The 57492-nt window shown below is 58.5% G+C and carries 52 protein-coding genes (1 of these 52 only partly in view); 38 read left to right on the top strand and 14 right to left on the bottom strand.

Annotation, left to right across the window (positions count from 1 at the left end; genetic code table 11):
* Positions 1–342 precede the first annotated feature (342 nt).
* On the bottom strand, positions 343–2856 hold the full coding sequence (locus DW49_RS0112575; RefSeq protein ID WP_024421272.1) for a glycosyltransferase family 2 protein: 2514 nt from the start codon (positions 2854–2856) through the stop codon (positions 343–345).
* A 213-nt stretch (positions 2857–3069) separates the two neighbouring features.
* Between DW49_RS0112575 and tcdA the strand changes: the two genes are divergently transcribed.
* The gene (tcdA, locus tag DW49_RS0112580; protein ID WP_005615955.1) at positions 3070–3900 is read left to right on the top strand and encodes a tRNA cyclic N6-threonylcarbamoyladenosine(37) synthase TcdA; all 831 of its coding nucleotides are present in this window, start codon (positions 3070–3072) and stop codon (positions 3898–3900) included.
* Here the strand turns inward: tcdA and DW49_RS0112585 are convergent.
* From DW49_RS0112585 to DW49_RS0112600, 4 genes are read right to left on the bottom strand one after another with little or no spacing between them, the layout of a single operon-like run.
* Positions 3891–4298, bottom strand: a complete 408-nt coding sequence (locus tag DW49_RS0112585; RefSeq protein WP_005615956.1) for a SufE family protein — start codon at positions 4296–4298, stop codon at positions 3891–3893. The two genes, tcdA and DW49_RS0112585, sit on opposite strands and share 10 nt — an antisense overlap.
* The gene (locus DW49_RS0112590; RefSeq protein WP_005615958.1) at positions 4295–5500 is read right to left on the bottom strand and encodes an aminotransferase class V-fold PLP-dependent enzyme; all 1206 of its coding nucleotides are present in this window, start codon (positions 5498–5500) and stop codon (positions 4295–4297) included. Before DW49_RS0112590 ends, DW49_RS0112585 begins: the two co-directional genes overlap by 4 nt.
* 60 nt (positions 5501–5560) lie before the next feature.
* Positions 5561–6595 (bottom strand): 2,3,4,5-tetrahydropyridine-2,6-dicarboxylate N-succinyltransferase, encoded by a 1035-nt coding sequence (dapD, locus tag DW49_RS0112595; protein WP_003377783.1) that lies wholly within the window; start codon positions 6593–6595, stop codon positions 5561–5563.
* Between the two features lie 47 nt (positions 6596–6642).
* A complete protein-coding gene (locus tag DW49_RS0112600) occupies positions 6643–6990 on the bottom strand; it encodes an ArsC family reductase (RefSeq protein WP_024419709.1) in 348 nt (115 codons plus the stop codon).
* A gap of 232 nt (positions 6991–7222) precedes the next feature.
* Between DW49_RS0112600 and DW49_RS0112605 the strand changes: the two genes are divergently transcribed.
* A complete protein-coding gene (locus DW49_RS0112605; protein ID WP_024419708.1) occupies positions 7223–7453 on the top strand; it encodes a hypothetical protein in 231 nt (76 codons plus the stop codon).
* A 97-nt stretch (positions 7454–7550) separates the two neighbouring features.
* Here DW49_RS0112605 and DW49_RS0112610 read toward each other — a convergent pair whose 3' ends face one another.
* The 4 genes from DW49_RS0112610 to map form a co-directional block, all read right to left on the bottom strand.
* Positions 7551–8381: a matrixin family metalloprotease gene (locus DW49_RS0112610; protein WP_005615963.1), complete on the bottom strand. Its 831-nt coding sequence runs from the start codon at positions 8379–8381 to the stop codon at positions 7551–7553.
* A gap of 132 nt (positions 8382–8513) precedes the next feature.
* A complete protein-coding gene (dapC, locus tag DW49_RS0112615; RefSeq protein WP_005615965.1) occupies positions 8514–9707 on the bottom strand; it encodes a succinyldiaminopimelate transaminase in 1194 nt (397 codons plus the stop codon).
* 103 nt (positions 9708–9810) lie between these two features.
* Positions 9811–12507: a [protein-PII] uridylyltransferase gene (locus DW49_RS0112620; protein WP_007245412.1), complete on the bottom strand. Its 2697-nt coding sequence runs from the start codon at positions 12505–12507 to the stop codon at positions 9811–9813.
* A 66-nt stretch (positions 12508–12573) separates the two neighbouring features.
* The gene (gene map / locus DW49_RS0112625; RefSeq protein WP_005615971.1) at positions 12574–13356 is read right to left on the bottom strand and encodes a type I methionyl aminopeptidase; all 783 of its coding nucleotides are present in this window, start codon (positions 13354–13356) and stop codon (positions 12574–12576) included.
* 319 nt (positions 13357–13675) lie between these two features.
* Here map and rpsB point away from each other — a divergent pair, with 319 nt between their 5' ends.
* The 23 genes from rpsB (at position 13676) to ispD (ending at position 39888) form a co-directional block, all read left to right on the top strand.
* Complete coding sequence (gene rpsB / locus DW49_RS0112630; protein ID WP_005615972.1) at positions 13676–14419, top strand: 30S ribosomal protein S2; 744 nt, start codon at positions 13676–13678, stop codon at positions 14417–14419.
* Between the two features lie 190 nt (positions 14420–14609).
* A complete protein-coding gene (tsf, locus tag DW49_RS0112635) occupies positions 14610–15473 on the top strand; it encodes a translation elongation factor Ts (protein ID WP_005615974.1) in 864 nt (287 codons plus the stop codon).
* 205 nt (positions 15474–15678) lie between these two features.
* Positions 15679–16422 carry a UMP kinase gene (pyrH, locus tag DW49_RS0112640; RefSeq protein ID WP_002554728.1) on the top strand — a complete coding sequence of 248 codons (744 nt, stop codon included), beginning with the start codon at positions 15679–15681 and terminating at the stop codon, positions 16420–16422.
* Positions 16419–16976 carry a ribosome recycling factor gene (gene frr, locus DW49_RS0112645; protein ID WP_005615978.1) on the top strand — a complete coding sequence of 186 codons (558 nt, stop codon included), beginning with the start codon at positions 16419–16421 and terminating at the stop codon, positions 16974–16976. Before pyrH ends, frr begins: the two co-directional genes overlap by 4 nt.
* 16 nt (positions 16977–16992) lie before the next feature.
* Complete coding sequence (gene uppS / locus DW49_RS0112650) at positions 16993–17748, top strand: polyprenyl diphosphate synthase (RefSeq protein ID WP_005615980.1); 756 nt, start codon at positions 16993–16995, stop codon at positions 17746–17748.
* Complete coding sequence (locus DW49_RS0112655) at positions 17748–18563, top strand: phosphatidate cytidylyltransferase (protein ID WP_005615982.1); 816 nt, start codon at positions 17748–17750, stop codon at positions 18561–18563. Before uppS ends, DW49_RS0112655 begins: the two co-directional genes overlap by 1 nt.
* Positions 18560–19750 (top strand): 1-deoxy-D-xylulose-5-phosphate reductoisomerase, encoded by a 1191-nt coding sequence (ispC, locus tag DW49_RS0112660; protein ID WP_005615984.1) that lies wholly within the window; start codon positions 18560–18562, stop codon positions 19748–19750. Before DW49_RS0112655 ends, ispC begins: the two co-directional genes overlap by 4 nt.
* Positions 19751–19867: 117 nt before the next feature.
* Entirely contained in the window at positions 19868–21220 is a 1353-nt protein-coding gene (rseP, locus tag DW49_RS0112665; RefSeq protein ID WP_024419707.1) for a sigma E protease regulator RseP, read from the top strand.
* 87 nt (positions 21221–21307) lie between these two features.
* On the top strand, positions 21308–23683 hold the full coding sequence (gene bamA, locus DW49_RS0112670) for an outer membrane protein assembly factor BamA (RefSeq protein WP_005615988.1): 2376 nt from the start codon (positions 21308–21310) through the stop codon (positions 23681–23683).
* A gap of 45 nt (positions 23684–23728) precedes the next feature.
* Positions 23729–24232: an OmpH/Skp family outer membrane protein gene (locus DW49_RS0112675; protein WP_002554721.1), complete on the top strand. Its 504-nt coding sequence runs from the start codon at positions 23729–23731 to the stop codon at positions 24230–24232.
* A gap of 2 nt (positions 24233–24234) precedes the next feature.
* Positions 24235–25290: a UDP-3-O-(3-hydroxymyristoyl)glucosamine N-acyltransferase gene (gene lpxD, locus DW49_RS0112680; protein WP_005615992.1), complete on the top strand. Its 1056-nt coding sequence runs from the start codon at positions 24235–24237 to the stop codon at positions 25288–25290.
* A gap of 109 nt (positions 25291–25399) precedes the next feature.
* Positions 25400–25840: a 3-hydroxyacyl-ACP dehydratase FabZ gene (gene fabZ / locus DW49_RS0112685; protein ID WP_003377815.1), complete on the top strand. Its 441-nt coding sequence runs from the start codon at positions 25400–25402 to the stop codon at positions 25838–25840.
* A complete protein-coding gene (gene lpxA / locus DW49_RS0112690) occupies positions 25837–26613 on the top strand; it encodes an acyl-ACP--UDP-N-acetylglucosamine O-acyltransferase (RefSeq protein ID WP_003377817.1) in 777 nt (258 codons plus the stop codon). The genes fabZ and lpxA overlap by 4 nt, the downstream gene beginning before the upstream one ends.
* Before the next feature lie 2 nt (positions 26614–26615).
* On the top strand, positions 26616–27758 hold the full coding sequence (lpxB, locus tag DW49_RS0112695; protein WP_005615995.1) for a lipid-A-disaccharide synthase: 1143 nt from the start codon (positions 26616–26618) through the stop codon (positions 27756–27758).
* Between the two features lie 11 nt (positions 27759–27769).
* Complete coding sequence (gene rnhB / locus DW49_RS0112700; RefSeq protein WP_005615997.1) at positions 27770–28423, top strand: ribonuclease HII; 654 nt, start codon at positions 27770–27772, stop codon at positions 28421–28423.
* 69 nt (positions 28424–28492) lie between these two features.
* On the top strand, positions 28493–32014 hold the full coding sequence (gene dnaE / locus DW49_RS0112705; protein ID WP_005615998.1) for a DNA polymerase III subunit alpha: 3522 nt from the start codon (positions 28493–28495) through the stop codon (positions 32012–32014).
* A gap of 128 nt (positions 32015–32142) precedes the next feature.
* A complete protein-coding gene (accA, locus tag DW49_RS0112710) occupies positions 32143–33090 on the top strand; it encodes an acetyl-CoA carboxylase carboxyl transferase subunit alpha (protein WP_003377825.1) in 948 nt (315 codons plus the stop codon).
* 100 nt (positions 33091–33190) lie between these two features.
* Complete coding sequence (tilS, locus tag DW49_RS0112715; protein WP_081591434.1) at positions 33191–34516, top strand: tRNA lysidine(34) synthetase TilS; 1326 nt, start codon at positions 33191–33193, stop codon at positions 34514–34516.
* 263 nt (positions 34517–34779) lie between these two features.
* The gene (locus DW49_RS0112720) at positions 34780–36411 is read left to right on the top strand and encodes a CTP synthase (RefSeq protein ID WP_024420439.1); all 1632 of its coding nucleotides are present in this window, start codon (positions 34780–34782) and stop codon (positions 36409–36411) included.
* A gap of 14 nt (positions 36412–36425) precedes the next feature.
* Positions 36426–37271: a 3-deoxy-8-phosphooctulonate synthase gene (kdsA, locus tag DW49_RS0112725; RefSeq protein WP_003377831.1), complete on the top strand. Its 846-nt coding sequence runs from the start codon at positions 36426–36428 to the stop codon at positions 37269–37271.
* A 138-nt stretch (positions 37272–37409) separates the two neighbouring features.
* Positions 37410–38696 carry a phosphopyruvate hydratase gene (eno, locus tag DW49_RS0112730; protein WP_005616004.1) on the top strand — a complete coding sequence of 429 codons (1287 nt, stop codon included), beginning with the start codon at positions 37410–37412 and terminating at the stop codon, positions 38694–38696.
* Positions 38697–38885: 189 nt separating this feature from the next.
* Positions 38886–39164, top strand: coding sequence for a cell division protein FtsB (ftsB, locus tag DW49_RS0112735; RefSeq protein WP_003377835.1), 279 nt, complete (start codon positions 38886–38888; stop codon positions 39162–39164).
* Positions 39165–39177: 13 nt separating this feature from the next.
* Positions 39178–39888, top strand: coding sequence for a 2-C-methyl-D-erythritol 4-phosphate cytidylyltransferase (ispD, locus tag DW49_RS0112740; protein WP_024421273.1), 711 nt, complete (start codon positions 39178–39180; stop codon positions 39886–39888).
* Between the two features lie 6 nt (positions 39889–39894).
* On the opposite strand, the gene DW49_RS0112745 is transcribed toward ispD, so the two are convergent.
* Positions 39895–40791: a LysR family transcriptional regulator gene (locus DW49_RS0112745; RefSeq protein WP_005616009.1), complete on the bottom strand. Its 897-nt coding sequence runs from the start codon at positions 40789–40791 to the stop codon at positions 39895–39897.
* A 104-nt stretch (positions 40792–40895) separates the two neighbouring features.
* On the opposite strand from DW49_RS0112745, the gene DW49_RS0112750 reads away from it, so the two are divergent.
* The 8 genes from DW49_RS0112750 (at position 40896) to rpoS (ending at position 48125) form a co-directional block, all read left to right on the top strand.
* Positions 40896–42008 carry an S-(hydroxymethyl)glutathione dehydrogenase/class III alcohol dehydrogenase gene (locus DW49_RS0112750; protein ID WP_005616010.1) on the top strand — a complete coding sequence of 371 codons (1113 nt, stop codon included), beginning with the start codon at positions 40896–40898 and terminating at the stop codon, positions 42006–42008.
* Between the two features lie 92 nt (positions 42009–42100).
* Entirely contained in the window at positions 42101–42946 is an 846-nt protein-coding gene (gene fghA / locus DW49_RS0112755; RefSeq protein ID WP_005616013.1) for an S-formylglutathione hydrolase, read from the top strand.
* A gap of 53 nt (positions 42947–42999) precedes the next feature.
* Entirely contained in the window at positions 43000–43473 is a 474-nt protein-coding gene (gene ispF / locus DW49_RS0112760; protein WP_003377844.1) for a 2-C-methyl-D-erythritol 2,4-cyclodiphosphate synthase, read from the top strand.
* A complete protein-coding gene (truD, locus tag DW49_RS0112765) occupies positions 43470–44528 on the top strand; it encodes a tRNA pseudouridine(13) synthase TruD (protein WP_005616017.1) in 1059 nt (352 codons plus the stop codon). The genes ispF and truD overlap by 4 nt, the downstream gene beginning before the upstream one ends.
* The gene (gene surE, locus DW49_RS0112770; protein ID WP_005616019.1) at positions 44516–45265 is read left to right on the top strand and encodes a 5'/3'-nucleotidase SurE; all 750 of its coding nucleotides are present in this window, start codon (positions 44516–44518) and stop codon (positions 45263–45265) included. Before truD ends, surE begins: the two co-directional genes overlap by 13 nt.
* A gap of 41 nt (positions 45266–45306) precedes the next feature.
* Positions 45307–45942, top strand: a complete 636-nt coding sequence (locus DW49_RS0112775) for a protein-L-isoaspartate(D-aspartate) O-methyltransferase (RefSeq protein ID WP_003377850.1) — start codon at positions 45307–45309, stop codon at positions 45940–45942.
* Positions 45943–46146: 204 nt separating this feature from the next.
* Positions 46147–47013, top strand: a complete 867-nt coding sequence (locus DW49_RS0112780; protein WP_003377852.1) for a peptidoglycan DD-metalloendopeptidase family protein — start codon at positions 46147–46149, stop codon at positions 47011–47013.
* Between the two features lie 104 nt (positions 47014–47117).
* Positions 47118–48125 (top strand): RNA polymerase sigma factor RpoS, encoded by a 1008-nt coding sequence (gene rpoS / locus DW49_RS0112785; RefSeq protein ID WP_005616022.1) that lies wholly within the window; start codon positions 47118–47120, stop codon positions 48123–48125.
* Positions 48126–48665: 540 nt separating this feature from the next.
* Here rpoS and fdxA read toward each other — a convergent pair.
* Complete coding sequence (gene fdxA / locus DW49_RS0112790) at positions 48666–48989, bottom strand: ferredoxin FdxA (protein WP_005616024.1); 324 nt, start codon at positions 48987–48989, stop codon at positions 48666–48668.
* 246 nt (positions 48990–49235) lie between these two features.
* Complete coding sequence (mutS, locus tag DW49_RS0112795) at positions 49236–51803, bottom strand: DNA mismatch repair protein MutS (RefSeq protein ID WP_183144920.1); 2568 nt, start codon at positions 51801–51803, stop codon at positions 49236–49238.
* 477 nt (positions 51804–52280) lie between these two features.
* On the opposite strand from mutS, the gene DW49_RS0112800 reads away from it, so the two are divergent.
* The 3 genes from DW49_RS0112800 to recX all read left to right on the top strand — a co-directional run bounded on the left by DW49_RS0112800 (position 52281) and on the right by recX (position 54412).
* A complete protein-coding gene (locus DW49_RS0112800) occupies positions 52281–52781 on the top strand; it encodes a CinA family protein (RefSeq protein ID WP_005616028.1) in 501 nt (166 codons plus the stop codon).
* A 93-nt stretch (positions 52782–52874) separates the two neighbouring features.
* Entirely contained in the window at positions 52875–53939 is a 1065-nt protein-coding gene (gene recA / locus DW49_RS0112805; RefSeq protein ID WP_004397594.1) for a recombinase RecA, read from the top strand.
* 5 nt (positions 53940–53944) lie between these two features.
* The gene (gene recX, locus DW49_RS0112810; RefSeq protein WP_005736185.1) at positions 53945–54412 is read left to right on the top strand and encodes a recombination regulator RecX; all 468 of its coding nucleotides are present in this window, start codon (positions 53945–53947) and stop codon (positions 54410–54412) included.
* A gap of 4 nt (positions 54413–54416) precedes the next feature.
* On the opposite strand, the gene DW49_RS0112815 is transcribed toward recX, so the two are convergent.
* Together DW49_RS0112815 and DW49_RS0112820 are read right to left on the bottom strand one after the other, a co-directional pair.
* Complete coding sequence (locus DW49_RS0112815; protein ID WP_005616030.1) at positions 54417–55538, bottom strand: LOG family protein; 1122 nt, start codon at positions 55536–55538, stop codon at positions 54417–54419.
* A 191-nt stretch (positions 55539–55729) separates the two neighbouring features.
* Positions 55730–56146 (bottom strand): quorum-sensing-regulated virulence factor family protein, encoded by a 417-nt coding sequence (locus tag DW49_RS0112820; RefSeq protein ID WP_004397588.1) that lies wholly within the window; start codon positions 56144–56146, stop codon positions 55730–55732.
* Positions 56147–56524: 378 nt separating this feature from the next.
* Between DW49_RS0112820 and DW49_RS0112825 the strand changes: the two genes are divergently transcribed.
* Complete coding sequence (locus DW49_RS0112825; RefSeq protein WP_005616033.1) at positions 56525–57235, top strand: tRNA-uridine aminocarboxypropyltransferase; 711 nt, start codon at positions 56525–56527, stop codon at positions 57233–57235.
* 252 nt (positions 57236–57487) lie between these two features.
* Positions 57488–57492: the 5' portion of a response regulator transcription factor ErdR gene (erdR, locus tag DW49_RS0112835; RefSeq protein ID WP_005616037.1), read on the top strand. It continues 643 nt past the right edge of the window; 5 of the gene's 648 nt are visible here — the first part of the coding sequence; its start codon is at positions 57488–57490; its stop codon lies off the right edge, out of view.

The following is a 57492-nucleotide window of genomic DNA, read 5'->3' on the forward strand; positions in this document are numbered from 1 at the left end:
AAGACGGCATACGATATCGGTCTCGGCACCGGCGAAACACAGCCCCGGGCCGTCGCCGGTGCCGTGAGTGGCCCAGAAATTATCGACGTCTTCGATGCGCATCGGCTCAAGCTTGAAGCCGGCATCGCCCAGGCGCTGCATCATCACCGTCTGGCAATCGGCATCGACCGGCGTGACCGATGGTCGGCGGATCAGGTCGCAGGCAAGTTGGAGGGTGGGCGAGAGGTCGGCGGGGGCCGTCATGTACATAACTCCGGTAGCAAGACTTTGGGCGCGAAAAGGCGGATATCTTAAAGCAAAACGACGGCCTGGGGCCGTCGTTTATCGTGCGCTGTGGATAGGTCAGGTTGTGGGCTGTGAAGGGCGGTTTGCCCGAGCCGACAGGATAGCCATGATGACTGCCGCCAGGTAAGGGAGTGACTGTGCGCACAGCATTGCAATCCAGAAACCGGAATTCGTATCGATGTATGCCTTGTTTGTGAACAAAAGCACAATCGTGATCCAAGAGATCGCCAAGGTAGAGAGTTCTTCCCTTACATCGAGCAGGTTTTGTCCGATCCGGTTTGCAGAGGAATGTTTGGGCGTTCTGAAAAATGGCATCCCCGAGGTGACAAGGCCCGCCAGCACTGCCTTGCCCAGGGTCGGATAAAGCGCCATGCCGGCCAGTATCGCCGCCAGTGCCTCTTTGATGTTTGTGCTGACCACCTGCCGGTAGAGCACAACTATCTTGAGCGAGCGCAGGGCAAACATGAGTATCAATGGCGTAGAAAATATCCAGGGCAGAGGCCCGAAAGTCTCGGGCTTAAGGATCATTACCATCGACCAGGCCAACGCGGCCAGCGTCAACAGATAATTCATTCCTTCTGCCATCCACGGCATCCACCCCGCAACGAAATGGTAGCGTTGCATCGCGTTCAGGGACGCGCAATTTCCTGCAATCAGGCTTCCGGCGTGCCGCTTGACAATTTGCATAGCTCCATATGCCCAGCGATATCGTTGTTTCTTGAAGTCCATGAACGTATCGGGAGTCAGTCCTTTGCCATAGCTGGTAGCGGCGTAACCAGTGGAAAAACCATTTTCCAGCATACGCAGACCAAGTTCGGCATCTTCGCATATGCACCATTGCGCCCAGCCCAGCCGGTCCAGTGCTGATCGGCGGATTAGTGTCATGGTGCCGTGTTGAATGATTGCATCGTGATCGTTACGGATCACCATGCCGATGTTGAAAAAGCCTCGGTACTCGGCCTGACAGCAACGCTTGAACAGGCTTTCGTGACTGTCGCGATAATCCTGCGGTGATTGAATGACTGCAACCTTGGGGTCCGTAAAGTGCGGGACCATATGCTTGAGCCACTGTCGATGGACGCAATAATCAGCGTCGACGACCGCTACCACCTCTGCGTCTTCAGCGGTATGTCTCAACAGGTAGTTAAGTGCACCTGCTTTGAATCCGGGAAGTGGATTGACATGAAAAAACCGGAACCGAGGGCCGAGCTGCTGACAATATAGTTCGATAGGCTTCCAGATGGCCGGGTCCTGAGTGTTATTGTCGATGACCAGCACTTCAAAGTCCGGGTACTCCAGCTTTTGCAACGTGTCGAGAGTCCGTTTCACCATGTCCGCAGGTTCGTTGTAGCACGGGACATGCAGGGAAACTTTCGGGGCGGTGCCAACAGGGCAATGAAGGGGGTAGAAAGAGCGTGGGTCATCCGGTCCCCAGCAGGCTTCGAGGAACTCGTGCGTTTCGATACCTGTGTAAGTCAGTACGCAGGCAGCCCAGATAAAGGCAACAGGCAGCGCGAGCCAGACGGGCAGTGGCTGCGAGTAGTGCATGCCGAGCCCTGTCAATGCGTAACAAGCCAGAGCGATTATCAAGGCGCCTGAAGGCCACGATTCCGGTCTAAGGCGGGTGATAAGCCTGAGTAGTTCCGAAAGCACGTTGACCGGCATTTTTACCGGGCCGCTGACGTGCAGTTTTAATCTGCGCTTTGCATCGAATAAACCCCAATTAGGGCCGGGCAGGCCTTCTTCAGTCTTCCAGTGCTGGTCGAAGGCTTCTATCACATAATAGTCATAGCCGTGCTGATCGAGTAACGGAATCTGGTTGCGCAGGTATATCGAGTGCTCTGCATCAGAGGTTGTCATCCGCCGCTTTGCAATGGCCCTGCTTGGCCAGCCAATCTCGGAAAGTATGAGGGGTTTGTCAGGGAATCTCGCTCTCAGTTCGTTCGCGTGTGCCAGAACGATCACGCTCGCGTCCAGCGCTGAAACGCCTTCCCAGAAAGGCAATATATGAGCCGCAATGAAGTCGACATGCCTGACGAGTTCCGGCGTCTCGTACCATTGTGTCCATATCTCGGAGGTCGAAACAGGCACATTGACGGCACGTCGTGCGGTCTGCAGATAGTGAATAAGCAGATCGATGGGAACATCATCACGAAACAGGACTTCATTTCCCAGGACCAGGCGTTGCACGCTGGAGTAACGGTTGGCGAGTTCGATCCCTGCATTTATTTCCTCGATATTGTGCGTTTCATCCTCTGTTATCCACACGCCAAGCGTGACATTCATGCCCAGTGCTTCGGCGAGTTCAGGGATATGCATCAATGTCCCTTCCACCGAGTAAGTTCTTATATTCCGTGTCATGCTTCGAAGTAGCAGCAGGTCTTCTCTTATCTGATCACGCGTCGGAAAAATCTGTTTGTAGGGGCTTTGGCCCGGTCGAAAAGGGGCGTAGGCCACGCCAGAGATCATTGCAGGCCAGTCGGGCGGATGATTGAGTCTGGTTTTGAACAGTTTTGCCGGCCACGTGCCTGCCTTGCCTGAATCTTTATTCATGTCTGAACTGTGCTCCATGCGGTGTATCGATATCGCGACTTCCTGTCGCGTCTATTAACCCTAGCGGCATTGAGGTGCCAGGTGGTGCCGGCACTTAGACTCTTTTCTGCGTTGTCGCTGCTAAACAAAGGTTTTTTGCACCGTCAGCGCTGATCGCGACTGGGCAATAAGCCGGGTGTCTTAACCCTCGACAACCCCCTATAATGCGCGCCGGTTTTCGGGGTATTGATCATGAGCACAGACGATCCACGTTTCGCAGGCATTGCCCGTTTGTATGGCATTGAGGGGCTGGCACGCCTGCGCGCGGCTCATGTAGCGATCGTTGGCATCGGCGGCGTGGGCTCGTGGGCTGCGGAAGCCATGGCGCGCAGTGGCGTTGGCGAGATTTCGCTGTTTGACATGGACGACGTCTGTGTCAGCAACAGCAACCGCCAGTTGCACGCGCTGGACACGACCGTTGGGCGGCCCAAGGTCGAGGTGATGGCCGAGCGCATCCGGGCGATCAACCCTGATTGCGTTGTGCATGCGGTGTCTGATTTCGTGACGCGCGACACGATGGCCGAGTGCATCACCCCGGACATGGACTTTGTGATCGACTGCATCGACAGCGTCAATGCCAAGGCTGCGCTGATCTCCTGGTGCAAACGACGCAAGATTCAAATGGTCACCACCGGCGGGGCGGGCGGGCAGATCGACCCGACGCTGATCCAGATCGCTGACCTGAACCGCACGTTCAATGACCCGCTGGCTTCCAAGGTGCGTTCCACTTTGCGTCGCGACTACGGCTTTTCACGCACCCCGAACCGCCACTACAGCGTGCCTTGCGTGTTTTCCACCGAGCAACTGCGCTACCCGAAGCCTGACGGCAGCATTTGTCTGGAAAAGAAGTTCATCGGTGATGGTGTCAAGCTGGACTGCGCCGGTGGCTTTGGTGCGGTCATGATGGTCACCGCCACGTTCGGCATGGTCGCCGCCACTCGCGCCGTCGACAAACTGGTTGCCGGCACACGGCGGCCGTCCGAACGTGCAAAACCGGCGGCTGTTGCGGCTGATCAGGCTTGAGTCAATTCACGCATCTTCTGCAGCACGGCATTCAGGCCGTTGCTGCGCGAAGGTGAAAGCTGGCGTCCGAGGCCCAGTTGATTGAACCAGTCAGGCAAGTCCACGGCTTGCAACTCCTGGGCTGACAGCCCGTTCACGCGGGCGAGCAGCAGCGCCACCAGCCCGCGAATCAGCCTTGCGTCGCTGCTGGCCCGAAAGCGCCAGCCATCGGTGCCGATCTCGCCAGTCAGCCATACTTTGCTTTCACAGCCATGCACCAGATGCTCGTCCGATTTCTCGGCGTCGCTTAGGGGCGGCAGACGGTCGCCCCATTGCATGAGCAGGCGCGCGCGCTGTTCCCAACTCTGCGGTTGCGCGAAAGTTTCCAGAGCGGTCCGGGCCTGCGCAGGAAGACTCATCGAAGCAGCTCCAGCGCCTGATCCAGTGCGCTGAAGAACCGCAGCAGGTCATCCGAATCGTTGTACAGCGCCAATGAAACCCGAATTGCGCCAGGCAAGCCGAGCGTCTCGAGCAGCGGCATCGCGCAATGATGACCCGCGCGCACGGCGACGCCCTGTTCGGTCAGTAAATGGGCAAGATCGGCATTGTGTACGCCGTCCACGACAAAGCTGACCAATGCCAGGTCCGGAGCGCCCAGCAGTTGTATACCATCGCGCTGTTGCAAGCCTTCCAGCAAGCGGCGGTGCAGCCCGGCTTCGTGTTCAGCGACCGCCTGATGATCGAGGCTGTCCAGATAGCCCAGCGTGGCACCCAGGCCGATCACGCTGGCGATGGGCGGCGTGCCCGCCTCGAAGCCCAGCGGTGCAGGGCGAAATTTTGCGTGCTGGTAGTCGGCAGTCAGCACCATTTCTCCGCCGAACTGCCAGTGCGTCAGGCTCGGCAACGCGTCGTTGCGCCCGTACAGCACGCCGAGTCCTTCCGGGCCATAAAGCTTGTGGCTGGAAAATACATAGAAGTCACAGCCCAGTGCCGTCACGTCATGACGACCATGAACTACGCCTTGCGAGCCGTCCACTACCGTCAGTGCACCTTGTGCTTTAGCCAGGGCGATCAGGCGCGCCAGCGGTTGCCAGGTGCCGAGCACATTGGAAAGCTGGCTGACCGCTAGCAGGCGCGTGCGTGGCCCTATAAGGCTGGCTGCGGCGTCAAGGTCAATCACGCCGTCGAGGTCAAGCGGCAGAATCACCAGTTTCAGGTCGCGGCGCTGAGCCAGTTGCTGCCATGGCAACAGGTTGGCGTGGTGTTCCAGAGCGCTGATGGCGATCTCGTCGCCCGCGGTAAATTCATGCTCCAGCCCGTAGGCGAGCAGGTTCAGCGCAGAAGTGGCACCGTGGGTGAAGATGATCTGCCCGCTTTCGCCAGCATTAAGCCAGTGGGCAGCCTTGATGCGGCTGGCCTCGAACGCCTGGGTAGCGTGCGCGCCTGGCAAATGCTGGGCGCGATGTACATTGGCGGCACCGTTGGTGTAGTAATGAGTCAGGGCATCAATCAGCGCCTGCGGTTTTTGCGTGGTAGCGGCGTTGTCCAGATACGTCTGGCCTTGCCTTTGCAGTGCGGCGATGGCCGGAAAATCGGCGCGCCAGGGAGAGAGGAGGGGCATTGTTCGTCCAGACTGTGGGGGCGGACTCAATGCTTGATAGCGTTGAGTCCGCGCACAGCATCAGTTATGAGCGTGCAGTGCTTCGTTCAGCTCGATGGCCGACTTGTGGGTTTTACATTCCACGGCGCCGGTCTGCGAGTTGCGACGGAACAGCAGATCATTTTGACCCGCCAGCTCGCGGGCCTTGACGATCTTGACCAGCGCGTTGTTTTCATCGAGCAGCGCGACCTTGGTGCCTGCGGTCACGTACAGGCCCGATTCAACGGTGTTGCGATCGCCCAACGGGATGCCGATACCGGCGTTGGCACCGATCAGGCAGCCTTCGCCGACCTTGATGATGATGTTGCCACCACCGGACAACGTGCCCATGGTCGAGCAACCGCCGCCCAGGTCCGAGCCCTTGCCGACGAATACGCCTGCGGAAACGCGGCCTTCGATCATGCCCGGGCCTTCGGTGCCGCCATTGAAGTTGACGAAGCCTTCGTGCATCACGGTGGTGCCTTCGCCGATGTAGGCACCCAGGCGCACGCGAGCGCTGTCGGCGATGCGCACGCCACTTGGCACGACGTAGTCGGTCATTTTCGGAAATTTATCGACCGAGAACACTTCCAGCAGCTCGCCCTTGAGGCGTGCTTCAAGTTGGCGTTCGGCCAGCTCGGCCAGATCAACCGCGCCCTGACTGGTCCAGGCAACGTTAGGCAGCAGCGGGAAGATACCCGCCAGATTCAGGCCGTGCGGCTTGACCAGGCGATGCGACAGCAGATGCAGCTTTAGGTACGCCTCGGGAGTCGATGTCAGTGTTGCGTCTTCAGCCAGCAGCGTCGCAACCAGTGGCTTCTGGCTTTCAGCCAGGCGAGTCAGCAGTGCGGCCTGGGTCGCGTCTACCGGTTTTACCGCTTCGGCCAGCTTGTAAGCCATATCGACGTTGAAGGTGATCGCCTTGTTGCCGTCTGTGTAACCCAGAACAGGTGCGATGGCCGCGACCAGCGCTGCCGACGGGTTGATCAATGGCTGGGCGTAGAACACTTCCAGCCACGCGCCTTGACGATTTTGAGTGCCGACGCCGAAGGCCAGGCTGAACAGAGTAGTGGACATGCAAATACCTCTTAGCTTTATCAAGGGGCTTTCAGAAGCGCTTGGGCTTACTGTAAAGCCGCTGCATACAGGTCAGGTTTGAAGCCGATCAGGGTTTTATTGCCCAGATCAAACACCGGGCGCTTGATCATGGACGGCTGCGCGAGCATCAGTTCGACGGCTTTCGCTTGGTCGAGATCGGCCTTTTGTCCGTCATCGAGCTTGCGAAACGTAGTGCCGGCGCGGTTCAGTACGACCTGCCATCCATGTTCATCGCACCATTGCGTCAGGTGTTCGCGATCAATGGCCTGTGTCTTGTAATCATGAAATTCGTAGCTCACGGAATGCTCGTCGAGCCAGGTACGGGCTTTTTTCATCGTGTCGCAGGCTTTGATGCCAAACAGAGTGTAAGTCATTGTTTTAAGGCGGGGTGGCTGATCTTGCTCGATACTCCCCACTGCTTCTCCTTGCAATTTAGCCGGACATTATGCCACGTCATTCGACTCAACGCTGCGCTGCGTGGATCTGGCGTCGGAATGAGCATAGGTAACATCAATAACTATCATTAAGAAAGTTTCACCGTCATCAGCTTGAGTGATAAGCCGCGTCGGATAATGATGACGTTCAACTTTAATACTGGGTCGCGTTATGTCTGAACAAGATAAGAAGCGTCAGGAGGCGCTTGTCCGGCAGCGCTATTACAGGGAACGTCAGCGTGCCGAGGGCTTCAAGCAGAGCACTATCTGGATTCACGCCCAGGCCGAGGTGGAGGGCAGGCTGGCAGCGCGCGAAGGCAAACCGCTGATGCCCATGCAATCCCACGACCCCGTAAGCTGGGCGGTCGGGTGGGTGGCGGAAAGGATGCGAACCCGCCAGTAACCCTGGGTTTACAGAAGCCGTCGCGCCACACTTCACTGATGGAAGTACGTGGCGCTTGATTGCTTGCAGGTTGTTGCTGTCAGTCTCACAGATTCATTTATGGCGTGTCGAATTTCGAATTGGTGCGATCCGGGTAGATAGAACTCATCACTTCGATGTCTTTCGGGCTGAGCGTCTTGCCGACGTTGATGATCTCGAAGTCGCCGAGGCTCAGGCCGTTGGGGATATCGAAATGCATGACGGAGTCGCGGTCGTAAGCGGAGTAATGGAAGTCAGCGGCCTCGTATCGATCCAGAAAGTTTCTGCTGATCAGCTCATCGCTGTAGCCAGCTTGCAGTAAAAGCGTGCGCAGAAGCGGCTCGTTCCAGGGGATGTTGGCCTGGGGGTGCTGATGCTCGTGTACCGCGCCCAGGGCATGGCCGAACTCATGCAGCACGATGCGTGCAAGTTCCGGTTTTGCTGTCAGGTCCGGGGCGTACAGCTCATTGAAATTGAATTCCATGGTGGCCTGATCCTGAGGCACCAGAAGGGCGTCGGTGCCCAGCTCACTCCAGTTCAGGTTCGTATTGAAACCGATGCGAATGTCGCTTGCGCCATCAGTCACGAATTCGAACTTGAGGTTCACGTGAGGCAGCCATTTTTTCGCAGCTTCTACAATCGGGTCGGTCATGGCCGCCGGCGGATTCTTTTGGAAGAAAATCTTCAGGGTTCGTCCGCGTGCCCAGTATTTGGTAAACGACACCAGAATTCTTGGCTGACGCTCTGATCCTTCAATGTCGTAGCCGGTTTCTGATTCGTAGGTGGGTGTGATGGTCGCATTGGCCGGGTTTTCCTGGATCGCTACCTCATAGGATGCGTGATAGTCCGCGGCGTCTCGCATCGAGCAGGAGAACGGCAGCTTTACGGTTTGACTGGATGAAGCGGGCATAGGTGTTCCTTCGTGATAATGGGCTCGCTGTTTGGCAAGCATAAAAATGAGTCACGAAGGTACGGTCATGCGGGGTGCGGCAGGTGGTAACTAATTACCCCGCCGCACATTGCATGCGGCGGGGCGAGTGTTTTACTTGAGCACGAATGCGCGGATGCGTTCGGCAGCCTCGATACACTCGGCCAGCGGCGCTACCAGCGCCAGGCGCACTCGGCCAGCCCCCGGGTTGACGCCGTCGACTTCCCGCGAAAGGTACGAGCCCGGCACTGCGGTGACATGCTGATCGACGAACAGGTCGCGACAGAATGCAGCGTCATCGGTGCCGACATTCGGCCACAGGTAGAAGCCACCGTCCGGGCGTTGTACATCCAGCACCGGGGCGAGAATGTCGAGCACGGCATCGAATTTCTCGCGATACAGGTCACGATTGGCGCGAACATGCTCTTCGTCGTTCCAGGCGGCGATGCTGGCCAGCTGGGTTTGTACCGGCATGGCACAGCCGTGGTAGGTGCGGTACAGGAGGAAGGCCTTGAGGATCTCGGCGTCGCCCGCCACAAACCCAGAACGCAGGCCCGGCAGGTTGGAGCGCTTGGACAGGCTGTGGAACACCACGCAGCGTTTGAAGTCCTGGCGACCCAGCTCGACGCAGGCGCTGAGCAGGCCCGGCGGTGGGGTCTGCTCGTCGAAGTACAGTTCGCTGTAGCACTCGTCTGCGGCAATGATGAAGTCATGTTCGTCAGCCAGCGCGATGAGTTTTTTCAGGGTTTCAACCGGGATCAGCGCGCCGGTCGGGTTGCCCGGCGAGCACAGAAACAGGATCTGGCAGCGCTTCCAGATATCCACGCTGACTGCATCGAAATCAGGGTTGAAGCCATTATCGCTCAGGCATGGCAGATAGTGCGGTTGAGCACCTGCCAGAAAAGCCGCGCCTTCGTAGATCTGATAGAACGGGTTCGGGCTCACCACCAGGCCGTCATCGCTGCGATTGACGACTGTCTGGGTAAAGGCGAACAGGGCTTCGCGCGTCCCGTTGACCGGTAATACGTTGCGCGCTGGATCGATCCAGCCCTGCGGCACGCCGAATCGACGGTTGCACCAGCCGGAAATGGCCTCGCGCAGCGCGGGAATGCCCAGTGTGGTGGGATAAACCGCCATCTGATCAAGGTTGTCTGCCAGAGCCTTGGCAACGAAATCGGGTGAGCGATGCTTCGGCTCGCCAATGGATAGCGCCACCGGGCGTTTTTCCGGGTTGGGCGTTACGCTTCCCAGCAAAGCGCGCAGCTTCTCGAAAGGGTAGGGCTGAAGCAGTTGCATGGCGTTATTCATGGAGCGTGTTCCTCAATGAGCTGCGTTGAGTCGATTCGGTTGGCCTGGGGTCTGCTCCCGTTTCATCGCCACTCGCGATGAGACGGGGGGCGGCCCCCAGTGTTCATATGCTGATCCGCAGGTCGCCGCCGGGCTCTGAGTTGACGCTCAGTTGCTTGACGATGGCCTCCTGCAGCTGGCTGCACAATTGCGGATCGGACAACGGCTGATTGTTGGCGTCGGTGATGAAGAAAACGTCTTCCACGCGTTCACCCAGGGTTGCAATCTTGGCGTTCTGCAACGACAGGTCAAACTCCAGGAAAATCTTGCCAATGCGTGCCAGCAGGCCGGGCCGGTCGGGTGCCAGCAGTTCGAGCACCGTTACCGGGCGCTGGGCGTCGTTGTGAATGGTGACCTGCGGAGCGAAGGCAAAGTGCTTGAGCTGGCGGGGCACGCGGCGCTTGATGATCGTCGGGTAATCGTCCGGGTTGCGCAGCGCCTCGGTCAGGCCATCGCGGATGTCCTGAATGCGTTCAGGATTGTTGCCGATCGAGCCGCCCTCGTGATCCAGCACGATGTAGGTGTCGAGTGTGAACTGGCTGCTGGACGTGATGATGCGCGCGTCATGAATGTTCAGGTTCAACTGGTCCATCGCGGCCACGGTCACGGCGAAGAAGTCGTGCTGGTCCGGCGCATAGATGAATATCTGGGTGCCGCCCTCGAATTCACGCTGCGTGGTTTCCTTGATCAGCACCAGCGGGCCACCATCGGCAGGCTGCTGCAAAATCGCGTCACTGTGCCAGGCCACATCGCCTGCGGTGTGGCGCAGAAAATAGTCATCGCCCAACGCTGACCAGAGCTGCTCTACGTCATCAGGGTCTGTACCGCTGCGCACCAGAATGTCCAGCGCGGCCGTCTGGGTGCGGCGAATCTGCTCTTCGCGGTCAACCGGGTTTTCGAGGCCGCGACGCAAGGCACGCTTGGTCTCGGTGTACAGCTGGCGCAACAGGCTGGCGCGCCATGAATTCCAGAGGGTCGGGTTGGTCGCATTGATGTCGGCGACGGTCAGCACATACAGGTAGTCCAGATGCACTTCATCGCCCACGAACTGGGCGAAATCGTGGATGACCTGCGGATCGGAAAGGTCCTTGCGCTGCGCAGTGGTGGACATCACCAAGTGGTTGCTCACCAGCCAGACGATAAGCCGGTTGTCCCATGCTGGCAGGTGATGGCGCGTGCCAAAGGCCTGTGCGTCGACGGCACCAAGCTCCGAGTGGTCGCCGCCACGGCCCTTGCCGATGTCGTGGTACAGCCCGGCGAGGTAGATCAATTCCGGTTTCGGCAGGCGGGCCATGATTTTGCTGGCCAGCGGAAATTTCTCGGAGACCTCGGTGTACTGCAGCTTGCGCAGGTGCTTGATGAGATTCAGCGTGTGCGCATCGACGGTATAGATGTGGAACAGGTCATGCTGCATCTGCCCGACGATGTGGCCGAACTCCGGCAGGTACAGGCCGAGAATGCCGTAGCGGTTCATACGACGAAGGTTGCGATGGATACCGATTTCGCACTTGAACAGCTCGATGAACAGGCTGGTGTTGCGAATATCGTTGCGGAAGTCATCGTTGATCAGGTGCCGGTGCTCGCGCAACAGGCGAATCGTGTCGGCACGCACGCCCTTTATCTCCGGGTGCTGGGCCATCAGCACGAAAATCTCGAGCATGGCGAACGGCGTGCGTCTGAAGACGTTCGGGTTCGTTGCTTCTATATAGCCGTCGTGCAACTGGAAGCGCGAGTTGATCGGCTGGGGTGTGCCGTCGTCGTCGGAGAGAATCACTTCTTCAAAATGCTGAATGATCAGATCGCTCAGCTCCGCGATGCTCATGACCACGCGGTAGTACTTCTGCATGAAGCGCTCGATGGCCAGTTTGGCATCGTTGTCTTCATAGCCTAGCAGCCCGGCGATGCGAACCTGATAATCGAACAGCAACCGGTCTTCGGATCGTCCGGCCAGCATGTGCAGGGCGTAGCGCACTTTCCAGAGAAACTCCTGAGAGGAGGCCAGCAGTGCGTTTTCGCTGCCCAGCAGAAAGCCTTCGCCTGCCAGCGCGTGCAAGTTGAGGGTGCCGTACTGGCGCCGCGCCACCCAGAGAATGGTCTGGATATCGCGCAGGCCACCGGGCGAGCCTTTGACGTTGGGTTCGAGGTTGTACTCGGTGTCGTTGTACTTGTGGTGGCGCTTTTTCTGCTCTGCGTGCTTGGCCAGGAAAAATTCCTTGCTCGGCCACATGTGCTGTGTGCTGGTGACTTCCAGCATGCGCTGACGCAGATGCTCGGGGCCGGCGATGGTGCGGCTTTCCATCAGGTTGGTGATCACCGTCAGATCGGCTCGGCCTTCCTGCGCGCACTCATCGACGGAGCGTACGCTTTGCCCCACTTCCAGGCCGATATCCCACAGCAGCGTCAGAAAACGCTCGATAGGTTCGCGGAACACTTCGTGGTCATCGCTTTCCAGCAGGATCAGCAGGTCGATGTCCGAGTACGGGTGCAGCTCGCCGCGACCGTAGCCGCCGACTGCCAGCAGGGCGATGTCGGCGTCTTCACTCCATTCGAACTGATCCCAGGCCTGTTGCAGGATGTTGTCCACGAACCAGGCACGATCCTCGATCAGGCGACGGATATCGCGGCCCGACCTGAACCGGTTGTCGAGGACGTCTCTTGCTCTGCGGATCGCTTTCTTGAACGCCGCGATGGGGCTGGCCTTCAAGGCCAATTCGGCCTGAAACTGGCCGCGATCGAACAGGTCTGGATCTACTTGCGGCATGGAACGGCATTCCTCGTGTCGAGCTGTGCGAGTGTGATATCGAGCGTTCGGCCACGCAGGCTGGGGTCAGGGAGCCTTTTGTGCAATGGTATCGTCGCTGCGTAAAGTGAAGATTTCGTAACCGTCGGCCGTGACCAGCAGCGTGTGTTCCCATTGCGCCGAGAGCTTGCGGTCCTTGGTGATCGCGGTCCAGCCGTCACCCAGGATCTTGGTTTCCGCGCGGCCCTGGTTGATCATCGGCTCGATGGTGAAAGTCATGCCTTCCTTGAGCTGAATACCGGTGCCGGCCTCGCCGAAATGCATGACTTGCGGCTCTTCGTGAAACACTTTGCCGATACCGTGCCCGCAGAATTCGCGAACCACAGAGAAACCATTCTTTTCAGCGTGTTTCTGAATGACCGCACCGATGTCGCCCAGATGGGTGCCGGGTTTGACGATCTCGATGGCCTTGTACAGGCATTCCTGGGTCACTTTCGACAGGCGTTCAGCCCACACCGGGACGGTGCCGACGTGAAACATTCTGCTGGTGTCGCCGTGGTAACCGTCCTTGATGACTGTGACGTCGATGTTCAGCGAGTCGCCGTCCTTGAGCTTCCTGTCGCTGGGGATGCCGTGGCAGACCACCTGATTGATCGAGGTGCAGATCGACTTGGGAAAGCCTTTGTAGTTCAGCGGAGCCGGGATCGCCTGCTGCTCGTTGACGATGTAGTCATGGCAGATGCGGTCCAGTTCTTCGGTGGTGACGCCCGGTTTGACATGGGGCGCGATCATTTCCAGAACTTCGGCGGCCAGGCGGCCGGCGATGCGCATTCTTTCAATGTCTTCCGGGGTTTTGAGGGTGATGGTCATACTGGATCTCTCGACGTGTCCGGCACGCGGCTGGTGCGCAAAGGCGCGATTCTATCAGACCGCCCGCGCCGGGTGATCATCGCTTCCTTCTATAGGCTATAGGCAATCGATGCCTCTCTAAAAGCGCGGCAAAACAAGAACTTGATGGGAGTTCCGTTCTCTTCCCTTTTGTGATATAAAATGCGCCGCTTTCCAAGGTCCGTCCTTGAAGCACAAACCCACACACGTGTCGACACGATGACCTGGGTGCCCTTGGCAGATGCCACTGGTTGGTCATTGGGATACGTGGAGGCCTAACCCGACTTATCAAGGAACTATCATGTCCCAAGTCAATATGCGCGATATGCTGAAGGCCGGTGTGCACTTCGGTCACCAAACCCGTTACTGGAACCCGAAAATGGGTAAATACATTTTCGGCGCGCGTAACAAGATTCACATCATCAACCTTGAAAAAACCCTGCCTATGTTCAACGAAGCTCTGACTTTCGTTGAGCGCCTGGCGTCGGGCAAAAACAAGATTCTGTTCGTCGGCACCAAGCGTTCCGCTGGCAAGATCGTTGCTGAAGAAGCAGCACGTTGCGGTTCGCCGTACGTCGATCATCGCTGGTTGGGCGGCATGCTGACCAACTTCAAGACCATCCGTCAGTCGATCAAACGTCTGCGCGAGCTGGAAGTACAAGCTGAAGACGGTACTTTCGCCAAGCTGACCAAGAAAGAAGCCCTGATGCGCACCCGTGATCTGGAAAAACTGGATCGCAGCCTGGGTGGTATCAAGGACATGGGCGGTCTGCCAGACGCACTGTTCGTTATCGACGTTGATCACGAGCGCATCGCGATCACCGAAGCCAACAAGTTGGGCATCCCGGTTATCGGCGTTGTCGATACCAACAGCAGCCCGGAAGGCGTTGACTACATCATCCCGGGCAACGATGACGCAATCCGCGCCATCCAGCTGTACATGGGTTCGATGGCTGACGCTGTTATCCGTGGTCGTAACAATGTTGCTGGCGGCACCGACGTATTCGTCGAAGAAGCTCCAGCTGCAGCTGCTGTAGAAGGCTGAGTACAAACGCCTGGCGTTTACTCAGTACGCGAAAAGGGGGCTTAGCCCCCTTTTTGCCACCTAGGAAATGATTTGTCGGTCTGTAGCCATGACCTTGCTGTCATGTGTTGCTGCCACCCTGATTTTTCCAGAATTGCACGCCCGGCGAGCCGGGTGGAATGGTTGAAGACCTATCCAAGAGGATTTTGAAATGGCAGAGATTACTGCAGCGTTGGTCAAAGAACTGCGCGAGCGTACCGGCGAAGGCATGATGGATTGCAAAAAGGCCTTGACCAAGGCTGGCGGCGACATCGAAAAAGCAATCGACGACATGCGTGCTTCCGGCGCGATCAAGGCCGCTAAAAAAGCAGGCAACGTTGCTGCTGAAGGCGCCATCGCTATCAAGGACGACGGCAAAGCGGCTGTCATCATCGAAGTCAACTCGCAGACCGACTTCCTGGCCCTGCAGGACGATTTCAAGAATTTCGTTGCTGCAAGCGTCGAAAAAGCTTTCGCTGACAAGCTGACTGATGTGGCTCCGTTGATTGAAGCTCAGGAAGCTGCACGTCTGGTACTGGTCGGCAAGGTTGGCGAAAACGTCAACATTCGTCGCCTGAAGCGCATCGAGGGTGATGTTGTAGGTAGCTACCTGCACGGCAACAAGATCGGTGTGGTTGTTACCCTTAAAGGCGGCAACGTCGAGCTGGCTAAAGATATCGCCATGCACGTCGCGGCAAGCAACCCTGAGTTCCTGTTCCCTTCGGAAGTTTCGGCCGAAGCGATCGAGCGCGAGAAGAATGTCTTCCTGCAGTTGAACGAAGACAAGATCAAAGGCAAGCCAGCTGAAATCGTCGAGAAGATGGTTGGCGGCCGTATCACCAAGTTCCTGGCTGAAGCCAGCCTTGTTGAGCAAGCGTTCGTCAAGAACCCGGAAATCAAGGTCGGTGATCTGGCCAAGAAAGCCGGCGCTGAAATCGTTTCTTTCACTTACTTCAAAGTAGGCGAAGGCATCGAGAAGCCAGTTGACAACTTCGCTGACGAAGTTGCTGCTCAACTGGCTGCTGCCAAGCAGTAAGACGGTTTTTCAACTGTCGCCCCGAAGAGGCTGCCCGCTCACGCGTGCGGCCTCTTTGTCGAAAGAGAAAGGGAAATTTTCCCTGGAGATTGGGCTCACAAGGCTGCATTCTCCCGACGCTCGTCGAGCGTCAAGCTAAAGTAAGCGCAGGCTTGAGATAGCCAGCACAGATTTTTTTCAGAAAACGCCGCAGGAGAGATTCGCAATGGCTCAGCAGGGCAGTGGTTATCAGGCTCGCTATAAACGCATTCTACTCAAGCTCAGCGGTGAGGCCCTGATGGGCTCGGAAGAGTTCGGCATTGATCCCAAGGTGCTGGACCGCATGGCGCTGGAAGTCGGCCAGCTGGTCGGTATTGGTGTTCAGGTCGGTCTGGTCATCGGCGGCGGTAACCTGTTCCGTGGTGCGGCACTGAGTGCTGCGGGCATGGACCGGGTAACAGGCGACCACATGGGCATGCTGGCCACTGTGATGAACGCCCTGGCAATGCGCGATGCGCTGGAGCGCGCTAATATCACCGCTATTGTGATGTCGGCCATTTCGATGTTGGGTGTGACGGATCATTATGATCGTCGCAAGGCCATGCGCCACCTCAGCGCCAAGGAAGTGGTGATCTTCGCTGCCGGTACTGGTAACCCGTTCTTCACGACCGATTCGGCTGCCTGCCTGCGCGCGATTGAAATCGACGCCGATGTAGTGCTCAAGGCCACCAAGGTAGATGGTGTGTATACCGCAGATCCGTTCAAGGACCCGAATGCCGAGAAGTTCGATCATCTGACGTACGATGAAGTGCTGGATCGCAAGCTGGGTGTGATGGATCTGACTGCAATCTGCCTGTGTCGCGATCACAAGATGCCATTGCGCGTCTTCAACATGAACAAGCCGGGTGCCCTTCTGAATATCGTCCATGGCGGCGCTGAAGGAACCCTGATCGAGGAAGCCCAACAATGATCAACGAAATCAAGAAAGACGCTCAGACGCGCATGCAGAAGAGCCTCGAGTCGCTGGCTCACGCGTTCACCCGCATCCGTACCGGCAAGGCTCACCCAAGCATTCTGGGTGGCGTCATGGTCCCTTACTACGGTGCCGACACCCCGCTGAGCCAGGTTGCCAACGTGACCGTCAAAGACTCGCGCACCCTTCAGGTCGTGGCCTTCGAGCGCAACATGCTCGCGGCGGTCGACAAGGCTATCCAGAGCTCCGGTCTGGGCTTCAATCCGACCAACCTGGGCGAGCTGCTGCTGATCTCCATGCCTGCGCTGACCGAGGAAACCCGCAAGGGCTTCACCAAGCAGGCGCGTGATGCTGCCGAAGACGCCCGTGTTGCCGTACGCAACATTCGTCGCGACGCGCTGAGTCAGTTGAAAGACCTCGTCAAGGACAAGGAAATCAGCGAAGACGAAGAGCGCCGTGCTGCTGACGACGTCCAGAAGCTGACCGACAAGTTCGTGGCGGAAATCGAAGTTGCGGTCAAGCAGAAAGAAGCTGATCTGATGGCTGTTTAAGGTTTCGGACGCTTTCATGGAAAAAATAAAATCGGCCGGGCCGTCTTCGGTACCGCGCCACGTCGCGATTATCATGGATGGCAATAATCGCTGGGCCAGAAAACGCCTGTTAACGGGTGTGGCTGGCCACAAGGCTGGTGTCGACGCTGTGCGGGCTGTTATCGAGGTCTGCGCCGAAGCCAAGGTCGAAGTGCTGACATTGTTCGCGTTCTCCAGCGAGAACTGGCAGCGCCCGGCCGAAGAGGTCGGTGCGTTGATGGAGCTGTTTTTCACGGCATTGCGCCGTGAAACCAAGCGCTTGAACGAGAACGACATCAGCCTGCGGATCATCGGTGACCGTTCGCGCTTTCATCCTGAGCTTCAGGCTGCGATGCGCGAGGCGGAAGTGCGGACGTCTGGCAATAGCCGCTTTGTGCTGCAGATCGCTGCCAACTACGGCGGGCAGTGGGATATCGCGCAAGCGGCCCAGCGACTGGCGCGCGAGGTTCAGGCAGGGCATCTGCAGCCGGAGGACATTACCCCCGAGTTGTTGCAGACCTGTCTGGCGACGGGCGATCTGCCGCTGCCTGACCTGTGCATTCGCACTGGTGGCGAGCATCGCATCAGCAACTTTCTGCTTTGGCAGCTGGCTTACGCCGAGCTGTATTTCTCCGACCTGTTCTGGCCGGACTTCAAACACGATGCCATGCGCGCCGCGCTGGCAGATTTCGCTTCTCGCCAACGTCGCTTCGGTAAGACCAGCGAACAGGTAGAAGCTGGAGCCCGGGCTTAATGCTGAAACAACGGATCATCACGGCACTCATTCTGTTGCCAATCGCCCTGTGCGGCTTTTTCCTGCTGACCGGCATGTACTTTGCGCTGTTTATCGGCGTAGTGGTCGTGCTGGGTGCCTGGGAATGGGCGCGGTTGGCGGGCTTTGCTGCCCAGTCGATGCGTGTGGGGTATGCGGCCCTGGTCGCTGTGCTGCTGTTTTTCATGTACCTGCTGCCGGGTCTTGAACCCTGGGTATTGGTCGCGGCAGTCATCTGGTGGGGCGTTGCGACCTTCCTTGTTCTGACTTACCCCGATTCCAGCAGTCACTGGGCCAGTGCTGCCTGCAAGCTGGTGATCGGTCTGCTGATCCTGCTGCCTGCGTGGCAGGGGTTGGTGCTCATCAAGCAATGGCCGCTGGGTAACTGGCTGATCCTCGCGGTGATGGTGCTGGTGTGGGCGGCTGACATCGGCGCGTATTTCTCCGGCAAGGCTTTCGGCAAGCGCAAGCTGGCTCCCAAGGTAAGCCCCGGTAAAAGCTGGGAAGGCGTGTACGGCGGTCTGGTGGTCAGTCTGGGTATCACCGCGGCAGTCGGTGTTTCTCGTGACTGGACCGTCGTCCAGTTCATCGCCGCGCTGCTGGGCGCTGCTGTGATCGTATTCATTTCCGTGATCGGTGACCTCACCGAAAGCATGTTCAAGCGCCAGTCCGGGGTCAAGGACAGCAGTAATCTGCTGCCTGGACACGGCGGCGTACTGGACCGCATCGACAGCCTGACGGCGGCCATTCCGGTATTTGCCGTGCTGTTGTGGGCCGCTGACTGGGGTGTCATGTGAGTGGGCCGCAACAAATAACAATTCTGGGTGCAACCGGCTCGATTGGTCTGAGCACGCTGGATGTCGTTGCACGTCATCCGGCTCTTTATCAGGTTTTTGCGCTCACCGGCTTCAGTCGTCTGGATGAGTTGCTGGCACTGTGCATCAAGCACACGCCGCAATACGCGGTAGTGCCCGAGCAGGTTGCCGCTCGAAAATTGCAGGATGACCTGGCGGCGGCCGGGCTCGATACCCGAGTGCTGGTGGGCGAGGGCGGTCTGTGCGAAGTGGCGGCGCATCCTAGGGTTGACGCAGTCATGGCGGCCATCGTCGGCGCGGCAGGTTTGCGTCCGACACTGGCTGCGGTCGAGGCGGGCAAGAAGGTGTTGCTGGCCAACAAGGAAGCGCTGGTCATGTCCGGCGCCCTGTTCATGGAAGCTGTGCGCCAGAGCGGTGCAGTACTGCTGCCCATCGACAGCGAGCACAATGCAATTTTTCAGTGCCTGCCCGGCGATTTTGCTCGCGGCCTGGGCGCTGTCGGTGTGCGGCGCATCATGTTGACTGCGTCAGGCGGGCCGTTTCGCGAAACGCCGCTGGAGCAGTTGCAGGATGTGACCCCGGAGCAGGCCTGTGCTCATCCGGTCTGGTCAATGGGGCGCAAGATTTCGGTCGATTCGGCGACCATGATGAACAAGGGGCTGGAGCTGATCGAAGCCTGCTGGTTGTTCGACGCACGCCCTGATCAGGTCGAGGTGGTGATTCACCCTCAAAGCGTGATCCACTCGCTCGTCGATTACGTTGATGGCTCTGTGCTGGCCCAGCTGGGTAATCCCGACATGCGTACGCCCATTGCCAATGCACTGGCGTGGCCTGCACGTGTAGACTCTGGCGTCGCGCCACTGGATCTGTTTCGCATTGGTCAGCTGAATTTTCAAGAGCCCGACGAGGAGCGCTTTCCTTGCCTGAGGCTGGCGCGTCAGGCTGCCGAGGCTGGCGGCAGTGCGCCCGCCATGCTCAACGCCGCCAATGAAGTGGCTGTGGCGGCATTTCTCGATGGGCGTATCCGTTACCTGGAAATCGCCGGTATCATTGAGGAGGTTCTGAATCATGAGCCTGCGACTGTGGTCGAAGGGCTCGATGCGGTATTTGCAGCGGATGCGAAGGCGCGTTTGCTGGCAGGCCAATGGCTCGAAAGAAACGAGCGATAAGCGCCAGACAACACGCCAGAATATGAATGAAAGGGTTGATGTGGTGCGTCAAGGGTGGGCCTCGCGGCTTGCGATGATTAACACACTGGCCGAGCAGTCGGTACCCGGAGAAGGCTGATGAGCGCTTTATATATGATTCTCGGCACCCTTGTTGCGCTGGGCGTGCTGGTGACCTTTCACGAGTTTGGCCACTTCTGGGTGGCCAGGCGCTGTGGCGTCAAGGTGCTGCGTTTTTCGGTAGGCTTCGGCACGCCGTTGCTGCGCTGGAGTGATCGTCAGGGGACTGAGTACGTCGTCGCTGCGATTCCTCTGGGCGGCTACGTGAAGATGCTCGACGAGCGTGAAGGCAATGTTCCGCCGGAGCTGGCTGATCAGTCTTTCAACCGCAAGACCGTAGGGCAGCGCATTGCGATCGTGATCGCAGGTCCTACCGCCAACTTCCTGTTGGCCATCGCGTTCTTCTGGGTGCTGGCGATGATGGGCAGCGAGCAGGTTCGCCCGGTCATCGGTGCCGTCGAGTCCGGCAGTATTGCTCAGCAAGCCGGTTTGACTGCCGGGCAGGAAGTTGTCGCTGTCGATGGCGAGCCGACATCGGGCTGGGCCGGGGTCAATCTGCAACTGGTCCGCCGCCTGGGCGAAAGCGGTACCATCGCGCTCAAGGTCAGGGATCAGGGCTCGACGGTCGATACCTCTCGCGAGCTGGTACTCAGCGACTGGCTCAAGGGCGCTGAAGAGCCTGATCCGATCAAATCTCTAGGCATCCGTCCGTGGCGTCCGGCCTTGCTGCCGGTGCTGGCAGAGATCGACCCGAAGGGGCCGGCTCAGAGCGCCGGGCTTAAAACAGGTGATCGCCTGATTTCGATGGACGGCCAGCCTCTCAGTGAGTGGCAACAGGTTGTTGATCGGGTGCGCGAGCGTCCCGAAGCCAAGGTTTCAATGCGCATCGAGCGTGACGGCGTGCAGGCGGACATACCTGTTACCCTTGCAGTCCGAGGCGAAGGCAAGGCTGCCGCAGGTTACCTGGGTGCCGGTGTCAAAGCTGTCGATTGGCCACCGGAAATGCTGCGCGAGGTCAGTTACGGGCCTTTCGCCGCGATGGCCGAGGGTGTAAAGCGCACCTGGACCATGAGTGTGCTGACCCTGGACTCGCTCAAGAAAATGTTGTTCGGCGAGCTCTCGGTAAAAAACTTGAGTGGACCGATAACCATTGCTAAAGTGGCGGGCGCTTCGGCCCAGTCAGGCCTTGGAGATTTTCTGAATTTCCTCGCCTACCTGAGCATAAGCCTGGGTGTTCTGAATTTGCTGCCCATTCCTGTCCTGGACGGGGGGCATTTGTTGTTTTATCTGATCGAGTGGGCGCGTGGTCGTCCCCTTTCGGAAAAGGTTCAAGGTTGGGGGGCGCAGATCGGTATCAGTCTGGTGGTGGGCGTAATGTTGCTCGCGCTGGTCAACGATCTGGGCCGACTGTAACGCTTTGCCGAAAAGCCTTACCGAGTTGCGAATCTGCCGCATTTTGCGGCAGTTTGTTTATTGCCAGTTGGAATAAGAAAGGACTTCATGAAACGTCTGCTGCTAACTGCGGTTCTTTCCGCACTGATGATCGCTGAAGTTCACGCCGAGTCCTTCACCATCTCCGATATCCGCGTCAATGGCCTGCAGCGGGTTTCCGCCGGCAGCGTCTTTGGTGCGTTGCCGCTGAACGTAGGCGAGCAGGCGGATGACGGTCGTCTGGTCGATGCTACCCGTTCGTTGTTCAAAACCGGTTTCTTTCAAGATATCCAGCTGGGTCGCGATGGCAACGTGCTCGTCATCAACGTCGTCGAACGCCCGTCGGTTGCGAGTATCGAAATCGAGGGCAACAAGGCCATCTCCACTGAAGACCTGATGAAAGGGCTGAAACAGTCCGGTCTGGCCGAAGGTGAAATTTTCCAGCGTGCGACCCTCGAAGGCGTGCGTAACGAGCTGCAACGTCAATACGTTGCCCAGGGTCGTTACTCCGCCGAGGTCGACGCCGAGGTTGTTCCTCAGCCACGCAACCGTGTGGGCCTGAAGATCAACATCAATGAAGGCACCGTTGCCTCCATCCAGCACATCAACGTGGTGGGCAACACGGTCTTTTCCGACGAAGACCTGACCGACCTGTTCGAGCTGAAGACCAGCAACTGGCTGTCGTTCTTCAAGAACGACGACAAGTACGCCCGCGAAAAGCTCTCGGGTGACCTTGAGCGTCTGCGTTCGTACTACCTCGATCGCGGCTATATCAACATGGATATCGCCTCGACCCAGGTGTCGATCACGCCTGACAAAAAGAACGTGTACATCACGGTCAACGTCAATGAAGGCGAAAAATACAGCGTCAAGTCGGTCAAGCTGAGCGGCGACCTCAAGGTGCCGGAAGATCAGGTCAAATCCCTGTTGCTGGTGCAGCCGGGCCAGGTGTTCTCGCGCAAGGTCATGACCACGACCTCCGAGCTGATCACCCGTCGTCTGGGTAACGAAGGCTATACCTTCGCCAACGTCAACGGCGTGCCGACCCCGAACAACGAAGATCACACTGTCGACATCACCTTCGTGGTCGATCCCGGCAAGCGTGCTTACGTTAACCGCATCAACTACCGTGGCAACACCAAGTCGGAAGACGAAGTGCTGCGCCGCGAAATGCGTCAGATGGAAGGCGGCTGGGCTTCGACCTACCTGATCGACCAGTCGAAAACACGTCTGGACCGTCTGGGCTTCTTCAAGGAAGTCAACGTCGAAACGCCACCTGTGCCAGGCACCGACGACCAGGTTGATGTGAATTACGCAGTAGAAGAGCAGGCTTCCGGCTCGATCACCGCCAGCGTCGGCTTCGCGCAAAGCGCCGGTCTGATCCTGGGTGGTTCGATCAGCCAGAACAACTTCCTCGGTACCGGTAACAAGGTCAGCATCGGCTTGACCCGCAGCGAATACCAGAGCCGTTACAACTTCAGCTACGTCGATCCGTACTACACGCCGGACGGTGTCAGCCTGGGTTACAGCGCGTTCTACCGCACCACCAACTACGATGACCTCGACGTTGATGTTGCAAGCTACGCGGTAGACAGCCTGGGGGCCGGTATCAACCTCGGCTACCCGATCAGCGAGACTTCGCGCCTGACCTACGGCCTGACCGTGCAGCAGGATGAGATCAAGACCGGCCGTTACACTGTCGATGAAATCTTTGACTTCGTTAACCGCGAAGGCGACAAGTACCTGAACTTCAAAGGCTCGGTGGGCTGGTCTGAATCGACGCTGAACAAAGGCGTATTGGCCACCCGTGGTCACTCGCAAAGTCTGGTGTTTGAAACTACCCTGCCGGGCAGCGACCTGTCGTTCTTCAAACTGGATTACCGTGCGCAGTACTTCCACCCGATCACCGATAATTACACCCTGCGTCTGCACACCGAGCTGGGTTATGGAGACGGTTACGGTTCGACCTCGGGTCTGCCGTTCTACGAGAACTACTATGCCGGCGGTTTCAACTCGGTTCGTGGCTTCAAGGACAGCACACTTGGTCCTCGCAGTACGCCGAGCCAAGGTACCAACCCTGGCACCATCGCAGACCCTGACCAGGATCCACTGCCGTTCGGCGGCAATGCTCTTGTACAAGGCGGTGTAGAAGTCATGTTCCCGCTGCCGTTCATCAAGGATCAGCGTTCCCTGCGCACCTCCGTGTTCTGGGACGTCGGCAACGTGTTTGATACCAAGTGCGATTCCAACAAGACGACAGCCAGCGGCAAGAAAGTCGAGTGCAACAACATCGACCTGTCCGGCATGGCCAGCTCTGTGGGTATCGGCGTCACCTGGATCACCGCGCTCGGTCCTCTGAGCTTCGCCTTGGCGATGCCGATCAAGAAGCCGGACGACGAAGCAGAAACCCAGGTCTTCCAATTCTCCCTGGGTCAGACTTTCTAAGCGTCTGACCTTTGATAACGCAACGAATTTTGTAGGAGTTGTATTGTGCGTAAGTTGACTCAATTGGTACTGCTGGCCACCGTTCTGGTCGCAAGCCCTGCATTTGCCGACATGAAAATTGCGGTACTGAACTATCAGATGGCCTTGCTGGAATCTGACGCTGCCAAGAAATACGCCGTTGATGCCGAAAAGAAATTCGGCCCGCAACTGACCAAGCTGAAAAGCCTGGAAAGCAGCGCCAAAGGCATTCAGGACCGTCTGGTCAGTGGTGGCGACAAGATGGCTCAGCCTGAGCGTGAGCGTCTGGAGCTTGAATTCAAGCAAAAGGCTCGTGACTTCCAGTTCCAGTCCAAGGAATTGAACGAGGCCAAAGCCGTTGCTGACCGTGAAATGCTCAAGCAGCTGAAGCCGAAACTGGATCAGGCTGTCGAAGAAGTCATCAAGAAAGGTGGTTTCGATCTGGTCTTCGAGCGCGGTGCTGTGATTGACGTCAAACCTCAGTATGACGTTACTCGCCAGGTCATCGAGCGCATGAACCAGCTGAAGTAACCATGAGCATAACCATCAAGCTCGGCCAGCTGGCCGAGTTCCTTGGCGCTACGCTACGTGGCGACAAGGACAAGGACATTATCGGGCTGGCCGCTCTGGAAGAGGCCGGCCCTGGTCAAATCAGTTTCCTGGCAAAACCTCAATACCGTAAATACCTGGTCGATACCCAGGCCGCTGCCGTGCTGCTCAAGCCTGCAGATGCCGACGGTTACACCGGCGATGCGCTATTGGTGCCGGATCCTTATCTGGCCTACGCGCGCATTTCGCATTTTTTTGACCCCAAGCCCAAAAGTAGCGCAGGCGTTCATCCGACAGCCGTGATTGCCGAGGATGCGCAGGTTGATCCTGCGGCCAGCATCGGCGCGTTTGCTTTGATCGAGAGCGGTGCCCGTATCGCAGCCAATGTCACCATCGGTGCGCATTGCTTCATCGGCGCCCGTAGCGAGATCGGTGAAGGTGGCTGGCTGGCTCCGCGTGTGACGCTTTACCACGACGTGCGCATTGGCAAACGTGTGGTCATTCAGTCGGGTGCGGTGCTGGGCGGCGAAGGCTTTGGCTTTGCCAACGACAAGGGTGTCTGGCAGAAGATTGCACAAATCGGTGGCGTCACCCTGGGTGACGACGTCGAGATCGGCGTCAATACCGCGATCGATCGTGGTGCACTGGCTGATACGCGAATTGGCAATGGTGTGAAACTGGACAACCAGATCCAGATTGCCCACAACGTGCAGATTGGCGATCACACGGCAATGGCTGCGTGTGTCGGCATCTCCGGAAGCACCAAAATCGGCAAGCATTGTATGCTGGCCGGCGGCGTCGGGCTGGTGGGGCATATCGACATCTGTGATGGCGTTTTCATCACCGGCATGACCATGGTGACCCATTCCATCACCGAACCGGGTTCCTACTCGTCGGGTACGGCAATGCAGCCAGCTGCCGAATGGCGCAAGAGTGCAGCTCGTCTGCGCAAGATCGATGACATGGCGCGACGTCTGCAAAAGCTCGAAAAGGCTGTCGAGACGGTGACCTGCGCCGATAATCGCTCATCTGATGGCTGATACCTTTTTAATATCAAGCGTGCACAGTCGATAAACTGCCTCCTTGATGTAGAGGGGTGTTGCGCAGTCGCGACGCACTCCTAATCTTTACTACAGGCTTCCTCTCGAAATGATGGACATCAACGAAATCCGCGAATACCTGCCTCATCGTTACCCGTTCCTGCTGGTGGACCGCGTGACCGAGCTGGATATCGAGAACAAGAACATTCGCGCCTACAAGAATGTCAGCGTCAACGAGCCTTTCTTCAACGGTCACTTCCCCCAGCATCCAATCATGCCGGGCGTTCTGATCATTGAGGCCATGGCTCAGGCAGCGGGTATTCTTGCTTTCAAGATGCTCGACTCCAAGCCATCCGACGGCACGCTCTATTATTTCGTGGGTTCGGACAAGCTGCGCTTCCGCCAACCGGTTTTTCCGGGTGACAAACTGGTCCTTGAAGCAACGTTCCTGAGCAGCAAACGCCAGATCTGGAAGTTTGAGTGCAAGGCCACCGTTGATGGCAAAGCGGTATGCTCTGCCGAAATCATCTGTGCGGAACGCAAACTATGAGTTTGATTGACCCTCGCGCAATCATCGATCCGACGGCCATTCTGGCCGACAACGTTGAGGTCGGCCCTTGGTCGATCATCGGACCTGGTGTGGAAATTGGCGAGGGTACAGTTGTCGGTCCTCATGTTGTCCTCAGGGGGCCAACGAAGATCGGCAAGCATAATCGCATCTACCAGTTTTCATCGGTGGGCGAGGACACGCCAGATCTCAAGTACAAGGGTGAGGAAACCCGTCTTGTCATCGGCGATCACAACGTGATTCGCGAAGGCGTGACCATTCACCGCGGGACCGTTCAGGACCGTGCCGAGACGACGCTGGGCGATCACAACCTGATCATGGCCTATGCGCACATCGGCCACGACAGTGTGATCGGCAACCACGTGATACTGGTCAACAACACCGCGCTGGCAGGCCATGTTCATGTGGATGACTGGGCCATTCTGTCCGGTTTTACCCTGGTGCATCAGTTCTGCCACATCGGCGCGCACAGTTTCTCCGGCATGGGCACGGCCATCGGCAAGGACGTTCCGGCGTTTGTAACGGTGTTCGGTAACCCGGCCGAGGCGCGCAGCATGAATTTCGAAGGCATGCGCCGTCGTGGTTTCTCCGAAGAAGCCATTCATGCTCTGCGCCGGGCCTACAAGACCGTCTATCGCCAAGGGCTGACTATCGCTCAGGCGCTGGCTGATCTGGCTGAACCTGCGGCGCAGTTTCCTGAGGTCGCAGTGTTTCTGCAGTCCATTCAAACGTCGACTCGCGGCATCATTCGCTAACCATGACCAGCCCCTTACGTATCGCACTGGTCGCTGGCGAGGCATCCGGTGATATCCTCGGATCCGGCCTGATGCGTGCCCTGAAAGCACGTCATCCCGATGTTCGTTTCATCGGCGTGGGCGGCCCGCTGATGGAAGCCGAGGGCATGCAGTCCTATTTCCCGATGGAGCGTCTGTCGGTGATGGGGTTGGTGGAAGTGTTGGGGCGGCTGCGCGAGCTGCTGGCCCGACGCAAGCTGCTGGTCCAGACCCTGATCGATGAAAAACCCGATGTGTTCATCGGCATCGATGCCCCGGATTTCACGCTCAACATCGAGCTGCAGCTGCGTCGCGCCGGTATCAAGACCGTGCACTACGTCAGCCCGTCGGTCTGGGCCTGGCGTCAAAAGCGTGTGCTGAAGATCCGCGAAGGCTGCGACCTTATGCTCACGCTGCTGCCTTTCGAGGCGCGCTTTTACGAAGAGAAGGGCGTGCCGGTGCGTTTTGTCGGCCATCCGCTGGCAGACACCATCCCCCTTGAATCCGATCGTGGTGCTGCCCGTGCCGAGCTGGGCCTGTCGGTCGACGGTCCGGTTGTTGCGTTGATGCCGGGTAGCCGGGGGGGCGAAGTCGGTCGTCTGGGCGCGCTGTTTTTTGATGCCGCCGAGCGCCTGCTGGTCGAGCGTTCTGGCCTGCGTTTCGTGCTGCCCTGCGCCAGCCCACAGCGCCGTGCTCAGGTGGAGCAGTTGCTGCAAGGTCGCGATCTGCCGATCACTTTGCTCGACGGGCGATCGCATGTGGCGCTGGCCGCCTGCGATGCGGTGCTGATCGCCTCTGGCACTGCCACGCTGGAAGCCCTGCTTTACAAGCGCCCGATGGTGGTTGCCTACCGCATGGCACCGCTGACGTTCTGGGTGCTCAAGCGGCTGGTCAAAAGCCCTTATGTGTCGCTGCCCAACCTGCTGGCCCAGCGCTTGCTGGTGCCTGAACTGCTACAGGATGATGCAACCCCCGAAGCGCTTGCACGGACGCTGTTGCCGCTGATCGAAGACGGCCACGCGCAGACTGAAGGTTTTGATGCCATTCACCGCATCCTGCGCCGTGATGCCTCCAATCAGGCCGCCGATGCAGTGTTGAGTCTGCTCGGCGCGCCACTTTCACTGTGAGTTCGCCAACCATGCAAACAGGTCTGGATTTCACCCTTGTCGAGGACCTGGTCGCAGGCGTTGACGAAGTCGGTCGCGGCCCGTTGTGCGGCGCAGTGGTGACCGCTGCAGTCATTCTTGACCCCGCCAGGCCTATTCTCGGGCTCAATGACTCCAAGAAACTGACCGAAGCCAAACGCGAAAAGCTGTTTGTCGAGATTCAGGAAAAAGCCCTGTGCTGGTTTATAGCCCGGGCTGAGGTTGAAGAAATCGACCAGTTGAACATCTTGCATGCCACGATGCTGGCCATGAAGCGCGCCGTCGAAGGGTTGAGCATCACCCCGAAACTGGCCCTGATCGACGGCAATCGCTGCCCGCAACTGTCGGTGCCCTCAGCGCCGGTGGTCAAGGGTGACTCCAAGGTGCCAGCCATTGCCGCCGCATCGATTCTCGCCAAAGTGAGCCGCGATCGTGAAATGGCTGCGCTCGAGCTGATTTATCCGGGTTATGGCATCGGTGGGCACAAGGGTTATCCTACGCCGGTGCACCTTGAGGCGCTGGCCCGGCTCGGGCCTACGCCTATTCATCGGCGTTCTTTCGGGCCAGTGCGTGCGGCCCATGAAGCGCGTGCGGCCATCATGCTCGGCGGTTCGATCCCGTTACCGGTCGGTCTGTTGCAAGACTGACGTTTCATCTCGGGCCAGCTACAATCCTGCCCTTCGTTTTTTTGTATTTTCGCGTTTTATAGGATCACCATGCCGGCTTCTTTCGTTCATCTACGCCTGCACACCGAGTACTCGCTGGTTGACGGTCTGGTCCGGGTCAAACCGTTGATCAAGTCGCTGACCAGCATGAACATGCCTGCCGTGGCGGTGACCGATCAGAACAACATGTGTTCGCTGGTCAAGTTCTACAAGGCCGCTCAGGGCTCCGGGATCAAGCCGATCTGTGGCGTCGATCTGTGGCTGGCCGGCCGCGACGAAGACGCCGCGCTCAGTCGCATCAGCCTGCTGGCCATGAATGCCCAGGGCTACCGCAACCTGACCGAGCTGATTTCCCGTGGTTTCATCGAGGGTCAGCGCAACGGTCAGATCGTCATCCAGCGCCAGTGGGTCGCGCAGGCCAGCGAGGGGGTGATTGCCCTGTCTGCAGCCAAGGAAGGCGAGATCGGCATGGCGCTGCTCGGTGGCAACCCCGCAGAAGCGGACGAGTTGCTGCGCGAATGGCTGGCCGTGTTTCCGGACCGCTTCTACATCGAAGTGCAGCGTACCAATCGCGCCAATGATGAGGAGCATCTGCACGCCGCGGTTGCCTTGGCCGAGCGCCACGGTGCACCGCTGGTCGCGACCAACGATGTGCGCTTCATCAATCAGACCGATTTTGAGGCGCACGAGACCCGCGTTTGCATCGGCGAAGGCCGTGCGCTGGACGATCCGCGGCGCTCGCACAACTACAGCGATCAGCAGTACCTGAAAAGCCCGGAAGAAATGGCCGAGCTGTTCAGTGATCTGCCCGAGGCGCTGGAAAACACGGTCGAGATTGCCAAACGCTGCAACATCGACGTCAAGCTGGGCACTCACTTCTTGCCCAACTTCCCGATTCCCGATGGCATGACCATCGATGAGTATTTCCGCAAGGTGTCCTTCGACGGTCTGGAGGAGCGGCTCGCCGTCCTGATGCCCAGGGACACCACTGAAGATTACGAAACCAAACGTCAGGTGTATGTCGATCGGCTGAATTTTGAGCTGGATATCATCATCCAGATGGGGTTTCCCGGTTACTTCCTGATCGTTATGGACTTCATTCAGTGGGCCAAGAGCAACGGCGTCCCGGTGGGGCCAGGCCGTGGTTCGGGTGCCGGGTCGCTGGTGGCTTATGTGCAGAAGATCACCGACCTTGATCCGCTGGAATACGACCTGCTGTTCGAGCGGTTCCTGAACCCGGAGCGGGTTTCCATGCCCGACTTCGACGTCGACTTCTGCATGGACGGTCGTGATCGGGTCATCGAATACGTGGCCGAAAAGTACGGGCGCAATGCGGTCAGCCAGATCATCACGTTCGGTTCCATGGCGGCCAAGGCGGTGGTGCGCGACGTGGCGCGAGTGCAGGGCAAGTCCTACGGGCTGGCGGATCGTCTGTCGAAGATGATCCCCTTTGAAGTCGGCATGACCCTCGAAAAGGCATACGAACAGGAAGAGATTCTCCGCGACTTTCTCAAGGTCGATGAAGAGGCCGCTGAAATCTGGGAAATGGCGCGCAAGCTTGAAGGCATTGTGCGTAACGTGGGCAAGCACGCCGGGGGCGTGGTAATCGCCCCGACCAAGCTGACCGACTTCTCGCCAATCTATTGCGACGAGGCCGGTGACGGTCTGGTAACCCAGTTCGACAAGGACGATGTCGAGGCAGCGGGGCTGGTGAAGTTCGACTTCCTCGGTCTGCGCACCCTGACCATCATCGACTGGGCGCTCAAGACCATCAACCGCGAGCGCGCCAAGGTCGACGAAGCGCCGCTGGACATCGCGTTTATCCCGCTCGACGACCTGCCGACCTATCAGTTGTTGCAGCGCGCCGAAACCACGGCGGTGTTCCAGCTTGAGTCGCGCGGCATGAAAGAGCTGATCAAAAAGCTCAAGCCCGACTGCCTGGAAGACCTTATCGCACTGGTGGCGTTGTTCCGTCCCGGCCCGCTGCAATCGGGCATGGTAGACGACTTCATCAACCGCAAGCACGGTCGCGCCGAGTTGTCCTACCCGCACGTCGACTACCAGTACGAAGGCCTAAAGCCAGTACTGGCGCCGACCTACGGCATCATTCTGTACCAGGAACAGGTGATGCAGATTGCTCAGGTCATGGCCGGTTACACCCTCGGCGGTGCGGACATGCTGCGCCGTGCGATGGGCAAGAAAAAGCCCGAGGAAATGGCCAAGCAGCGCGGCGGTTTTATTGATGGCTGCAAGTCGAACAACATCGAGCCGGATCTGGCCGGTAACATTTTCGACCTGGTGGAAAAATTCGCCGGTTACGGTTTCAACAAGTCTCACTCGGCAGCCTACGGGCTGGTGTCGTATCAGACGGCCTGGCTGAAAACCCACTACCCGGCGCCGTTCATGGCCGCCGTGTTGTCGGCGGACATGCACAACACCGACAAGGTCGTGACCTTGATCGAAGAGGTGCGCACGATGAAGCTGCGCCTCGACGCACCGGACGTGAACACCTCGGAGTTCAAGTTCACGGTAAGCGACGACGGCCGCATTCTCTACGGGCTGGGCGCAATCAAGGGTGTGGGTGAGGGGCCGGTCGAAGCCATTACCGATGCGCGTCAAAAGGGGCCGTTCAAGGACCTGTTCGATTTCTGTGCGCGTGTCGACCTCAAAAGAATCAACAAACGAACGCTGGACGGCCTGATTCGCAGTGGCGCGCTGGACCGTCTGGGCCCGTACTTCGAGCTGGAGCCCAAGGCCTATCAGGCCAGTATCGACCGTAACCGTTCGGTATTGCTGGCAGCGCTGGAAGAGGCCATTCAAGCCGCCGAGCAGACCGCCCGCAGTCACGACAGCGGCCATTCGGACCTGTTTGGCGGCCTGTTCGTCGAAGCGGATGCCGACGTTTACGCCAATCATCGCAAGACCCGCGAGTTGAGCCTCAAGGATCGTCTGCGCGGTGAGAAGGAAACCCTGGGGCTGTACCTGACCGGGCACCCGATCGATGAATACGAAGGCGAGATCCGCCGCTTCGCCCGGCAGCGAATCATCGACCTCAAGCCCGCCAGGGACACTCAGACGGTTGCAGGCCTGATCATTGCCTTGCGCGTGATGAAAAACAAGAAGGGCGACAAGATGGGGTTCATCACCCTGGACGATCGCTCGGCGCGTATTGAAGCGTCTTTGTTCGCCGAAGCGTTTCACTCGGCCCAGTCACTGTTGCAGACCGATGCTATGGTAGTGGTCGAGGGCGAAGTCAGTAACGATGACTTTTCCGGTGGCCTGCGGTTGCGCGCCAAACGGGTGATGAGCATCGAAGATGCGCGCACCAACCTGGCCGAGAGCCTGCGCGTGACGGTGCATGCCGACGCGCTCAAGGGTGATCGACTGCGCTGGCTCGGCGATTTGTGCAAGCGCCATCGCGGTGCTTGTCCGATCACCGTGGATTACACCGGGCAGGACGCCCGGGCATTGCTGCAATTGGGAGAAGCCTGGCGTATTGATCCCGCAGACAGCTTGATTCAAGCTCTGCGTGACCAGTTCGGACGTGAGAACGTCTTTCTCCAGTATCGTTGAACGCCGCAGGCTTGATCTGCGCTCAACCCTGAATTTTAATTTCGACCTGACCGCGCCTGTTCCGAACAGGAAAGGCGCAGACGGATCAACCGGCCGGCCTCTTGGCCGTCGACCCAAGACGGATGCCTATGAACCCGAATTTTCTTGATTTCGAACAGCCTATCGCTGACTTGCAGGCCAAAATCGAAGAACTGCGCTTGGTGGGCAATGACAACTCGCTGAACATCGGCGACGAGATCTCCCGGCTGCAAGACAAGAGCAAGACGCTTACCGAAAGCATTTTCGGCAACCTGACCAGTTGGCAGATCGCGCGCATGGCGCGTCATCCGCGTCGTCCGTACACGCTGGACTACATCGAAAACATTTTTACCGAGTTCGATGAGTTGCACGGCGACCGTCACTTCTCCGATGACGCTGCCATCGTTGGCGGCATTGCCCGTCTGGACAACCAGCCGGTGATGATCATCGGCCACCAGAAAGGCCGTGAAGTACGCGAAAAGGTTCGTCGCAATTTCGGCATGCCGCGCCCTGAAGGCTACCGCAAGGCTTGCCGTCTGATGGAAATGGCAGAGCGCTTCAAGATGCCGATCCTGACGTTTATCGACACCCCGGGCGCTTATCCGGGTATCGATGCGGAAGAGCGCAACCAGAGCGAAGCGATCGCCTGGAACCTGCGCGTCATGGCGCGACTGAAAACCCCGATCATCGCCACCGTTATCGGTGAGGGCGGTTCCGGTGGTGCATTGGCCATTGGCGTCTGCGACCAGTTGAACATGCTGCAGTACTCGACTTACGCCGTGATCTCTCCGGAAGGCTGCGCGTCGATTCTGTGGAAAACCGCCGAGAAGGCGCCCGATGCTGCTGAAGCCATGGGCATCACGGCGGACCGCCTGAAAGGCCTGGGCATCGTCGACAAGGTCATCGCCGAGCCTCTGGGCGGCGCGCATCGCGACCCGGTTGCCGCCGCTGCATTGATTCGTGAAGAGCTGAGCAGTCAGTTGGCGATGCTCAAGGCATTCGATAACGACGCGCTTTTGGCCCGCCGTTATGATCGCCTGATGAGCTACGGTCTCTAACGTCGTTTCTCGTGCTGATACATCCCGCTTGGGATGTATCAGCCGGGGCATCGACTTCGCGAGCACGCGAAGCTGAGTGAAAACACCAGTGACCACCTCCATGCACAGCGGTCATGATCTTTGCGCCAGGCTTCTGCAAGCCCTGGCGCCCTGGCGCACTGCGCCAACCTGGTACGTCGGTTTCTCTGGCGGCCTGGATTCCACCGTGCTGCTGCATCTTCTGGCTGAACTCGCCACCCGCGAAAACCTCCCTGCGTTACACGCTATCCACGTTCATCACGGCCTGCAGGCCGTTGCCGATGCGTGGCCGGAGCATTGTCGTCAGGTTTGTCAGGCGCTGGATGTGGCGTTTGAGCTGGTTCGGGTAACGGTCGAGCCCGGTGCAAGTCTGGAGCAGGCCGCTCGGCAGGCGCGTTACACCGCGTTCACTGACAGGCTGGGCGAAGGCGATGTATTGCTGACCGGCCAGCACCGTGACGATCAGGCGGAAACCCTGTTGTTCCGCCTGCTGCGCGGTGCCGGTGTGCGCGGTCTGGCGGCCATGCCCGAGCAGCGCAGGCTCGGTCGAGGGCATCTGGCAAGGCCGTTGCTGGGAGTGTCGCGAGTCGAACTGGAAAGCTACGCCCGCCAGCAGGGCCTGAGATGGGTTGAAGACCCCAGCAATGACGATCAGCAGTTCTCGCGCAATTTTCTGCGCAGCCAGGTGCTGCCACTGCTGACGTCCAGATGGCCGCAGGCGACTGCCAGTCTGGCGCGCACCGCTGGTCATCTCGCTGAGGCTCAGCAACTGCTGGACGAACTCGCGGCGCAGGACGTTGCCAGTGCGCAGGCGACAACGCCGTTTGCCTGGCTTGGCTTGCCGGTGCTGAGCCTGGGGCCTATTGCCCGGTTGTCTGGCGCGCGGCAACGCAACGTCATGCGTCACTGGCTCGCGCCGCTGACCCGCCTGCCGGACACCGATCACTGGGCTGGCTGGGAAGCGCTGCGCGACGCCGCTCAGGATGCTCGTCCATTGTGGCGGCTGGCCGATGGGGCTTTGCACCGGGCGCAGGGTTGTATCTGGTGGCTACCCGCTGGCTGGGAGCAGGCGGGCAGCGAGGCAGTGAACTGGGCCGACCCGCGCGCGCCGCTGGACCTTCCCGAAAACGGTCAGGTGAGCCTGGAAGGTGAAGCGCCGTCAGGCGGCCTGAGTGTCCGCTATCGTCAGGGCGCTGAGGTGATGCACCTCAGCGGGCGTGGCAGCCGTGATCTCAAGCGGCTGCTCAATGAGCACGCGGTGCCGGCATTTCTGCGCGGCAGATTGCCGCTGCTGTACCGGGATAACGAGCTTCTGGCCGTCGCCAACCTGCCCGGACTGGACGGTTCACCCAATGAACGCTGGCGTTTGCGCTGGGTTGCACCGACCGGCGACCAAAGTTTGAGCTGAAAGCCCCTTTCCGGTAGACTACGCTCCCTTCTTGATACAACTTCTGTTGGTTCTTTTGAAACAACGCAAGTTGCCGGTTACCAACCAGTGTTTACTGGGTAATTCTTAAAATGTAGCGCACACCTCGCTGGCTTCGGCCGGTCGGTTTCAACGCAGCAGTTTCGGGAGTGCACCGTGAATTTTGTCGGTAATCGGGGGCTTCGGCCTTCCTTCGCTTTCCCCGGCGGCTCCGACCGCTTTAACGCAGACTTCTAGGGTTTTTCATGACGCGCTACATCTTCGTCACGGGCGGTGTTGTTTCTTCATTGGGGAAAGGCATTGCCTCGGCTTCACTGGCGGCCATCCTGGAGGCGCGGGGACTCAAGGTCACCATGCTGAAACTGGACCCCTATATCAACGTGGACCCAGGCACCATGAGTCCGTTCCAGCACGGTGAGGTGTTTGTCACCCACGACGGCGCTGAAACCGACCTCGACCTTGGTCACTACGAGCGGTTTATCCGCACCACCATGACCCAAAACAACAACTTCACCACTGGCCGTGTGTACGAACACGTCCTGCGCAAAGAGCGCCGTGGTGATTATCTGGGCGCGACCATTCAGGTCATTCCGCACATCACCGACGAAATCAAGCGCCGCATCATCAAGGGTGCTGGCGATGCCGACGTGGCCCTGGTCGAAATAGGCGGTACGGTCGGTGACATCGAGTCGCAGCCGTTTCTTGAAGCCATCCGCCAGTTGCGTTTTGAAGTCGGCGCCCGCCGCGCGATGCTCATGCACCTGACACTGGTGCCGTACATCGCCACGGCCGGCGAGACCAAAACCAAGCCAACTCAGCATTCGGTCAAGGAATTGCGCTCCATCGGTCTGCAGCCGGATGTACTGGTCTGCCGCTCCGATCACCCGATCGACATTTCCTCGCGCCGCAAGATCGCTCAGTTCACCAACGTCGAAGAGCGCGCAGTCATTGCCCTCGAAGACGCCGACACCATCTACAAGATCCCGGGCATCCTGCATTCGCAGGGGCTGGACGATTTTGTCGTCGAGCGCTTTGGCCTGCAGTGTGGTGGTGCCGACCTGTCCGAGTGGGACAAGGTGGTCGATGCCAAGCTCAACCCGGAACACGAAGTCACCATCGCGATGGTCGGCAAGTACATGGAACTGCTCGACGCCTACAAGTCGTTGATCGAAGCCATGAGCCACGCCGGTATCACCAATCGCACCAAGGTGAACCTGCGTTACATCGACTCAGAAGACATCGAAAACCAGGGCACCGGCCTGCTTGAAGGCGTGGATGCGATTCTGGTTCCAGGCGGCTTTGGTCTGCGCGGCGTTGAAGGCAAGATCACCGCCGTTCAGTTCGCACGTGAAAACAAGGTTCCGTACCTGGGCATCTGCCTGGGCATGCAAGTGGCGGTCATCGAGTTCGCCCGTAACGTGCTGGGCTGGAAAGACGCCAACTCCACCGAATTCGACCGCACCAGCGCGCACGCTGTGGTTGGCCTGATCACCGAGTGGGAAGATGCTACCGGCGCAGTCGAAACCCGCACCGAAAGCTCCGATCTGGGCGGCACCATGCGTCTGGGTGCACAGGATTGCCAGCTTGAAGCCGGTTCGCTGGTGCACGATTGCTACCGCAAGGACGTGATTGTCGAGCGTCATCGTCATCGCTACGAAGTGAACAACAACCTGTTGCCGCAACTGATCGAGGCTGGCATGAAGATTTCCGGTCGCTCCGGCGACGGCGCGCTGGTTGAAGTGGTCGAAGCGCCGGATCATCCGTGGTTCGTCGCGTGCCAGTTTCACCCGGAGTTCACCTCCACGCCGCGTGACGGGCATCCGCTGTTCAGCGGTTTCGTCAAGGCGGCGCTGGCTCAACATCAGAAAAATTCCTGACAGGGACTTCACACATGGCTCAGAAAATCATCCGCACAGGTTCGATCGAGATCGCCAACGACAAGCCGATGGTGGTGTTCGGCGGCATGAACGTACTCGAATCCCGGGATATGGCCATGCAGGTCTGTGAAGAGTACGTAAGGGTGACCGAAAAGCTCGGTATCCCTTACGTGTTCAAGGCCAGCTTCGACAAGGCCAACCGCTCTTCGGTGAATTCCTACCGCGGGCCGGGCCTTGAAGAAGGCATGCGTATTTTCGAAGAGATCAAGCGCACCTTCAACGTGCCGCTGATCACCGACGTGCACGAGCCTCATCAGGCTGCCGTGGTGGCTGAAGTGTGCGACATCATCCAGCTGCCGGCGTTTCTGTCGCGTCAGACAGACCTGGTCGTTGCGATGGCGAAGACCGGCGCAATCATCAACATCAAGAAAGCCCAGTTTCTCGCACCGCAGGAAATGAAACACATCCTGACCAAGTGTGAAGAGGCGGGTAACGATCAGTTGATTCTTTGCGAGCGTGGTTCCAGCTTCGGTTACAACAACCTGGTGGTGGACATGCTCGGCTTCGGCATCATGAAGCAGTTCGAATACCCGGTGCTGTTCGACGTCACTCACGCGCTGCAGATGCCGGGTGGTCGCTCCGATTCTGCCGGTGGTCGTCGTGCCCAGGTGCTGGATCTGGCCAAGGCCGGCATCAGCCAGAACCTGGCCGGTTTGTTCCTTGAAGCGCATCCCGATCCTGACAACGCCAAGTGCGATGGCCCATGTGCCTTGCGTCTGGACAAGCTGGAGCCGTTCCTGGCCCAGCTCAAGTCACTGGATGAACTTGTGAAAAGTTTTCCGATCGTAGAGACCGCTTGATCAGGGTTCTCCGGTAAAGTGCGTTCCCCGTCATTCGTGACGGGGTTGTCGCATTCGGGCCTGCCTTTTTCTGCGCCTGACTGCGAGCATTGTTTCCCCAGCTGCGTCGTTTTCGTCAATCTTGGAGTGTTTACAACAATGGCAAAAATCGTCGACATCAAAGGTCGTGAAGTTCTCGACTCCCGTGGCAATCCCACCGTGGAAGCAGATGTGCTCCTCGATAACGGCATCATCGGCAGCGCCTGCGCGCCGTCCGGTGCTTCAACCGGCTCGCGCGAAGCGCTGGAGCTGCGTGATGGCGACAAGAGCCGTTACATGGGCAAGGGTGTTCTGAAGGCTGTTGCGAATATTAACGGTCCGATCCGTGATCTGCTGCTGGGCAAAGACCCGGTTGACCAGAAAGCGCTGGATCACGCGATGATCGCGCTGGACGCTACCGAGAACAAGGCAAGCCTGGGCGCCAACGCGATCCTCGCCGTCTCCCTGGCGGCGGCCAAGGCGGCTGCACAGGATCAGGACCTGCCGCTGTATGCGCACATCGCCAACCTCAATGGCACCCCGGGCGTTTATTCCATGCCGGTTCCGATGATGAACATCATCAACGGTGGCGAGCATGCCGATAACAACATCGACATCCAGGAATTCATGATTCAGCCGGTCGGCGCCAAAAGCTTCGCTGAAGCGCTGCGCTGGGGCACCGAGATTTTCCATCACCTCAAGGCCGTGCTCAAGGCGCGTGGCCTGAACACCGCGGTCGGTGATGAAGGTGGTTTCGCCCCGAACCTGGCTTCCAACAAAGAAGCACTCGACGCTATCGCCGAGGCCGTTGCCAATGCAGGTTACACGCTGGGCACTGACGTGACCCTGGCGCTGGACTGCGCGGCGAGCGAGTTCTACAAGAACGGCAAGTACACGCTCAGCGAAGAAGGCGAGTACAGCTCTGCCGATTTTGCCGAATACCTTGCCGAACTGACCCGCAAGCACCCGATCATCTCCATCGAAGACGGTCTGGACGAGTCCGATTGGGACGGCTGGAAAGTCCTCACCGACAAGATCGGCGAGAAGGTCCAACTGGTCGGTGACGACCTGTTCGTGACCAACACCAAGATCCTGAAAGAAGGCATCGACAAGAACATCGCCAACTCGATCCTGATCAAGTTCAACCAGATCGGTACCTTGACCGAAACGCTGGAAGCCATTCACATGGCCAAGGCTGCCGGTTACACCGCCATCATCTCCCACCGCTCCGGTGAAACCGAAGATTCGACCATCGCCGACCTGGCTGTGGGCACCTCTGCCGGTCAGATCAAGACCGGGTCGCTGTGCCGTTCCGACCGTGTTTCCAAGTACAACCAACTGCTGCGCATCGAGGAGCAATTGGGCTCCAAAGCTGTGTATCGTGGTCGTGCCGAGTTTCGCGGCTGAGCCATAGATGGTAAAAGACGCAGAGTGCTGCATCAGGTCGTGCTTCATGGCCCGCCCTTGCAGTTGCGATGCTGACGCTCCGCGGTAATCTGGAGTGATTGAGCCTGGCTTATGTCAGGCTCAATGCCCTCGGTCATTTGTTCTTCACGTTGGCTCTGCTGTCTTTTTTACTGGGTACCTGATATTTCAATGCGCAGTCCTAACTGGTTGTTCCTTATCCTGCTCTTGTTGCTGGCTGGCTTGCAGTACCGCCTTTGGGTTGGTAACGGAAGCCTTGCGCAAGTGGCCAGCCTGACTCAGCAGATTGCCGACCAGCATGCTGAAAATCAGGTGCTGCTGGAGCGCAACCGTGTGCTCGATGCCGAGGTCATGGAATTGAAAAAAGGTCTGGAAACCGTCGAAGAGCGCGCCCGGCACGAACTGGGCATGGTCAAAGAGGGCGAAACCCTTTACCAGCTCGCGCAATGATCAAGTGGGTGCGATGACTGACTTTCTTCCTGCCTTCTGGGCAGTGATACCTGCGGCGGGCATCGGTGCTCGCATGGCAGCTGACCGTCCCAAGCAATACCTGCAACTGGGCGGCCTGACAATTCTTGAACACAGCCTGCTTTGCTTTCTCGATCATCCAAGGCTCAAGGGCCTGGTGATCAGCCTGGCTGTGGACGATCCATACTGGGCTGCGTTGCCCTGTGCGCATGACTCGCGTATCCAGCGGGTAGACGGCGGGCGCGAGCGTTCCGGCTCGGTGCTCAACGCGCTGCTGCATCTGCATGCGCAGGGGGCAAGTGACGACGACTGGGTGCTGGTGCATGACGCTGCGCGCCCGAATCTGGCGCGCAGTGATCTGGACAACCTGCTCGGTCAGTTGGCAGGCGACCCGGTCGGAGGGCTGTTGGCCGTGCCGGCGCGCGACACCCTCAAGCGTGCCGACAGCGATGGCCGGGTGGTTGAGACCGTTGACCGAAGCCTGATCTGGCAAGCGTTCACGCCGCAGATGTTTCGCCTGGGTGCCTTGCACCGCGCCCTAACCGACAGCCTGGTGTCGAATGTCAGCATCACTGACGAGGCATCGGCCATCGAGTGGGCGGGGCAGTCGCCGCGTTTGATCGAAGGGCGCTCGGACAACATCAAGGTCACTCGCCCTGAAGACCTGGAATGGCTGCGCCAGCGTCGCAGCGAATTTGGCCGTTAGCGGCCGCTACTGGCGATATTCATCCTGCATCGCCAGCCCTTCTTTCAGATAATCCACCAGTTTGCGCACTTTGGGCGACAGGTGACGTTGTTGCGGGTAAAGCGCCCACACGGCCGTGTTGGGTGGTTGATGCGCTTCCAGCAATGACACCAACGCTCCTTCTTTGAGGTGCTTTTGCACGTAATAATCGGGCAGTTGACACAGCCCGACCCCTTGCAATGCGGCATCCAGCACGGCCTGCCCGCTGTTGCAGCGCCAGTTGCCTTGTACTCGTTGGGAAAACTCGCGGCCGTTCTGTTGCAACTGCCAGGTATCGCTGCCCCCGATCAGGCAATTATGGCGGCTCAGTTCCGACAGGCTGTGCGGTCGTCCATAGCGTTCGAGATAGGAAGGCGATGCGCACAGGTACATTTGCCGTGGCGCAAGGCGCGTCGCGACCATGCGCGAATCCTGCAGTCGGCCCAGACGAATCGCCAGGTCCATGCCCTCATGAACCAGATCCAGCGTGTCATTGCTCAGTTCGATATCAACGCGCAGCTGCGGATACAGCTCAATGAAGCGGGTCACCAAGGGCGTGATAAAGCGCTCGCCATACGCCACTGCGCAGGTCATGCGTAACAGGCCTTTCGGCTCGCTGGCCAGATCACCGACCGCGCGCAAGGCTTCTTCGCGACCGTCCTGCAGGCGCTGACAGTGATGCAGAAAAGTCTGGCCTGCCTCGGTCAGTGCCACCTTGCGCGTGCTGCGATACAGCAGGCGAGTCTGCAAGCGTTCTTCAAGGCGCACGATCTGGCGGCTGACGTGTGACGAAGAAACGCCCAGTCGTAGCGCTGCCGCCGTGAACTGCCCGCATTCAGCGACTGCGACAAACTCGTCCAGACCTTCCCAGCGATTGGTGTACATCGATTATCCCTGTACAGCATTAATGTTTTGCTTTTGGTCGTATTACTCGTCAATTGGCACTGTACTACACTGCAAACCTTGTTTTTACTCGTCGGAGAAGATTGATGATCAAGTCACGCGCCGCTGTCGCCTTTGAAGCCAAAAAGCCACTGGAGATCGTTGAAGTCGATGTCGCCATGCCCAAAGCGGGAGAAGTGCTGCTCAAAGTAGTGGCATCCGGCGTCTGCCACACCGATGCGTACACGCTTTCCGGAGCCGACCCTGAGGGGATCTTCCCGTCGATTCTCGGCCATGAAGGCGGCGCGATTGTCGAAGCCATTGGCGAGGGCGTCACCTCTGTGGCGGTCGGTGATCACGTCATTCCGCTGTACACCCCGGAATGCCGTCAGTGCAAATTCTGCCGGTCGGGCAAAACCAACCTGTGTCAGGCGATCCGTTCGACTCAGGGCAAAGGCCTGATGCCGGATGGCACCACGCGCTTCTCTTATAAGGGCGAGCCGATTTTCCACTACATGGGCACCTCGACCTTCTCCGAGTACACCGTGCTGCCGGAAATCTCGGTGGCCAAAATCGACAAGAAAGCCCCGCTGGAAAAAGTTTGCCTGCTGGGTTGCGGCGTCACCACCGGTATTGGCGCAGTGCTCAACACCGCCAAGGTCAAGCCGGGCGATACCGTAGCGATCTTCGGTCTGGGCGGTATCGGCCTCTCGGCGGTGATTGGCGCAGTCAAAGCCAAGGCGGCGCGAATTATCGCCATCGACATCAACCCGGCCAAGTTCGAGATCGCCAAACAGCTCGGCGCGACCGATTGCGTCAATCCGAAGGACTTCGACCGTCCGATCCACGAAGTCATTGTTGACATGACTGATGGCGGCGTCGACTTTTCGTTCGAGTGCATCGGCAATGTGCAGCTCATGCGTTCAGCGCTGGAATCCTGCCACAAGGGCTGGGGTGAGTCGGTAATCATCGGCGTGGCCGGTGCCGGTCAGGAGATCTCGACCCGTCCATTCCAACTGGTGACCGGGCGCGTCTGGCGCGGTTCGGCGTTCGGGGGCGTACGTGGTCGTACCGAATTGCCAAGCTACGTCGACATGGCGCAGACCGGCGAAATCCCGCTGGACACGTTCATTACCCACACAATGGGCCTGGAAGACATCAACAAGGCATTCGACCTGATGCATGAAGGCAAAAGCATCCGCACCGTCATTCATTTTTGAGGAGCAGCGGCAAGCTTCAAGCGGCAAGCGAGCTTTGCGCCCGCTTTTAGCTTGCTGCTTGAAGCTTGCCGCTAATTGCTGGAGACCCTTCTATGCCTTTGGAAAATATTTCGTGCCAGAAAAGCTTCGGTGGCTGGCACAAGCGTTACAAGCATCACTCTCAGGTGCTGGGCTGCGACATGGTGTTTGCCGTTTACCTGCCGCCACAGGCAGAGCAGGGTGGCAAGCTGCCCGTGCTGTATTGGTTGTCGGGCCTGACCTGCACGGACGAAAACTTCATGCAGAAAGCGGCGGCCCTGCGATTTGCAGCCGAGCTGGGCATTATCGTCGTGGCGCCTGATACCAGCCCGCGCGGTGCTGATGTACCGGACGACCCTGAGGGTGCCTGGGACTTCGGTCACGGCGCAGGTTTCTACCTCAATGCCACCGAACAGCCGTACGCACGGCATTATCAAATGCACGATTACGTGGTCAAGGAGTTGCCCGCACTGGTCGAAGCGCACTTTCCGGCCTCACAGGCCCGCAGTATCAGTGGCCATTCGATGGGCGGTCACGGCGCGCTGGTGTGTGCCTTGCGCAATCCGGGTCGTTACAAATCGGTGTCGGCATTTTCGCCGACCAGCAGTCCGATCGATTGCCCGTGGGGCCAGAAGGCATTCTCGCGTTACCTGGGCGAAGACCGCTCGCGCTGGCGTGAATGGGATGCCAGCGTGTTGATTGCCGAGGCTGCGGAAAAACTTCCGACACTGGTCGATCAGGGCGATCGTGACGATTTTCTGCTCAATCAACTCAAGCCTGAAGTACTGGTCCAGGCCGCGAAAGCTGCGCAGTACCCGCTCACACTGCGGATGCAGCCTGGCTACGACCACAGCTATTTCTTCATCTCCAGTTTCATCGAAGACCATCTCAGGCATCACGCCGCAGCCTTGAACAGCTAACGCGCGCCAAAGCAGGTAGAATCACGCCCTGACTTTTTTCAGGGCGTTTTTTTATGCGTATTGGCCATGGCTATGATGTGCACCGTTTCGCTGAAGGCGATTTCATTACCTTGGGCGGCGTGCGGATTGCACACGGGTTCGGCCTGCTGGCCCACTCCGATGGCGATGTCCTGCTGCATGCGCTGAGCGATGCGCTACTGGGCGCGGCGGCGCTGGGCGACATCGGCAAGCACTTTCCGGACACAGACCCACAATTCAAAGGCGCTGACAGCCGCGTATTGCTGCGTCATGTGCTCAAGCAGATCCACGAAAAAGGCTGGAAGGTCGGCAATGTCGACGCCACCATTGTTGCCCAGGCACCGAAAATGGCACCGCACATCGACGCCATGCGTGCGTTGATCGCCGAGGATCTGCTCGTGGAGCTGGACCAGGTGAACGTGAAAGCGACGACCACGGAAAAACTCGGCTTCACCGGCCGTGAAGAAGGCATTGCGGTGCATGCTGTCGCGTTGTTGCTGCGCGCATGAACGAACTCGAACTGCTGGGCCCGCGGGCCTACGGCGATGCACTGGGCCGTGCTGCCCTAAAGGCGACAGCCGAAGACTTTCAGGTTGACGAGGTGCTCGATATCCCGCTGTCCGACGATGGCGAGCACTTGTGGCTGTGGGTCGAAAAGCGCGGCCTGAACACCGAGGAAGCCGCTCGCAGGCTGGCACGTGCCGCAGGTGTTCAGTTGCGCACGGTCAGTTACGCCGGATTGAAAGACCGCCAGGCGCTGACCCGCCAATGGTTCAGCATTCAGCTGCCGGGCAAGGCCGATCCAGACCTTTCGGCCGCGCAGGACGCTACGCTGCAGATTCTCAAGAGCGGGCGACACAAGCGCAAATTGCAGCGCGGTGCCCACGCCGCCAATGGTTTCACGCTCAGGCTGACCCAGCTGGAGGGTGACAAGGAGGCGTTGAATCAACGCCTTGAAACCATCGCCCTGCAGGGCATACCCAACTATTTCGGTGTGCAGCGTTTCGGCTATCAGGGCGGCAATCTGGGCGAGGCGCGCGATTACGCAGGCCGTAAGGCGCTGCCTGAACAACGTGCAGTGCGTTCGCGGCTGTTGTCCACCGCGCGCAGCTACCTGTTCAATCGGGTCTTGGCAGTGCGTGTTGCCGATGGCAGCTGGCAGAAGGCTCAGGTAGGCGATTTGCTGGCGTTCACTGACAGCCGCAGCTTTTTCCCGGCTGATGTTGATGAATGCAGCGACCCCCGACTGGCCATTCTCGACCTCCATCCCACCGGCCCGCAGTGGGGTGAAGGCCCATCGCCAGCTGGTGGTGCCACCGCAGCGCTGGAAAACGCCATCGCCAACGATGAGTCGGTGCTGCGCGACTGGCTGGTCCGGGCCGGTATGGAGCACGAACGTCGCATCCTGCGACTGCCCATTGGGCGGCTGACGTGGCATTATCCCGAGCCTGACATTCTGCAACTGGAATTCGTCCTTCCGCCCGGATGCTTTGCCACTGTTTTGGTGCGCGAACTCGTTGATCTGGTGCCGGTTGGGCAGACGGACAGCCCATGCGTATTCTGATATCAAATGATGACGGGGTGAACTCGCCCGGTCTTGCAGCGCTCTATGCGGCGCTGGCGGACTATACCGAGTGCGTGGTGATCGCGCCTGATCAGGACAAGAGTGGTGCCAGCAGTTCGCTGACACTTGATCGGCCGTTGCACCCGCAAACCCTGGCTAATGGCTTCATCAGTCTCAACGGTACGCCGACCGACTGCGTGCACCTGGGGATTCACGGGCTGCTGGAGCGAGAGCCCGGGATGGTGGTTTCAGGCATCAATCTGGGTGCCAATCTGGGCGACGATGTACTGTATTCCGGAACGGTCGCCGCAGCGCTTGAAGGGCGTTTTCTGCAGCGTCCCTCGTTTGCTTTTTCGTTTTTGTCCCGTCAGCCGGATAACCTGGCGACGGCGGCGCATTATGCGCGTTTGCTGGTCGAGGCCCACGAGCAATTCGACCTGCCACCCCGCACGGTACTGAACGTGAATATTCCGAACCTGCCGCTGGAGCATATCCGCGGCATTCAACTGACCCGATTGGGCCACCGTGCCCGCGCTGCGGCGCCGGTCAAGGTGGTCGATCCGCGGGGTCGCGCCGGTTACTGGATCGCTGCTGCCGGCGACGTCGAGGACGGCGGTGCCGGGACCGACTTTCATGCGGTCATGCAGGGTTATGTGTCGATCACCCCGCTACAGCTGGATCGCACCTGTCAGGACGGCTTCAGCAGCCTGAACAACTGGCTGGAGGGGCGGCGCTGATGTCTCGCGAGCAGGATGATCTACTACGACGCGGGATCGGGATGACCTCGCAGCGAACCCGCGAGCGCCTGATTCAGCGCCTGTGCGAAGAAGGCATCGCCAACGAGCGTGTGCTTGACGTTATCCGCAAGACGCCCCGGCACCTGTTTGTCGATGAAGCGCTGGCGCATCGCGCCTATGAAGACACTGCGCTGCCAATCGGCCACAACCAGACCATTTCCCAGCCTTACATGGTTGCGCGGATGAGCGAGCTGCTGCTGGCAGCCGGGCCGCTCGACAAGGTCATGGAGATCGGCACGGGTTCCGGCTATCAGACCGCCGTGCTGTCGCAACTGGTGGAGCGGGTGTTTTCGGTCGAGCGCATCAAGGGCCTTCAGGACCGCGCCAAGGAACGGCTGGTCGAACTCAACCTGCGCAACGTGGTTTTCCGCTGGGGCGACGGCTGGGAGGGGTGGCCGGCTTTGGCGCCCTACAACGGCATCATCGTGACGGCGGTCGCGACCGATGTGCCGCAGGCGCTGCTCGATCAACTGGCACCTGGAGGACGGCTGGTCATACCGGTGGGTGCTGGCGAGGTTCAGCAACTGATGCTGATCATCCGTGAAGAAAACGGGTTTTCCCGGCATGTACTCGGTGCTGTGCGCTTCGTCCCGCTGCTCAATGGGCCGATTGCGTAAAGATTGTCTGCACCCGCGAGTGAATTCTGGCGTCAGTCCTCGGTCTACAGCGCGCGGCCCGAAATGTTAAATGGCCTGATGGCATCATTTCATGTAGCTGATTGATACATAAAACGTTTCAGCGCTTAATCACTGGCTGCCCGTCGCTATTACGGCACAATAGGCATCTTTTTGAATTCAGTCACCAGTAAAAGGGAGTGGCGGGTGAGTCTCACAGTCATTCAGCAGCTCAGGTCTTCAAGAAATTTTCAGCGTCTGGTGATTGGCATTGCTCTCAGTGTCCTTTTGGTCGGCTGCTCCAGCTCGCCCTCGGGCGGTGTTCGCGTGGTCGATCGCAACGGCAACACCGTAGCGCAACGTCCGACAGTGACCACCGGTCAGTACGTCGTCAGGCGCGGTGACACGCTCTTTTCGATTGCATTTCGTTACGGCTGGGACTGGAAAGCGCTGGCGGCCCGCAATCAGATCCCGGAGCCGTTTACCATCAAGCCAGGTCAGACAATTCGCTTTGATGGACGCTCCTCTTCAACACCCGAGGTCGCTTCAGGGCCTTCCGGTACACGTCCAGTGACGACGACATCGACCAGCACGAGCAGCTCGGGCTCGGTCAAAACCACGGTTATTTCCAAGCCGATCACGGTTGTACCTGTGGTGATACCACCCTCCGCAACCACCGGCACAGGCCCGGCGGGCAAGTCTCCGACGGGTTGGACCTGGCCTTCGAGTGGCATTTTGATAGGTAAGTTTTCCTCAAACGGCAGTTTGAATAAAGGAATTGATATCGCTGGTGATTTGGGACAGCCTGTTTTGGCAGCGTCTGATGGTTCAGTTGTTTACGCCGGAAGTGGATTACGGGGCTACGGCGAATTGATCATCATCAAACACAGCGATACCTACGTCAGTGCCTACGGTCATAATCGCAGGTTGTTAGTACGGGAGGGGCAACAGGTCAAGGCAGGGCAGACGATTGCCGAGATGGGGTCAACAGGAACTGACCGGGTGAAACTGCATTTTGAGATTCGCCGCCAAGGGAAACCTGTAGATCCATTGGGATTCTTGCCACGCCGTTGATAGTTGCCAGCCTGTTCCTGACGTAAATAGGAACAGGCTCACGTGTTGCCATGGAACCAGGCGGCACTGGAGCTTGAGGTCGAACTCACCAAAGGACTAAAACAATGGCTCTTGGCAACGAAGCGCCGGAGTTTGACATCGATGATGAAGTGCTCCTTATGGAAGCCGGCATTGTCCTGAAGGAAGCGTCAAACGAGAAGCAGCCTGCTGCTGCCTCGGGACGCACCAAGGCCAAGCAATCAACGTCGCTCAAACAACACAAATACATTGATTACACGCGGGCGCTCGACGCTACCCAGCTGTACCTCAATGAAATCGGGTTTTCCCCTCTACTGTCTCCGGAAGAAGAAGTGCATTTTGCGCGGTTGTCGCAAAGTGGAGATCCGGCCGGGCGCAAACGCATGATTGAGAGCAATCTGCGGCTGGTGGTTAAAATCGCCAGGCGTTACGTCAATCGTGGTCTGTCATTGCTGGATCTGATCGAGGAGGGCAACCTTGGCTTGATCCGCGCCGTTGAAAAGTTCGATCCCGAACGCGGCTTCCGCTTCTCTACCTATGCCACCTGGTGGATTCGTCAGACCATTGAGCGTGCGATCATGAATCAGACCCGGACCATCCGGTTGCCGATTCACGTGGTCAAAGAGCTGAACGTCTACTTGCGTGCAGCCAGAGAGCTGACCCAGAAGCTTGATCACGAGCCATCCCCTGAAGAGATCGCCAACCTGCTGGAAAAACCGGTAGGGGAGGTCAAGCGTATGCTGGGCCTTAACGAGCGCGTATCGTCGGTGGACGTCTCTCTGGGGCCTGACTCGGACAAGACCCTGCTCGATACCCTGACCGATGACCGTCCGACCGACCCGTGCGAGTTGCTGCAGGACGATGATCTGTCGCAAAGCATCGACCAGTGGCTGTCCGAGCTCACCGAAAAGCAGCGTGAGGTCGTTATCCGCCGCTTCGGTCTGCGCGGGCACGAAAGCAGCACGCTTGAGGATGTAGGGCTTGAGATCGGTCTGACGCGCGAGCGTGTCAGGCAGATACAGGTTGAGGGGCTGAAACGCCTGCGTGAGATCCTCGAAAAGAACGGCCTGTCCAGCGAGTCACTCTTCCAGTAACCCACCCACCGCGTAAACCCGAAGCCGATATAACACATGATGTGTATATCGGCTTTTTTGTATGTTTTGCGTCATTTCAATACGTCGAGGCCTTTTGCCAGGTGAAGCCTTTGTTGCTGGCGGCAGAGGGCGTGACGAGGTGGGCGGTGTGCAAACCTTGTAAGTCATCGCGCACGCGTGCTGTAAGTTATCTAGGTATCGAAGGTGAGACTTGTCGTCATTCAGTCGTTCTTTTGTTGGCAAGCTGATGATTTAAAGCATTTTTATTTTTAAGGCGTGCTGCTGCGGAAATATTCTGGATCGTTTCGGGTGTTGCTCTGTGAGGTTAAATCTCTACTATCGAAGCTGTGCCAACGGACAGGCACAGGCCATCAAGGATGACGGTCAGGACATCGCGGGAAGCGATTCATCAGGACGATGACAAGGGAATACAGGGATTAAGGACAAAATGTGGGCGGGTCATACCGCCCCTTTTTTTCGTCTATGCAAAAGTGAATTTAAAAAAAAGGCCCTTCAAAGGGCCTTTTGTCTGTCTGGAGACTAGCGTTCCAGATCTTGGATCTTGCCTTTCTTGCCATCCCATTCGGCAGCATCGGGCATGCTGTCTTTCTTCTCGGTGATGTTGGGCCACACCTCGGCAAGTTCGGCGTTGAGCTCGATGAAGTTCTCCATACCGGCCGGGATCTCGTCTTCCGAGAAAATGGCCACAGCAGGGCATTCAGGCTCGCAGAGCGCGCAGTCGATGCATTCGTCCGGGTGAATCACCAGGAAGTTCGGGCCTTCGTAAAAGCAGTCCACCGGACAGACTTCTACGCAGTCGGTGTACTTGCACTTGATGCAGTTGTCGGTGACGACGAAGGTCATTTCTAATTTTCTCCTCAGGCGGCTGCGGTAGAGCCCTTCCAGACAGGGTTGCCAGGTTCGGGAGGTTTCCCGGCCCTATGAAAACACGTGCTTTTGGTGGGTGACCTTGAGGCAGTCGGACTGCGTCGCCTGCCACCTACCCTTGGTTCGCTGCGTTTTCACGCGGCTCGAAAAGCAGCCCGGCCAGGCTAAAAGCCGGGAGCATCCCAAACCGCGCGGGATTCTAACAGTATGTAACGCTTCGCGTCACAGGCGAGTTTGCAATGTATAGAGCAAATCCAGCGCTTGTCGCGGGGTCAGGTCGTCGACCTTGATCTTCGACAGTTCGTCGAGTACCGGGTGCGGCAGGCTTGCGAACATATCGCTCTGTTGCGGGATCGCGGGTTTGCCGGGTTTTGCGCGCGGTTGTTCGTGCGGCAGGCTGGTGGTTTCCAGGCGCTGCAAGTGCTCTTTGGCGCGCGTGATGACTTTCCCCGGAACGCCCGCAAGCTGCGCAACCGCCAGGCCGTAGCTCTGGCTGGCCGGCCCCGGCAGCACTCTGTGCAGGAACACGATTCGCTCGTTATGCTCGGTGGCATTGAGGTGCACGTTGTTCACCAGCGGCTCGCTTTCCGGCAAAACCGTCAGCTCGAAATAGTGCGTCGCGAACAGCGTGTAGGCACGCAGTTGTGCCAGGCATTCTGCCGCCGCCCAGGCCAGCGACAGACCGTCGAAGGTGCTGGTGCCGCGCCCGACTTCATCCATCAGCACCAGGCTTTTATCGGTGGCATTGTGCAGGATGTTGGCTGTTTCGCTCATTTCCACCATGAACGTCGAGCGTCCGCCGGCCAGATCGTCACTGGAGCCGATGCGGGTGAAGATCCGGTCAACCAGCGACAGCTCGCAGCTGGCGGCGGGCACGAAGCTGCCAATATGGGCCAGCAGGACGATCAGCGCCGTCTGGCGCATGTAAGTGGATTTACCGCCCATGTTCGGGCCGGTGATGATCAGCATGCGTGTGCTGTCGTCCAGTGCCAGATCGTTGGCCACGAAAGGCGTACTCAGCACCTGCTCGACCACAGGGTGGCGGCCTTGTTCGATGCGCATGCACGGCTCGGCGACGAAGCGCGGGCAGTTGAGGTCCAGGTTCAGCGCGCGCTCTGCAAGGTTGCTCAGTACGTCCAGCTCGGCCAGTGCAGCCGCTGTGTCCTGCAGCGGCGCAAGGTGGCCGATCAGGTCTTCGAGCAACGTCTCGTAAAGCATCTTCTCGCGAGCCAGTGCGCGACTTTTTGCTGACAGCGCCTTGTCCTCGAACTCTTTGAGTTCCGGCGTAATAAAGCGCTCGGCACCCTTGAGGGTCTGGCGGCGAATGTAATCGGCGGGCGCCTGTTCGGCCTGTTTGCTCGGCAGCTCGATGAAGTAGCCGTGCACGCGGTTGTAGCCGACTTTCAGATGGCTCAGGCCGGTGCGGGCTTTTTCCCGGGCTTCCAGATCAATCAGGAACTGACCGGCGTTTTCGCTCAGCGATTGCAGGTCGTCCAGCTCGGCGTCATAGCCGGTCTTGAGCACGCCGCCGTCACGAATCACGGCAGGCGGGTTATCGTTGATCGCGCGTTGCAGCAGGTCAGCCAGTTCCGGGTAGGTGCTGGCGGTCTGTGCGAGCTGTTGCAGGTGCGGCGCATCCAGGTCATTCATCGCCTGTTGCAACTCAGGCAAAGCGCTCAGCGCATCGCGCAGGCGGGCCAGGTCGCGTGGTCGCGCATTGCGCAGACCGATCCGCGCCAGAATCCGTTCGATGTCGCCGATTTCCTTGAGTTGCGGTTGCAGGTTCTCGAAGCGATAGCGTTCCAGAAAGCAAGTGATGGACGTCTGACGAGCCAGAAGAATGCTCAGGTCGCGCAGCGGACGATTCAGCCAGCGGGTCAGCAGTCGTGTGCCCATCGCGGTCTGGCAGCGGTCCATGACCGATTGCAGCGTGTTATCGCGGCCACCGGACAGGTTGGTGTCCAGCTCCAGGTTGCGACGGCTGGCGGCATCAAGGATCACTGTGTCGTCGAGGCGCTCGTGACGCAGGCTGCGCAAATGCGGCAGGGCAGTGCGTTGGGTTTCTTTCGCGTAACCGAGCAGACAGCCGGCAGCACCAATGGCCAATGTCAGGGTTTCGCAGCCAAAGCCTTTCAGGTCTTGGGTTGAAAATTGCTGACACAGACTTTTATGCGCCGAATCACGCTCGAAATCCCACGGCGCGCGACGCCGGGCACCACGACGTTTTTCAGCGGGCAAACCTTGCGGCCAGTCATCGGGGATCAACAGCTCGACCGGATTGATGCGCTCAAGCTCGGCCAGCAGGTTCTCCCAGCCTTTGATCTCCAGCACGCTGAAGTTGCCGCTGGTGATGTCCAGTACAGCCAGGCCGAACAGGCGTTCGTCACCGAGGACGGCAGCGATCAGGTTGTCTCTACGCTCATCCAGCAAGGCTTCATCGCTGATGGTGCCGGGCGTGATGATCCGTACGACCTGACGATCCACCGGGCCTTTGCTGGTGGCCGGGTCGCCGATCTGTTCGCAGATGACTACCGACTCGCCCAGCTTCACCAGCTTGGCCAGGTAGCCCTCGGCCGCGTGATAGGGAATCCCGCACATGGGAATGCTTTGCCCGGCCGACTGGCCGCGGGCGGTCAGGGTGATGTCCAGCAGCTTGGCGGCTTTCTTGGCGTCTTCGTAGAAGATTTCATAGAAATCGCCCATGCGATAAAACATCAGTTGATCCAGGTGCTGGTTTTTGAGTTTCCAGTACTGCTGCATCATCGGTGTATGTGCTGAGAGGTCGGAAATTGCTTTATTCATCAGTGGCTTAGGCAAGTTCTTGAGAAGAGTTGGGCAACCTTGAGGCATGACGGTTGATCCCTCTTTGAATCGAGGGGGCGTATGCCGGGTCTGTGTGATGGGCGCAAGGTTATCACGCACGGCAGCGTGGTGCAGTGGCGGCGTGGCCGCTGCTTATTGGTGACCAGGCGTTTCCTGGCAGCCATGAAGACCGATTTGCCGTATAGACTTTCCATCGCTGCCACCCGATAACCGGATGGCAATTTATAAAAAGGGACTTTTATATGAAAAACAAGCGAGCAAGGGACTCTGTCAACGGGCGCTTTATCCCCTTGGACGAAGCCAGAAAAAGGCCGAGAGAAACCACGGTGGAAACGGTCAAAAAGCCCGAGCGCAGGAAAAGCGACTGATCGGCCGGCCATTGCAGAGCCGCCGAACTGTGCTGGCGATCACCTTACAAACCTTGTGCATGAACAGGAGAACACTGTGGATCAGATAACCGGGCTTGCCGACACCCTGGGCAAGCTTCTCGACGCAATGAACGCTCAAGTGACCACGGCCGAATCCTGCACCGGCGGCGGTATCGCTGAGGCGATAACACGCATCGCCGGCAGTTCGGCGTGGTTCGAGGCAGGATACGTGACCTATTCCAATGCCCAGAAGACCAGGCAGCTGGGTGTTTCAGAGGCGTTGTTCGCGCAGGTCGGGGCAGTCAGCCAGCCGGTCGTCGAAGCCATGGTCAGCGGCGCGCAACGTGAAAGTGGCGCGCGCTTCGCTGTGGCGGTCAGCGGTGTGGCTGGGCCTGGCGGCGGTTCGGTCGACAAGCCGGTCGGTACGGTGTGGCTGTGCTGGGGTGACGGTCATGCGCTTGTCGCCCACTGTCGCCGGTTCGATGGCGACCGTGATCAGGTCCGTCGACAAACGGTCGAAGCCGCGCTGCAAGGGCTGATACAGCTTGCGCGTGGAGAAATGCCAAATCAGGGGTAGGCGCGCGCTCATCGCTGTGGAATAATACTGTCTACTTATACAGGTGTTGTGGCCATCAAGGCCCTAATTGAATTTGATTACGTGAGGACTTCAATGGACGACAACAAGAAGAAAGCCTTGGCTGCGGCCTTGGGTCAGATCGAGCGTCAGTTCGGTAAAGGTGCCGTGATGCGCATGGGCGACCATGATCGCCAGGCAATTCCTGCCATCTCTACCGGTTCGCTCGGTCTGGATATCGCACTCGGTATCGGCGGTCTGCCAAAAGGCCGGATCGTGGAAATCTACGGTCCTGAATCTTCCGGTAAAACCACGCTGACCCTGTCGGTCATCGCGCAAGCCCAGAAAATGGGCGCTACTTGTGCGTTCGTCGATGCCGAGCACGCACTTGATCCTGAATATGCCGGCAAGCTGGGCGTCAATGTAGACGACCTGCTGGTCTCGCAGCCGGACACCGGTGAGCAGGCACTGGAAATCACCGACATGCTGGTGCGCTCCAATGCCATCGACGTCATCGTTGTCGACTCCGTTGCGGCCCTGGTGCCCAAGGCAGAGATCGAAGGCGAAATGGGTGACATGCACGTGGGTCTGCAGGCCCGCCTGATGTCGCAGGCGCTGCGCAAGATCACCGGTAACATCAAGAACGCCAACTGCCTGGTCATCTTCATCAACCAGATCCGCATGAAGATCGGCGTGATGTTCGGCAGCCCGGAAACCACCACCGGTGGTAACGCACTGAAGTTCTACGCCTCGGTACGTCTGGATATCCGTCGCACCGGTGCGGTGAAGGAAGGTGACGAGGTTGTCGGTAGCGAAACCCGCGTCAAGGTCGTGAAGAACAAAGTGGCTCCGCCGTTCCGTCAGGCCGAGTTCCAGATTCTCTACGGCAAGGGTATCTACCTGAACGGCGAAATCGTCGATCTGGCCGTTCTGCACGGTTTTGTCGAGAAGTCGGGTGCCTGGTACAGCTATCAGGGCAGCAAGATCGGTCAAGGTAAAGCCAACTCGGCCAAGTTCCTGGCAGATAACCCGGAAATCTGCAAAGCGCTCGAGAAGCAGATTCGCGACAAGCTGCTCACGCCTGGCGTTGACACCAAAGCTGTCGGTTCCCGTGAAGCCGTTGTTGCCGATGACGTGGCCGAAGCAGACGCTGATAGCTGATATCCATGCCTGCTGTGCTTGATACACCTGTCGCCGTACGGCGAACCGCAATGGACCTGCTCGCACGCCGCGAGCACGGTCGAGTCGAGCTGACGCGCAAACTGCGTCAGCGCGGCGCTCCTCCTGAACTTATCGAAGCGGCTCTTGATCGACTGGTCGAGGAAGGGCTTCTGTCTGAATCCCGTTACCTTGAAAGTTTTGTTTCCTATCGGGCGCGCTCGGGCTATGGCCCTGCTCGCATCCGGGAAGAGCTTAATCAGCGTGGCTTGCAACGCGCTGACGTCGAACAGGCGCTCAAGGAATGCGGCGTGAACTGGCAGGAGAAACTTCAGGAAGTCTGGCAGCGCAAGTTTGCCGGAGAACTGCCTGTCGATGCTCGTGAGCGCGCCAGGCAGGGGAGGTTCTTGAGTTATCGAGGCTATCCACTGGATATGATCGGCCGCTTGCTAAGCGGCCGTGGTGGAGATGACTGATCGCTCAAAGCGTCTGTTGTGGCGCTTGATCCTGCGTGGCATCTCTTACTGCTGAGGCATCTGCCCAGTGTTCCTTCACGTTGATGTAGTCCGCCAATTCACGAAGCCTGCCCTGATTGCGCCCTGTGAAGGTAAACGCAAGCCGCGTCAGGTGGCTGAATTGCACTTCATCGTGCTCTTCACCCTGATAACCGTGCTGGTGGAAGTTTTCATTGATGCACAGGTCGGCGAACGCTGCCTGCATATGTTCAAGCGCCTGCTCACTGAGTGCATGATGCATGCGGATCACGAATTTATTCTTCAGCCAGCGGCTGGAGTGGAAGTTGCGGTAAAACTGGTTGATCTCTTCCACTGCCTCGTCGGGGCTATAAACCAGTCTCATCAGTTTCATGTCGGCTGGCAGGATGTAGTGGTTGTCCTGTAGCTGATTCTTGATGAAGTCCAGCGCGCCTTGCCAGAAGCTTCCGCTAGGGGTGTCCAGCAACACGACCGGCACCAGCGGGCTTTTGCCGGTCTGTATCAGCGTCAATACTTCCAGCGCTTCATCCAGTGTGCCGAACCCGCCTGGGCAGAGCACCAGTGCGTCGGCTTCCTTGACGAAGAACAGCTTCCGAGTAAAGAAGAAATGGAAGGGCAGCAGGTTTTCAGTGCCTTCCACGGTCGGATTGGCGTGCTGCTCGAAGGGCAGCGTGATATTGAAACCCAGGCTGTGTTTGAGGCCAGCGCCCGCGTGGGCTGCTGCCATGATGCCGCCGCCTGCGCCGGTGATAACCATCATGTCGGACTGGGCCAGTTTTTCGCCCAGTTCTCTGGCCTGTGCGTAAAGCGGATGCTCCATGGGCGTACGGGCAGAGCCGAACACGGTGACTTTGCGGCGGCCCTTGAAGCGTTCCAGTACCCGAAAGGCTTTGTCCAGTTCGCGCAGGGTCTGCAGCGTAATCTTGACGTCCCAGCGGTTACGGTTGTCTTGGGCCATACGCAGCACCGTGAGCATCATGTCTCGGTACAACGGTAGATTTCGTGTGCCGGGGGCCACCTCGTTGATGTGCGCTTCAATCTTGCCGGTCAGTTCGAGACCGTTGCTTTGAAAGTGTCGGGATAGAAGATCGTCAGGTACATAAGGCATTCGGGATTTCTCCTCCTGCAGAGTCAATGGCCCACTGGGCGCGTTGAATCGATCATGTGCCGGTTCGCAGAGAAAGGCTACCCGTTCTCGGTTCGTTTGCAGGCTTGATAAGTTTCAGAATGTCTATGGCCGGTTGGCCGAGCGCGCCTGGTGGTCAGGCGCGCGGGAAGGGCGCTGCGTATAGGTGCAGCTTACTTCTTGGCTTTTACAGTGCAATCCGAAGCCTGAAAGGTCTGGGTCGCGACCGGGCGATTGGTCTTGTACTCGGTGAACTGATACTTGAGTACCGCGCCCTTGGTCATCAACTGGCGAAAGCCGTTGTTATGACAAACGCTGTTGCCCAACTGATTGCGCATCACGTCCGGGTTGGCACGCATCTGCTGCGCCTGACCTTCACGCACGCTGAGGTGATTGATCAGCTGGTTGCCGCTGACGGTGTAGCCCTGATCGAGAATGTCTTCGTTGATCGCTCTCGGCGTGCCGACACTGCTTTCCTTCGCGACTTTTTCCAGCATTTTGCTGAGTTCGAAGTCCTGTTTCGACGCCGCTTGGGCGCACAGTGGAGCAACGAGCAAAAGCGTGAGGGTAGGGACGATAAGGCGCAGCATTAAACTCTCCTGATTAAGTGGCTGGCCGTTGGACCAGCGACTTCAAAGTGCGTTCCGGGCAAACCGCCAATAGCACGGGTTGCGGTGGCGCAGCAGTATAGAGCAGGAGTCTCCACAGAGCCTAGGCTCTGTACATAAAGTGGCTGCGCTCGGTGATGCTGCGTTAAAAACAGGCTCGTGCGCGAGTCCGATCGGAATGCTCATTTACAACACGTAGAGTCGAACGCGACCCCGGCCGTTCCTCGCCTGTTTTTGCCTTGCCTGACCTTCGCTCGCCGACTTTTCGTACAGACCCTGAGGCTCTGATAAACTGCGCACACTTTAACCCTGCCGAGTTTTTCTGGTGTCGATGTACTTCCTGTATTGGCGTGACCTGCAATGAACCATGCCGTTTCCCGCCTGCGCGATGAGCGTTTGGCTCGCAGCACCAAGCCGTTTATTGCGCGTGGCTCCCGCGCTCCACGCTGCCAGCAATGCCGGGTCATCGACAGTTATTGCCTGTGCGCGTGGCGGCCGACGGTGGTCGCCGAGTCGGGCATGTGCCTGCTGATGTACGACACCGAACCGATGAAGCCGACCAATACCGGCTGGCTGATCGCCGATGTCATCAAGGACACGTATGCCTTTGGCTGGTCGCGAGTTGAAATCGACCCGCACTTGCGGGCCTTGCTGGAAGACCCGCAGTGGCAGCCTTACATCGTCTTTCCCAGCGAGTTTGTCGCCCAGGAGCGTGTGGTCTCTGAGGTGGCGCGCGAAGACGGCAAGCGTCCGCTGTTCATCCTGCTTGATGCCACGTGGAACGAAGCGCGCAAGATGTTTCGCAAAAGCCCTTACCTGGAAAAATTTCCGGTGTTGAGCCTGGCACCTGAGCAGATTTCGCGTTACCGCTTGCGTCGATCCAAGCGCGACGATCATTTCTGCACCGCTGAAGTTGCCGCCTTGTGTCTGGAGCTGGCAGGGGACGTGAGCGCCAGCGGCGTGCTGGATGCTTATCTGGACGTGTTCAGCGCCCATTATCTGGGGGCGAAATTTCAACGTCCGATTGATCCGGATGACATGGCGCACACTTATTTAAAAGCTTTCATTTAGAGGCTTTTCAGTCGCGGGGCGGTGCGGGTCTGCGCGTGCTGGGCTAATTGCCATCCCCGTTCACAGACAACCGCGCTTCGCGCTTGACCGTCATGGTGTTGCTGGGCATGCTTGGCGCCGCCTGGAAGCCGATTCATCTGGTCTGGCGTTGCACTGCTGCCGTCGTTGAATGACGATGAGTGCAGTGCGAGTTGCCAGCCTTGCTGCGCGGCCGGTTTTGCCGGCCACTCACTATAAAAACGGGATCATTACATGAC

The organism is Pseudomonas avellanae BPIC 631 (genome assembly GCF_000444135.1).
GTDB classification, from domain to species: domain Bacteria; phylum Pseudomonadota; class Gammaproteobacteria; order Pseudomonadales; family Pseudomonadaceae; genus Aquipseudomonas; species Aquipseudomonas avellanae.

Excerpts from the sequence above, each read along its gene's own strand:
- DW49_RS0112775 (WP_003377850.1), top strand. The coding sequence starts at position 45,307 with ATGACCTCGCAGCGAACCCGCGAGCGCCTGATTCAGCGCCTGTGCGAA.
- DW49_RS0112585 (WP_005615956.1), bottom strand. The coding sequence starts at position 4,298 with ATGAGTCTTCCTGCGCAGGCCCGGACCGCTCTGGAAACTTTCGCGCAA.
- accA (WP_003377825.1), top strand. The coding sequence starts at position 32,143 with ATGAACCCGAATTTTCTTGATTTCGAACAGCCTATCGCTGACTTGCAG.
- lpxD (WP_005615992.1), top strand. The coding sequence starts at position 24,235 with ATGAGCATAACCATCAAGCTCGGCCAGCTGGCCGAGTTCCTTGGCGCT.
- fdxA (WP_005616024.1), bottom strand. The coding sequence starts at position 48,989 with ATGACCTTCGTCGTCACCGACAACTGCATCAAGTGCAAGTACACCGAC.
- kdsA (WP_003377831.1), top strand. The coding sequence starts at position 36,426 with ATGGCTCAGAAAATCATCCGCACAGGTTCGATCGAGATCGCCAACGAC.
- lpxA (WP_003377817.1), top strand. The coding sequence starts at position 25,837 with ATGAGTTTGATTGACCCTCGCGCAATCATCGATCCGACGGCCATTCTG.
- recA (WP_004397594.1), top strand. The coding sequence starts at position 52,875 with ATGGACGACAACAAGAAGAAAGCCTTGGCTGCGGCCTTGGGTCAGATC.
- DW49_RS0112575 (WP_024421272.1), bottom strand. The coding sequence starts at position 2,856 with ATGGAGCACAGTTCAGACATGAATAAAGATTCAGGCAAGGCAGGCACG.
- rnhB (WP_005615997.1), top strand. The coding sequence starts at position 27,770 with ATGCAAACAGGTCTGGATTTCACCCTTGTCGAGGACCTGGTCGCAGGC.
- ispD (WP_024421273.1), top strand. The coding sequence starts at position 39,178 with ATGACTGACTTTCTTCCTGCCTTCTGGGCAGTGATACCTGCGGCGGGC.
- truD (WP_005616017.1), top strand. The coding sequence starts at position 43,470 with ATGAACGAACTCGAACTGCTGGGCCCGCGGGCCTACGGCGATGCACTG.
- bamA (WP_005615988.1), top strand. The coding sequence starts at position 21,308 with ATGAAACGTCTGCTGCTAACTGCGGTTCTTTCCGCACTGATGATCGCT.
- ispF (WP_003377844.1), top strand. The coding sequence starts at position 43,000 with ATGCGTATTGGCCATGGCTATGATGTGCACCGTTTCGCTGAAGGCGAT.
- frr (WP_005615978.1), top strand. The coding sequence starts at position 16,419 with ATGATCAACGAAATCAAGAAAGACGCTCAGACGCGCATGCAGAAGAGC.
- tilS (WP_081591434.1), top strand. The coding sequence starts at position 33,191 with ATGCACAGCGGTCATGATCTTTGCGCCAGGCTTCTGCAAGCCCTGGCG.
- pyrH (WP_002554728.1), top strand. The coding sequence starts at position 15,679 with ATGGCTCAGCAGGGCAGTGGTTATCAGGCTCGCTATAAACGCATTCTA.
- DW49_RS0112600 (WP_024419709.1), bottom strand. The coding sequence starts at position 6,990 with ATGACTTACACTCTGTTTGGCATCAAAGCCTGCGACACGATGAAAAAA.
- rpoS (WP_005616022.1), top strand. The coding sequence starts at position 47,118 with ATGGCTCTTGGCAACGAAGCGCCGGAGTTTGACATCGATGATGAAGTG.
- DW49_RS0112815 (WP_005616030.1), bottom strand. The coding sequence starts at position 55,538 with ATGCCTTATGTACCTGACGATCTTCTATCCCGACACTTTCAAAGCAAC.
- DW49_RS0112620 (WP_007245412.1), bottom strand. The coding sequence starts at position 12,507 with ATGCCGCAAGTAGATCCAGACCTGTTCGATCGCGGCCAGTTTCAGGCC.
- surE (WP_005616019.1), top strand. The coding sequence starts at position 44,516 with ATGCGTATTCTGATATCAAATGATGACGGGGTGAACTCGCCCGGTCTT.
- tsf (WP_005615974.1), top strand. The coding sequence starts at position 14,610 with ATGGCAGAGATTACTGCAGCGTTGGTCAAAGAACTGCGCGAGCGTACC.
- tcdA (WP_005615955.1), top strand. The coding sequence starts at position 3,070 with ATGAGCACAGACGATCCACGTTTCGCAGGCATTGCCCGTTTGTATGGC.
- DW49_RS0112745 (WP_005616009.1), bottom strand. The coding sequence starts at position 40,791 with ATGTACACCAATCGCTGGGAAGGTCTGGACGAGTTTGTCGCAGTCGCT.
- eno (WP_005616004.1), top strand. The coding sequence starts at position 37,410 with ATGGCAAAAATCGTCGACATCAAAGGTCGTGAAGTTCTCGACTCCCGT.
- fghA (WP_005616013.1), top strand. The coding sequence starts at position 42,101 with ATGCCTTTGGAAAATATTTCGTGCCAGAAAAGCTTCGGTGGCTGGCAC.
- DW49_RS0112750 (WP_005616010.1), top strand. The coding sequence starts at position 40,896 with ATGATCAAGTCACGCGCCGCTGTCGCCTTTGAAGCCAAAAAGCCACTG.
- DW49_RS0112590 (WP_005615958.1), bottom strand. The coding sequence starts at position 5,500 with ATGCCCCTCCTCTCTCCCTGGCGCGCCGATTTTCCGGCCATCGCCGCA.
- fabZ (WP_003377815.1), top strand. The coding sequence starts at position 25,400 with ATGATGGACATCAACGAAATCCGCGAATACCTGCCTCATCGTTACCCG.
- ftsB (WP_003377835.1), top strand. The coding sequence starts at position 38,886 with ATGCGCAGTCCTAACTGGTTGTTCCTTATCCTGCTCTTGTTGCTGGCT.
- uppS (WP_005615980.1), top strand. The coding sequence starts at position 16,993 with ATGGAAAAAATAAAATCGGCCGGGCCGTCTTCGGTACCGCGCCACGTC.
- dapD (WP_003377783.1), bottom strand. The coding sequence starts at position 6,595 with ATGTCCACTACTCTGTTCAGCCTGGCCTTCGGCGTCGGCACTCAAAAT.
- map (WP_005615971.1), bottom strand. The coding sequence starts at position 13,356 with ATGACCATCACCCTCAAAACCCCGGAAGACATTGAAAGAATGCGCATC.
- dapC (WP_005615965.1), bottom strand. The coding sequence starts at position 9,707 with ATGAATAACGCCATGCAACTGCTTCAGCCCTACCCTTTCGAGAAGCTG.
- rpsB (WP_005615972.1), top strand. The coding sequence starts at position 13,676 with ATGTCCCAAGTCAATATGCGCGATATGCTGAAGGCCGGTGTGCACTTC.
- lpxB (WP_005615995.1), top strand. The coding sequence starts at position 26,616 with ATGACCAGCCCCTTACGTATCGCACTGGTCGCTGGCGAGGCATCCGGT.
- DW49_RS0112820 (WP_004397588.1), bottom strand. The coding sequence starts at position 56,146 with ATGCTGCGCCTTATCGTCCCTACCCTCACGCTTTTGCTCGTTGCTCCA.
- DW49_RS0112720 (WP_024420439.1), top strand. The coding sequence starts at position 34,780 with ATGACGCGCTACATCTTCGTCACGGGCGGTGTTGTTTCTTCATTGGGG.
- dnaE (WP_005615998.1), top strand. The coding sequence starts at position 28,493 with ATGCCGGCTTCTTTCGTTCATCTACGCCTGCACACCGAGTACTCGCTG.
- DW49_RS0112605 (WP_024419708.1), top strand. The coding sequence starts at position 7,223 with ATGTCTGAACAAGATAAGAAGCGTCAGGAGGCGCTTGTCCGGCAGCGC.
- DW49_RS0112610 (WP_005615963.1), bottom strand. The coding sequence starts at position 8,381 with ATGCCCGCTTCATCCAGTCAAACCGTAAAGCTGCCGTTCTCCTGCTCG.
- recX (WP_005736185.1), top strand. The coding sequence starts at position 53,945 with ATGCCTGCTGTGCTTGATACACCTGTCGCCGTACGGCGAACCGCAATG.
- rseP (WP_024419707.1), top strand. The coding sequence starts at position 19,868 with ATGAGCGCTTTATATATGATTCTCGGCACCCTTGTTGCGCTGGGCGTG.
- DW49_RS0112655 (WP_005615982.1), top strand. The coding sequence starts at position 17,748 with ATGCTGAAACAACGGATCATCACGGCACTCATTCTGTTGCCAATCGCC.
- DW49_RS0112825 (WP_005616033.1), top strand. The coding sequence starts at position 56,525 with ATGAACCATGCCGTTTCCCGCCTGCGCGATGAGCGTTTGGCTCGCAGC.